Source organism: Flavobacterium sp. 316 (assembly GCF_000967805.1).
GTDB classification, from domain to species: domain Bacteria; phylum Bacteroidota; class Bacteroidia; order Flavobacteriales; family Flavobacteriaceae; genus Flavobacterium; species Flavobacterium sediminilitoris.
This window is the reverse complement of record NZ_JYGZ01000006.1, coordinates 1-57,671: the sequence shown is the minus strand read 5'-3', so window position 1 is coordinate 57,671 and position 57,671 is coordinate 1. Positions and strand designations below refer to the sequence as shown.

58 protein-coding genes, 2 tRNA genes and 1 other RNA gene (1 of these 61 running past the window's edge) are annotated in these 57,671 nt (G+C 28.7%); 29 read left to right on the top strand and 32 right to left on the bottom strand.

Annotation, left to right across the window (positions count from 1 at the left end; all coding sequences use genetic code 11):
- The 8 genes from SY27_RS13700 to SY27_RS13660 form a co-directional block, all read left to right on the top strand.
- A protein-coding gene (locus SY27_RS13700; protein WP_045971311.1) for a sodium:solute symporter family protein crosses the window boundary here: on the top strand, positions 1–432 show its 3' portion. The gene continues 1,323 nt to the left of window position 1, outside the view; only the last 432 of its 1,755 coding nucleotides appear in the window; its start codon lies off the left edge, out of view; it ends in the stop codon at positions 430–432.
- Between the two features lie 363 nt (positions 433–795).
- Complete coding sequence (locus SY27_RS13690; RefSeq protein WP_045971810.1) at positions 796–3,486, top strand: ATP-binding protein; 2,691 nt, start codon at positions 796–798, stop codon at positions 3,484–3,486.
- A 15-nt stretch (positions 3,487–3,501) separates the two neighbouring features.
- On the top strand, positions 3,502–3,864 hold the full coding sequence (locus SY27_RS13685; protein WP_045971307.1) for a response regulator transcription factor: 363 nt from the start codon (positions 3,502–3,504) through the stop codon (positions 3,862–3,864).
- Between the two features lie 186 nt (positions 3,865–4,050).
- Positions 4,051–5,961, top strand: coding sequence for an acetate--CoA ligase (gene acs / locus SY27_RS13680; protein WP_045971305.1), 1,911 nt, complete (start codon positions 4,051–4,053; stop codon positions 5,959–5,961).
- A 97-nt stretch (positions 5,962–6,058) separates the two neighbouring features.
- Positions 6,059–8,494 (top strand): WG repeat-containing protein, encoded by a 2,436-nt coding sequence (locus SY27_RS13675; protein ID WP_082084362.1) that lies wholly within the window; start codon positions 6,059–6,061, stop codon positions 8,492–8,494.
- Between the two features lie 76 nt (positions 8,495–8,570).
- Complete coding sequence (locus SY27_RS13670; RefSeq protein WP_052705337.1) at positions 8,571–9,143, top strand: DUF2867 domain-containing protein; 573 nt, start codon at positions 8,571–8,573, stop codon at positions 9,141–9,143.
- Positions 9,124–9,483, top strand: coding sequence for a cupin domain-containing protein (locus SY27_RS13665; protein ID WP_045971302.1), 360 nt, complete (start codon positions 9,124–9,126; stop codon positions 9,481–9,483). The genes SY27_RS13670 and SY27_RS13665 overlap by 20 nt, the downstream gene beginning before the upstream one ends.
- Before the next feature lie 7 nt (positions 9,484–9,490).
- Positions 9,491–9,979, top strand: a complete 489-nt coding sequence (locus SY27_RS13660; RefSeq protein ID WP_045971300.1) for an ATP-binding protein — start codon at positions 9,491–9,493, stop codon at positions 9,977–9,979.
- A 24-nt stretch (positions 9,980–10,003) separates the two neighbouring features.
- Here the strand turns inward: SY27_RS13660 and SY27_RS13655 are convergent, their stop codons facing one another.
- The 5 genes from SY27_RS13655 to SY27_RS13635 all read right to left on the bottom strand — a co-directional run bounded on the left by SY27_RS13655 (position 10,004) and on the right by SY27_RS13635 (position 14,871).
- Positions 10,004–10,231, bottom strand: coding sequence for a hypothetical protein (locus SY27_RS13655; protein ID WP_235270987.1), 228 nt, complete (start codon positions 10,229–10,231; stop codon positions 10,004–10,006).
- A gap of 210 nt (positions 10,232–10,441) precedes the next feature.
- Entirely contained in the window at positions 10,442–11,707 is a 1,266-nt protein-coding gene (locus SY27_RS13650) for a hypothetical protein (RefSeq protein ID WP_045971296.1), read from the bottom strand.
- Positions 11,708–11,771: 64 nt separating this feature from the next.
- Positions 11,772–12,410, bottom strand: a complete 639-nt coding sequence (locus tag SY27_RS13645) for a hypothetical protein (RefSeq protein WP_045971294.1) — start codon at positions 12,408–12,410, stop codon at positions 11,772–11,774.
- A gap of 19 nt (positions 12,411–12,429) precedes the next feature.
- The gene (locus tag SY27_RS13640; RefSeq protein WP_045971292.1) at positions 12,430–13,179 is read right to left on the bottom strand and encodes a hypothetical protein; all 750 of its coding nucleotides are present in this window, start codon (positions 13,177–13,179) and stop codon (positions 12,430–12,432) included.
- 30 nt (positions 13,180–13,209) lie between these two features.
- Complete coding sequence (locus SY27_RS13635; RefSeq protein ID WP_045971290.1) at positions 13,210–14,871, bottom strand: DUF4403 family protein; 1,662 nt, start codon at positions 14,869–14,871, stop codon at positions 13,210–13,212.
- Between the two features lie 217 nt (positions 14,872–15,088).
- Here SY27_RS13635 and SY27_RS13630 point away from each other — a divergent pair, with 217 nt between their 5' ends.
- From SY27_RS13630 to SY27_RS13610, 5 genes are all read left to right on the top strand, one after another.
- Entirely contained in the window at positions 15,089–15,718 is a 630-nt protein-coding gene (locus tag SY27_RS13630; protein ID WP_045971288.1) for a response regulator transcription factor, read from the top strand.
- A gap of 5 nt (positions 15,719–15,723) precedes the next feature.
- Positions 15,724–16,437: a hypothetical protein gene (locus tag SY27_RS13625; protein WP_045971286.1), complete on the top strand. Its 714-nt coding sequence runs from the start codon at positions 15,724–15,726 to the stop codon at positions 16,435–16,437.
- 4 nt (positions 16,438–16,441) lie between these two features.
- Positions 16,442–17,089, top strand: coding sequence for a hypothetical protein (locus SY27_RS13620; protein ID WP_045971284.1), 648 nt, complete (start codon positions 16,442–16,444; stop codon positions 17,087–17,089).
- Complete coding sequence (locus SY27_RS13615; RefSeq protein ID WP_045971282.1) at positions 17,086–17,892, top strand: sensor histidine kinase; 807 nt, start codon at positions 17,086–17,088, stop codon at positions 17,890–17,892. The genes SY27_RS13620 and SY27_RS13615 overlap by 4 nt, the downstream gene beginning before the upstream one ends.
- A gap of 201 nt (positions 17,893–18,093) precedes the next feature.
- Positions 18,094–18,276 carry a hypothetical protein gene (locus SY27_RS13610; protein WP_045971280.1) on the top strand — a complete coding sequence of 61 codons (183 nt, stop codon included), beginning with the start codon at positions 18,094–18,096 and terminating at the stop codon, positions 18,274–18,276.
- 110 nt (positions 18,277–18,386) lie between these two features.
- Here SY27_RS13610 and SY27_RS13605 read toward each other — a convergent pair whose 3' ends face one another.
- From SY27_RS13605 to SY27_RS13545, 14 genes are all read right to left on the bottom strand, one after another.
- The gene (locus SY27_RS13605; RefSeq protein ID WP_045971278.1) at positions 18,387–19,187 is read right to left on the bottom strand and encodes a TatD family hydrolase; all 801 of its coding nucleotides are present in this window, start codon (positions 19,185–19,187) and stop codon (positions 18,387–18,389) included.
- The gene (locus SY27_RS13600) at positions 19,147–19,545 is read right to left on the bottom strand and encodes a hypothetical protein (RefSeq protein WP_045971276.1); all 399 of its coding nucleotides are present in this window, start codon (positions 19,543–19,545) and stop codon (positions 19,147–19,149) included. Before SY27_RS13600 ends, SY27_RS13605 begins: the two co-directional genes overlap by 41 nt.
- Positions 19,546–19,619: 74 nt before the next feature.
- Positions 19,620–19,690: transfer RNA gene (locus tag SY27_RS13595), tRNA-Ser, on the bottom strand.
- Positions 19,691–19,703: 13 nt separating this feature from the next.
- Positions 19,704–19,773, bottom strand: a tRNA-Trp gene (locus SY27_RS18710).
- Between the two features lie 80 nt (positions 19,774–19,853).
- Positions 19,854–21,227 (bottom strand): SDR family oxidoreductase, encoded by a 1,374-nt coding sequence (locus SY27_RS13590; protein ID WP_045971275.1) that lies wholly within the window; start codon positions 21,225–21,227, stop codon positions 19,854–19,856.
- 9 nt (positions 21,228–21,236) lie between these two features.
- Positions 21,237–21,914, bottom strand: a complete 678-nt coding sequence (locus SY27_RS13585) for a hypothetical protein (protein WP_045971273.1) — start codon at positions 21,912–21,914, stop codon at positions 21,237–21,239.
- A 7-nt stretch (positions 21,915–21,921) separates the two neighbouring features.
- The gene (locus SY27_RS13580; RefSeq protein WP_045971271.1) at positions 21,922–22,629 is read right to left on the bottom strand and encodes a DUF434 domain-containing protein; all 708 of its coding nucleotides are present in this window, start codon (positions 22,627–22,629) and stop codon (positions 21,922–21,924) included.
- 253 nt (positions 22,630–22,882) lie between these two features.
- Positions 22,883–23,902 (bottom strand): T4 RnlA family RNA ligase, encoded by a 1,020-nt coding sequence (locus SY27_RS13575; protein WP_052705335.1) that lies wholly within the window; start codon positions 23,900–23,902, stop codon positions 22,883–22,885.
- Between the two features lie 162 nt (positions 23,903–24,064).
- Positions 24,065–24,784: a hypothetical protein gene (locus SY27_RS13570; RefSeq protein ID WP_045971269.1), complete on the bottom strand. Its 720-nt coding sequence runs from the start codon at positions 24,782–24,784 to the stop codon at positions 24,065–24,067.
- A 157-nt stretch (positions 24,785–24,941) separates the two neighbouring features.
- Complete coding sequence (locus SY27_RS13565; protein ID WP_255350305.1) at positions 24,942–25,862, bottom strand: AAA family ATPase; 921 nt, start codon at positions 25,860–25,862, stop codon at positions 24,942–24,944.
- A 305-nt stretch (positions 25,863–26,167) separates the two neighbouring features.
- Entirely contained in the window at positions 26,168–27,352 is a 1,185-nt protein-coding gene (locus tag SY27_RS13560; RefSeq protein WP_045971265.1) for a hypothetical protein, read from the bottom strand.
- 150 nt (positions 27,353–27,502) lie between these two features.
- Positions 27,503–28,780 (bottom strand): hypothetical protein, encoded by a 1,278-nt coding sequence (locus SY27_RS13555; RefSeq protein WP_045971263.1) that lies wholly within the window; start codon positions 28,778–28,780, stop codon positions 27,503–27,505.
- Positions 28,781–28,859: 79 nt separating this feature from the next.
- Positions 28,860–29,042, bottom strand: a complete 183-nt coding sequence (locus SY27_RS13550; RefSeq protein WP_045971261.1) for a hypothetical protein — start codon at positions 29,040–29,042, stop codon at positions 28,860–28,862.
- 323 nt (positions 29,043–29,365) lie between these two features.
- Complete coding sequence (locus SY27_RS13545; protein WP_045971259.1) at positions 29,366–29,860, bottom strand: DinB family protein; 495 nt, start codon at positions 29,858–29,860, stop codon at positions 29,366–29,368.
- A 671-nt stretch (positions 29,861–30,531) separates the two neighbouring features.
- Here SY27_RS13545 and SY27_RS13540 point away from each other — a divergent pair.
- Positions 30,532–31,557: an alkaline phosphatase D family protein gene (locus SY27_RS13540; RefSeq protein ID WP_045971257.1), complete on the top strand. Its 1,026-nt coding sequence runs from the start codon at positions 30,532–30,534 to the stop codon at positions 31,555–31,557.
- Between the two features lie 389 nt (positions 31,558–31,946).
- Here the strand turns inward: SY27_RS13540 and SY27_RS13535 are convergent, their stop codons facing one another.
- From SY27_RS13535 to SY27_RS13525, 3 genes are all read right to left on the bottom strand, one after another.
- Positions 31,947–32,444, bottom strand: coding sequence for a hypothetical protein (locus SY27_RS13535; RefSeq protein WP_045971255.1), 498 nt, complete (start codon positions 32,442–32,444; stop codon positions 31,947–31,949).
- 441 nt (positions 32,445–32,885) lie between these two features.
- A complete protein-coding gene (locus SY27_RS13530; protein WP_045971253.1) occupies positions 32,886–33,437 on the bottom strand; it encodes a hypothetical protein in 552 nt (183 codons plus the stop codon).
- A gap of 185 nt (positions 33,438–33,622) precedes the next feature.
- Complete coding sequence (locus tag SY27_RS13525) at positions 33,623–36,154, bottom strand: zinc-dependent metalloprotease (protein ID WP_045971251.1); 2,532 nt, start codon at positions 36,152–36,154, stop codon at positions 33,623–33,625.
- A gap of 207 nt (positions 36,155–36,361) precedes the next feature.
- Here SY27_RS13525 and SY27_RS13520 point away from each other — a divergent pair, with 207 nt between their 5' ends.
- The 5 genes from SY27_RS13520 (at position 36,362) to SY27_RS13500 (ending at position 39,507) form a co-directional block, all read left to right on the top strand.
- Positions 36,362–36,991 (top strand): hypothetical protein, encoded by a 630-nt coding sequence (locus SY27_RS13520; protein WP_045971248.1) that lies wholly within the window; start codon positions 36,362–36,364, stop codon positions 36,989–36,991.
- An 82-nt stretch (positions 36,992–37,073) separates the two neighbouring features.
- Entirely contained in the window at positions 37,074–38,024 is a 951-nt protein-coding gene (locus SY27_RS13515; protein ID WP_045971246.1) for a nitronate monooxygenase family protein, read from the top strand.
- A 63-nt stretch (positions 38,025–38,087) separates the two neighbouring features.
- The gene (locus SY27_RS19110; RefSeq protein ID WP_235270985.1) at positions 38,088–38,393 is read left to right on the top strand and encodes a PaaI family thioesterase; all 306 of its coding nucleotides are present in this window, start codon (positions 38,088–38,090) and stop codon (positions 38,391–38,393) included.
- A 233-nt stretch (positions 38,394–38,626) separates the two neighbouring features.
- Entirely contained in the window at positions 38,627–38,992 is a 366-nt protein-coding gene (locus SY27_RS13505) for a hypothetical protein (RefSeq protein WP_045971243.1), read from the top strand.
- A 56-nt stretch (positions 38,993–39,048) separates the two neighbouring features.
- Positions 39,049–39,507, top strand: a complete 459-nt coding sequence (locus SY27_RS13500; RefSeq protein WP_045971241.1) for a hypothetical protein — start codon at positions 39,049–39,051, stop codon at positions 39,505–39,507.
- A 142-nt stretch (positions 39,508–39,649) separates the two neighbouring features.
- On the opposite strand, the gene SY27_RS13495 is transcribed toward SY27_RS13500, so the two are convergent.
- Positions 39,650–39,982, bottom strand: a complete 333-nt coding sequence (locus tag SY27_RS13495) for a hypothetical protein (protein WP_045971239.1) — start codon at positions 39,980–39,982, stop codon at positions 39,650–39,652.
- 6 nt (positions 39,983–39,988) lie between these two features.
- A complete protein-coding gene (locus SY27_RS13490) occupies positions 39,989–41,065 on the bottom strand; it encodes a glutaminyl-peptide cyclotransferase (RefSeq protein ID WP_045971237.1) in 1,077 nt (358 codons plus the stop codon).
- Between the two features lie 89 nt (positions 41,066–41,154).
- Here SY27_RS13490 and ffs point away from each other — a divergent pair.
- The 3 genes from ffs to fsa all read left to right on the top strand — a co-directional run bounded on the left by ffs (position 41,155) and on the right by fsa (position 42,890).
- Positions 41,155–41,253: signal recognition particle sRNA small type (gene ffs / locus SY27_RS18415), an RNA gene on the top strand.
- Positions 41,254–41,339: 86 nt separating this feature from the next.
- On the top strand, positions 41,340–42,143 hold the full coding sequence (locus SY27_RS13485) for an SDR family oxidoreductase (protein ID WP_045971235.1): 804 nt from the start codon (positions 41,340–41,342) through the stop codon (positions 42,141–42,143).
- Positions 42,144–42,233: 90 nt separating this feature from the next.
- Positions 42,234–42,890: a fructose-6-phosphate aldolase gene (gene fsa, locus SY27_RS13480; protein WP_045971233.1), complete on the top strand. Its 657-nt coding sequence runs from the start codon at positions 42,234–42,236 to the stop codon at positions 42,888–42,890.
- A gap of 84 nt (positions 42,891–42,974) precedes the next feature.
- On the opposite strand, the gene SY27_RS13475 is transcribed toward fsa, so the two are convergent.
- The gene (locus tag SY27_RS13475) at positions 42,975–44,378 is read right to left on the bottom strand and encodes a thioredoxin-like domain-containing protein (protein WP_045971231.1); all 1,404 of its coding nucleotides are present in this window, start codon (positions 44,376–44,378) and stop codon (positions 42,975–42,977) included.
- Positions 44,379–44,540: 162 nt separating this feature from the next.
- Here SY27_RS13475 and SY27_RS13470 point away from each other — a divergent pair, with 162 nt between their 5' ends.
- The gene (locus tag SY27_RS13470; RefSeq protein ID WP_045971229.1) at positions 44,541–46,157 is read left to right on the top strand and encodes an ABC-F family ATP-binding cassette domain-containing protein; all 1,617 of its coding nucleotides are present in this window, start codon (positions 44,541–44,543) and stop codon (positions 46,155–46,157) included.
- Positions 46,158–46,204: 47 nt separating this feature from the next.
- Here SY27_RS13470 and SY27_RS13465 read toward each other — a convergent pair whose 3' ends face one another.
- From SY27_RS13465 to SY27_RS13455, 3 genes are read right to left on the bottom strand one after another with little or no spacing between them, the layout of a single operon-like run.
- Positions 46,205–46,411: a (4Fe-4S)-binding protein gene (locus SY27_RS13465; protein WP_045971227.1), complete on the bottom strand. Its 207-nt coding sequence runs from the start codon at positions 46,409–46,411 to the stop codon at positions 46,205–46,207.
- 57 nt (positions 46,412–46,468) lie between these two features.
- Positions 46,469–46,750, bottom strand: a complete 282-nt coding sequence (locus SY27_RS13460; protein ID WP_045971224.1) for a GNAT family N-acetyltransferase — start codon at positions 46,748–46,750, stop codon at positions 46,469–46,471.
- A 13-nt stretch (positions 46,751–46,763) separates the two neighbouring features.
- Positions 46,764–47,645, bottom strand: a complete 882-nt coding sequence (locus SY27_RS13455; RefSeq protein ID WP_045971222.1) for a pirin family protein — start codon at positions 47,643–47,645, stop codon at positions 46,764–46,766.
- Between the two features lie 115 nt (positions 47,646–47,760).
- On the opposite strand from SY27_RS13455, the gene pyrR reads away from it, so the two are divergent.
- From pyrR to SY27_RS13435, 4 genes are all read left to right on the top strand, one after another.
- Positions 47,761–48,306: a bifunctional pyr operon transcriptional regulator/uracil phosphoribosyltransferase PyrR gene (gene pyrR / locus SY27_RS13450; RefSeq protein WP_045971219.1), complete on the top strand. Its 546-nt coding sequence runs from the start codon at positions 47,761–47,763 to the stop codon at positions 48,304–48,306.
- A 28-nt stretch (positions 48,307–48,334) separates the two neighbouring features.
- Positions 48,335–49,264, top strand: coding sequence for an aspartate carbamoyltransferase catalytic subunit (locus tag SY27_RS13445; RefSeq protein WP_045971217.1), 930 nt, complete (start codon positions 48,335–48,337; stop codon positions 49,262–49,264).
- A 112-nt stretch (positions 49,265–49,376) separates the two neighbouring features.
- Entirely contained in the window at positions 49,377–49,709 is a 333-nt protein-coding gene (locus SY27_RS13440; protein WP_045971215.1) for a hypothetical protein, read from the top strand.
- 69 nt (positions 49,710–49,778) lie between these two features.
- Entirely contained in the window at positions 49,779–50,687 is a 909-nt protein-coding gene (locus SY27_RS13435) for a ribonuclease Z (RefSeq protein ID WP_045971214.1), read from the top strand.
- Between the two features lie 60 nt (positions 50,688–50,747).
- Here the strand turns inward: SY27_RS13435 and SY27_RS13430 are convergent, their stop codons facing one another.
- Positions 50,748–51,617 carry a cation diffusion facilitator family transporter gene (locus SY27_RS13430; protein WP_045971212.1) on the bottom strand — a complete coding sequence of 290 codons (870 nt, stop codon included), beginning with the start codon at positions 51,615–51,617 and terminating at the stop codon, positions 50,748–50,750.
- 312 nt (positions 51,618–51,929) lie between these two features.
- On the opposite strand from SY27_RS13430, the gene pdxH reads away from it, so the two are divergent.
- Both pdxH and SY27_RS13420 read left to right on the top strand, forming a co-directional pair.
- Positions 51,930–52,577: a pyridoxamine 5'-phosphate oxidase gene (gene pdxH, locus SY27_RS13425; protein WP_045971209.1), complete on the top strand. Its 648-nt coding sequence runs from the start codon at positions 51,930–51,932 to the stop codon at positions 52,575–52,577.
- A gap of 594 nt (positions 52,578–53,171) precedes the next feature.
- Positions 53,172–53,669, top strand: coding sequence for a CAP domain-containing protein (locus tag SY27_RS13420; RefSeq protein ID WP_045971207.1), 498 nt, complete (start codon positions 53,172–53,174; stop codon positions 53,667–53,669).
- Positions 53,670–53,761: 92 nt separating this feature from the next.
- Here the strand turns inward: SY27_RS13420 and SY27_RS13415 are convergent, their stop codons facing one another.
- From SY27_RS13415 to SY27_RS13405, 3 genes are all read right to left on the bottom strand, one after another.
- Positions 53,762–55,669, bottom strand: a complete 1,908-nt coding sequence (locus SY27_RS13415) for an OmpA family protein (protein WP_045971205.1) — start codon at positions 55,667–55,669, stop codon at positions 53,762–53,764.
- Positions 55,670–55,680: 11 nt separating this feature from the next.
- Positions 55,681–56,589 carry a type IX secretion system membrane protein PorP/SprF gene (locus tag SY27_RS13410; RefSeq protein WP_045971203.1) on the bottom strand — a complete coding sequence of 303 codons (909 nt, stop codon included), beginning with the start codon at positions 56,587–56,589 and terminating at the stop codon, positions 55,681–55,683.
- 37 nt (positions 56,590–56,626) lie between these two features.
- The coding region (locus SY27_RS13405) for a gliding motility-associated C-terminal domain-containing protein (protein ID WP_045971201.1) at positions 56,627–57,671 on the bottom strand (1,045 nt) is incomplete at its 5' end.

Sequence of the window (57,671 nt, the reverse complement as noted above, 5' to 3'; positions counted from 1 at the left end):
GCGACTGTAGCAGTTGTAATTGCGGGTTATTTTGGAATTAATCCACCTGGTTTTGTAGCAGCAGTAGTCGCTTTAGCTTTCGGATTAGCAGCCGCTTCATTCTTTCCTGCTATTATTTTAGGAATCTTTCATAAGAAAATGAATAAAGAAGGTGCTATTGCGGGTATGATAGTGGGAATGTTGTTAATGCTATATTATATGATGAAATTTAAATTTGGACTATTTGATGGAGGTAAAGAAGCTGTTGCAGGCTTAAAAGAGTCATGGTGGTTTGGTATTTCACCAGAAGGTTTTGGAACAATTGCTATGATTGTGAACTTTATAGTTGCTTTTATTGTAAATAAATTTACTCCAGAACCACCAGCAGATGTACAGGATATTGTAGAGAATATAAGAATCCCTTCGGGAGCTGGTGAAGCAACAGGACATTAATTTTATAAACCAAAAAGGAAAAGGAAACATAATGTGTAATGAATTATTTTAATGCGCTATTTTCCTTTTTAATTAATAGTTATGATTATTAGCACTAAAAATCACTGTAAATATAATACAGCGATTTTTTTAGGTTAAAAAGATATATTGTATTTTTAAGCAGATAAATCAGTAAAATGAAAAAACGACATCAACAAAAATTAGTTGTATTAACGGTTTTTATTTTTTTAGCGCTAAATCTCCCTTTGTTACTATTATTTGATAGTAGTGATGCATTGTTAGGAATTCCTATATTTTACATATATGTGTTTTCAATTTGGTCGCTTTCAATTTTAATATCCATTATAATTGTTAATAGATATTATGAATAGTATTACATTAATCTTTATTCTATTAGTTTACCTTCTTTTTCTTTTCTTTATTGCACATTGGGCAGAAAAGAAAGAAAATTTAAAATGGGCTAATAACTCGTATGTATATTCCTTTTCATTAGCAGTGTATTGCACGGCTTGGACATATTATGGAAGTATTGGTGTAGCAGCAAATTCAGGATTAAATTATTTAACCATTTATGTAGGTCCTATTATCATTATTCCTGCTTGGATTATTATTTTAAGAAAAATTATTCGTATATCTCGATTAAATAATGTGTCTAGTATTGCCGATTTCATTTCACTTCGCTATGGTAATAGCCGGTTTTTAGGAGCTATTGTAACGATTGTGTGTTTAACCGCTATTTTGCCTTATATAGCTTTGCAATTAAAGGCTATTTCAGAAACTTTTCATGTAGTTACAAGAACAACAGAAGATTCTTTAGTATTTTTTGATACAACAACTTATGTGGCTATTGCATTAGCTTTGTTTGCTTCTTATTATGGAACGCGCTATGTAGATGCTTCAGAAAAGAGAAAAGGAATTATTACGGCTGTGGCTATGGAAAGCATACTTAAATTATTGTTTTTTATAATCATTGGTATTTATGTTACGTATTTTGTTTTTGATGGATTTGAAGATATTTATGCAAAAGCTTCTGTTTTAGAAAATTTTGAACAGAAAAATACAATAGGCGGATTAGAGCAAGGGATGAATTGGTTTTTTCTATGTATGTTATCTTTGTTTGCAATTTTTTTATTACCTAGGCAATTTCATGTTTCAGTAGTAGAAAATAATAGAGAAAGACATATTAAAACTGCTCTTTGGTTATTTCCATTGTATTTGTTAATCTTTAATGTATTTGTTTATCCTATTGCTTGGGGAGGCAATGTGCTTTTTGATGGAGATTCTAAAAACGCAGATACCTATTCGCTATTAATTCCTCAATATTTTAATAATACTTTTTTAACTATTATTGTATTTCTTGGAGGTTTTTCGGCTGCTATTTCTATGATTATTGTATCTAGTATTAGCTTGTCTACAATGCTAAGTAATAATTTATTAATTCCATATACTTTCTTAGGGAAATTAAAAAATGAAGAGCAAGTCATTAATAATAAAAAGATAGTCAATATTAGAAAAATAGGAATCTTTTCATTGATTATCATTTCTTATTTAATTTATCGCTTTTTTGCATTAGATTATAGTTTAGGATCAATAGGGTTAGTTTCATTTGTTATTATTGGTCAATTGGCACCTGCATTTTTTGGTGCTTTGTTTTGGAGAAGAGGTTCGCGTTTAGGTGCTATTTGGGGAATTATTATAGGTTTTGCTGTGTGTTTTTACACATTGTTAATTCCATATTCTTTTGGAATAACAAATGCAGCTAATATTTTTATTGCAACAGGGTTTATGAATATCGATTTTTTAAAACCGCTAGCTTTGTTTGGGTTAGATTATTTATCGCCTATTTCTCATGCCTTTTTTTGGAGTATGTTTTTTAACGTAATGACCTATTTTGCTGTTTCGGTAAGTTTTAAAGGAAATTATCGCGAACGCAATTATGCAGAAATGTATATTGATATAGATAAATATAGCATGAATCATGAAAATGCTTTTGTATGGAAAGGAACTGCTTATACAAGAGATATAGAAAAAGTACTCATTAAGTTTTTAGGTGTAGAAAGAACCAATAGAGCTTTAAATATATTTAATGTTAAATATAATGTAGATAAAAATCAGGAATTAGCAGATGCACGCTTGGTAAAATTTGCAGAAAATTTATTGACAGGTCACATAGGAACAGCATCAGCACGTATTCTAATTTCGAGTGTAGTAAAAGAAGAAAAAGTAACACTACCCGAAGTATTGAAGATTTTAGAAGAATCAAATGAAACTATCTTAATTAATAAAAAACTAACTGAAACATCTAATGAGTTAAAAAAAATAACAGCACAATTGCAAAATGCAAATGAAAATTTAATAACGAAAGACAAACAAAAAGATGAGTTTTTAGATACGGTAACACACGAACTTAGAACACCTATAACAGCAATAAGGGCAGCTAGTGAAATTTTAATTGATGATGATGATATTCCTGAAACTTTAAAAAAACAATTTCTTCAAAATATTATTTCAGAATCGGACAGACTCAATCGATTAATTGATAAAATACTCGATTTAGAAAAATTTGAAACAGGAAAACAAACATTAAATCTAACAGAAAATAATTTAAATAAAACTATTTTAAAAACAATTGAACCCTTACAACAATTAATTAAAAATAAAGGAATTACTTTGCATTTTGAAAATGAAACAACCTTCTCCTTTTTTTATGATGAAGATAGAATAGTACAAGTAATAACAAATTTACTTTCAAATGCTATTAAATTTTGTCCAGATGATAATGGAATAATTAACATTAGAATTAAGAACAAAAAAGAAGAATATGAAGTTTCAATTTTAGATAATGGAAAAGGAGTAAATATAAATGACTTTGAAAACATTTTTGACAAATTTTATCAATCAAATAATCAAAATATAAAAAAACCAGTAGGAAGTGGTTTAGGATTAGCTATTTGTAAACAAATTATAGAACTGCATCAAGGAAAAATTTGGGGACAAAATAACGATAAAAATGGTGCTTGCTTTACTTTTACATTGCCCAAAATAAATGTTTAAACAAAAAAGTTAAGAATGAAAAAGATACTTATTGTAGATGACGAACCTAATATTATTATGTCTCTTGAATATACATTTAAGAAAAATAATTTTGAAGTGTTTATAGCACGAGATGGACAAGAAGCATTAGATATATTAAAAAATCAAATACCAGATGTTATTATTCTTGATGTGATGATGCCAAATGTAGATGGTTATGCAACACTTGAAGAAATTAACAATGATAAAAAATTAGATAATTGTAAGGTTATCTTTTTATCAGCAAAAAATAAAGAATCAGACATTCAAAGAGGAATAGACTTAGGAGCAAGCGCTTATATGACAAAACCTTTCTCATTAAAAAAATTAGTAGATAAAGTAAAAGAATTACTAGAATAGAACTTATAATTTAAATAAAACAGTAATAAAATGTGAATTGTAAAAAAAATAGTTTCTTACATTGAATATTATTTAATCATAGATAGGTATTCAACTAATAGAACTATAGCAATTTAGCAACATAAAATTTATTTCTTGTTATAGAATTATTATCTTTACACTTCGATTAAACAAAACGTACAATATATGAGCTATTATAAAATTAAAGACTTAGAGAATTACTTTAAAATGTATAAGAAATCGGTTCGTGAGCCTAGAAAATTTTGGGATAAAATAGCCGATGAAAATTTTATTTGGTACCAACAATGGGACAAAGTCTTTGAGTTTAACATGGAGGAAGCTCAATTTAAATGGTTTGTTAATGCGAAATTAAATATTACGAAAAACTGTATTGATCGTCACTTAAATAAAAGAGGAGATAAAACAGCCATTATTTTCGAACCAAATAATCCTGATGAAGAAGCGCAACATATAACGTACAATGAGTTATATGAAAAAGTTGCAAAAATGGCCAACGTTTTAAAAGAACAAGGAATTAAAAAAGGGGATAGAGTTTGTATTTATTTGCCTATGATTCCAGAATTAGCCATTGCAGTTTTAGCTTGTGCTAGAATAGGAGCCGTTCACTCAGTCATTTTTGCAGGTTTCTCTGCGTCAGCAGTAGCAACAAGAATAAATGATAGCGAATGTAAAATGGTTATTACTTCAGATGGAGGATATAGAGGAAATAAAGTAATTGATTTAAAAAGTATTGTTGACGAATCATTATTTAATTGCTCATGTGTTGAAAAAGTACTAGTTGTAAAACGTACTGGTGGAAATGTGATTATGAAAGAAGGAAGAGATATTTGGTTACAACCTCTTTTAGATGAAGCACTTGGTAATCATGTTGCAGAAATTATGGATGCAGAAGACCCTTTGTTTATTCTTTATACTTCAGGTTCTACAGGTAAACCAAAAGGAATGGTACATACTACCGCAGGATATATGGTGTCTACAGCTTATACTTTTAAAAATGTATTTAGCTATGAAGAAGACGATGTATATTGGTGTACAGCCGATATAGGTTGGATAACAGGTCATTCATACATATTATATGGACCACTTTTAAATGGAGCTACTACAGTTATTTTTGAAGGAATTCCGTCTTATCCAGATCATAGTCGTTTTTGGGAAGTAATAGAAAAACATAAGGTAAATCAATTTTATACAGCTCCTACAGCTATTAGAGCTTTAGCAAAAGAAAGTGTAGAATATATACAACGTTTTCAGTTTAAAAGTTTAAAAGTTATTGGATCTGTTGGAGAACCAATAAACGAAGAAGCATGGCACTGGTATAATGACCATGTAGGTGGCAAAAGATGTCCGCTAGTAGATACTTGGTGGCAGACTGAAACAGGTGGAATTATGATTTCCCCAATTCCTTTCGTAACACCTACAAAACCAACTTATGCATCTTTACCTTTACCAGGTATTCAACCTGTTTTAATGGATGAATTACGTAATGAAATTGAAGGTAATCAGGTAACCGGAAGTTTGTGTATTAAATTCCCTTGGCCATCAATGGCAAGAACTATTTGGGGCGATCACCAACGATATAAAGACACCTATTTCACAGCTTTTCCTGGAAAATACTTCACAGGAGATGGTGCTTTGAGAGATGAGGTTGGATATTATAGAATTACAGGTAGAGTAGATGATGTTATCATTGTTTCAGGGCACAATTTAGGAACAGCTCCTATTGAAGATAATATAAATGAGCATCCAGCAGTTGCAGAAAGTGCTATCGTAGGATTTCCTCATGATGTAAAAGGAAATGCTTTATATGGGTTTATTATCTTAAAAGAATCTGGAGAAAATAGAGATAAAGAAAACCTGACCAGAGAAATTAACCAATTAATATCAGAACAAATAGGACCTATTGCAAAACTAGATAAAATTCAATTTGTAAAAGGTTTACCAAAAACACGATCAGGTAAAATTATGAGAAGAATATTAAGAAAAATAGCAGAAGGAGACTTTGCTAATTTTGGAGATACATCTACTTTATTAAATCCGGAATGTGTGGAAGAAATTAAAAACGGAAGAATAGAATAAAAAATAAATAATGACTATAAAAAACTGCTTCTCAAAAGGAAGCAGTTTTTTTATATCCATAATTCAATTATATTTGGTGAGCAAAAACAAATAAATTATGAAAAAAAGTATCGTGTTCTTCTTCTTTATAGCTTTTAATTTATATGCACAAGTCCCTCATAGACCTACAATGGAAGTGGCAGACGAAATAGGAGTTAAAGCTCCAAGAGAATCAGGAAATCGATATTCTATTTTTAGAGATAAAGAAAATAAAGTAGGTTATAAAAGAAATGATACGGTTATTATAAAACCTATTTATGATGAAATTGATTTTAGACAATCTGTTTTAGTACTAAGAAAAGATAAAAAAAGAGGTGTTGCCAATAGAAATGGAGAAATACTAATTCCTATTACCTTAGATTCAGTTTATGTAGATTATAATACTGATGCTATTATAGTTTGTGATAAAGGAAAATATGGTTCTTTTGATGATAAAGGAAATAGTATTTTGCCTATAAAATATCCTAAAATAGTTTATTCAAATCCAGTTAGTAATGTATCTTTAGTTAAAAATGAAAAAGAAAACACATTAGATATTTACTTATTTGATAAAAAAACAAAATACACAAGCAACGCTATTTTTCTGTTTACTAATGCTATGTTTTTTAGTCATGAAGGAAAGTATGGTCTTTTTATTAACGGAAAGCAAACATTAGATTTTGAATATGATGCTATTTCTATTGATGGAAAGCCCATTGGCAGTAGTTACACTCATTTGATTAATAAAAATAAGTTTGTTTCACAAAAGAAATACCTAAATATCTATATCGTTGAAAAAGATAAAAAATTCGGAGTCAATTTTCAAGAAAAAGTTATTTTTCCTGTTGAATTAGACAAAGCGTCTTACGATAATATTAGACAAATTGTACAAGTAGAAAAAGGAAAGTTAAAAGGAGCTTACTTAGTAAATTCAAAAAAGATAATAGAGCCTAAATATCAAAACATTTATTTAGATGGAACTCAGTACATTGAATTAAAGGAAAATAATAAAGTAGGGATGTTTACTTATGCTTTAGATACTGTTATTCCTATTGCTTATGATGACATTCAAATACAAGGATTTAATTCAGGATTTAAAGTAATGAATAATAATAAAAAGGGATGGTTCTCTAGAAAAGGAGAAGAAATAATACCAATAATTTATGATGATATAGAAGACTTTTCGTTGAGTAATTTAAAAGATGTTTTCTCTGTTAAACAAGATGGAAAATATGGACTTATTAATAAAAAAAATGAAGTCTTAATTCCAGTACAATACGAGCATATATTTGATAAATCAGATTTACTATTTGTAGTTACTCCAGAGCCAGAGCGTAAATTCGGATTATATAATTCATATGGAAAAGAAATATTGCCAGCAGTCTATGATTTTATTACAGATACAGATATACAAAAAAGTAAAACAATTCTAGCTGTAAGAAACGGAAAATACACATTAGTAGATGAAAAATTAAAAATAATTTTTCCAGATGAAATAATAGAACATTCTTATTTACTGGATACTAATTTATTAAAAACACCACCATCAATTCATGATAATGCTTATTTACGATTAAAAAACATTAAAAATAGAGTAGGTCTTTTTAATGAACATACTGGAAAATTAGAAATTCCTTTTGAATATGATGATATAATACAAGAATGTATTATGGATGGAAAAACATTATTTTTAACCTTAAAGAAAGGAAAATATGGCATTATAGATAATAAGAATACTGTTTTAATACCAAATTCTTATGATAATTTAGATTTAACCTTTCAAAATTATAACGAAGAGTATAAAATATTTCCCGCTCAAAAAAAAGGAAAATATGGTTTAATTGATAATCATAATAAAGTAATACTACCTTTTCAGTATGAACATATTGCTAAATTGAGCTATGATAATCTATTTAAAGCTAAAAAAGATGGAAAATACTCATTAATAGATGAAAAAGGTACAATTCTAAATGCAGGACCATTTGATGATATTGCAAACTTTGAAGAAGATGAAACCTTAACGTTCTATAAGGGAGACATGAAAGTGATGAATAAAAAAGGAATTTTTACAGGATTACAAGGTAAAATGGATATTCATGAAGGCTATGCTACTTTTGATATATTAAAAGAAGAATTAATCAAAGCTTTAGACAGTAAAGAAGACGATTTATTGAAAACATTTGCTAATAATATAGCACCATCTAAACATCTTTTATTTTATATCAATAAAAGTAGACCAGACAAGAATGATTTACTCTATTTGAATATTGAAGATATAAAAGAAAAATATTTTCAAAACCTATTAGAATTTAAATATCAAAAATGGAATAATTATTATAAAAAATCTTCTTTAACAAAAGTGGTAGATTACACCATTTATTCAAGTGGAATTGTAACTAATAGAAGAGCTACTGGTTGGGCCTTTGGAGATAGTTTCTTAGAAAAATTACTTCGAAATTCACTAAAAGTAAACGGTTATTGGATTAGTACATATTTTATGTATAGTAGATTTTAGTACTTGTAAAAATCAATACAGATGAAGGATTATTCTTAAAAAAAGAGTAACTTTATAGTTTCAATATTTAATGAAAATGGATACTGTAAAGTCACAACTTCCCAAAGAATCTTTGTTAAATGTAAACAAACAATCATATCATTATATTGATAGTTTTCAAGGTTCTATAATAGACAAAGAAGATATAATATTACCAATTGATGTTTTAAAAGCATTTTTTAACACAAGCCCTAAATGGATTGAAACGTTATTTACTTTTAGAAATAAGTTAGTACGTGTTTTTGGATTAAAAATCACAAATAAAATTCAAAACAAGAAAGAAATAGTTGCTAATTTAAAAGGAGAGCCTGATGAACAAATAGGTATTTTTAAAATTTTTGAAACAAGTAATCAAGAAATTGTTTTAGGAGAAAATGATAAACACCTTAACTTCCGAGTATCTTTATTCATAGAAAAAAATAAAGGAGACATAACGCAAAAGCAAATCACAATTACAACGACAGTTGTTTTTAATAATTGGTTTGGAAAATTATACTTCTTTCCAGTAAAACCCTTTCATAAAATAATTGTTCCCGTAATGCTAAAAGAAACGATTAAAAATTTAAACCAGAAAATAGAAGCCAACTATAATGGAAGTACAAAATATTAATCAGAAGTTAGAACTTTTTTCAGAACACTGGAGTCCAAAAATAGTAGGAGAACTAAACGGACAATATGTTAAATTAGTAAAACTAAAAGGAGAATTTGTCTGGCATAAACACGATAATGAAGACGAATTATTTTTCGTTATTAAAGGTGTTTTAAAAATGGAATTTAGAGATAAAACAGTAATAATAAATGAAAATGAATTTTTAATTATCCCAAAAGGAGTAGAACATAAACCTGTTGCAGATGAAGAAGTTTCTGTAATGCTTTTTGAACCAGCAACAACTTTAAATACAGGTAATATCGAAAATAAACGTACAAAACACCAACTCGATAAAATATAATAAATATATGATACATCTTATAGTAGGAAATACAGGTTCTGGAAAAACTACTTATGCAAATAAATTAAAACAAGAAAATAAAGGGATTATATTTTCAATAGATAAATGGAATAATACGTTATTTTTATCAGATAAGAAAGAAGAAGATGGGTTAGAGTGGTTTTTAGAAAGAATCAATCGTGCAGAAACTTTAATAATGGATCTAATCATCCAATTAGAAAATGCCAATGCCCATAGTATTCTTGATTTAGGGTTATCGAAAAAAGTACATAGAGATAAATTTAAAAAATTTGCAATTTTAAACGGATATGAAATAAGGTTTCATTTTCTAGATATTTCAAAAGAAATCCGATGGGAAAGAGTAAAACAACGTAATAATGAAAAAGGAGTTAGTTATGAATTTGATGTTTCGCAAGCTGATTTTGATTTCATGGAAACTTGGTTTGAAAAGCCTAATGATGATGAACTGAAAGATGGAATTATAATTAGAACATAATTAAAAAAAGTAAAAGTATAAGGATTAGTCCTTGAGAATCTCAATTACTTTTCCATATACTTGCTTGGTCCAACCGTTTATATGTCCGTGATTGTTGCCTATTTGTAAGCCTCTTCTTTCGTTTTTCGCTTTTACTAAATGCGTATAGACGTTACCTCTTACTTTACAATACACTATATCACCAACATTACATTCTTCCCAACTCGTAGGTGCTAATCGAACAGCTTGCTTGGACTTTAAAATAGGTAACATACTGTTACCGGCTTCTCGAGAAACAATAGTTTCTCCCTCTAATAGTTTTTGAATTTTGATATTCATTTTTTATATATTTATTGTTTTGGAAATGAAGTTTGTTCCTCATTTTCAAAGCAATACTTTGCCTATTAGATTACGGTACAAAATAAAACCACTCCTGCGTAATTATTTTACGTAGGAGTGTTTTGTTTTAAGTTTATAACGAAGTTACCATTTAATTTTAATTTTTGGTAAAGCTTTTTCTATTGTTTTACCTAGGTTATCTGATGTTCTACCAATTTCATTACTAATGTTTCTAATTGTTTTAACAGCTTCATGATTATACCCAGGTCCAGTAGTAATATCATTCACTGTATTATTCCAAAGTTTAGTAATATCATTGTTAGGACCAAATTTTATATTTAGAGCATCCCCAATAGCTTTCAATCCTTTAATAATATCGTTATTTTTTCCAAAACAACCTCTTTCACCACCTATTCCATATGTAAAACATTTATCTAACTCTCTAGTTAAAAGTTGTCCCCCTGCACATCCTGCAAAAGTGTAAGGTTCACCTCCTGAAGCTAATGCACATTCTATAATAATTTGAGTTTCTGCATTCAAATCAAAATTTTGTAATCCATAACATAAAGCTGTTCCCATAAAGGTAACATCTCCTGATTTGCTTTGCTGTTCCATACAAGCAAGTATTTTAGAGATTTCCGGATCACTTATACCAATAGACATACACAAAGGATAACGACTCCAATCATTTCCATATGCCGCATAACAATCATAAATTTTTTGTGCAATTTCTTTCTCTTTTTGCCCTCCTAGCTTTTCAAATAAGCAAAGCGCACGTTCTTCAGGTGTTTTAGAATTACGGATGCAATTTAAAATATCAAGTTCTTTCTTACCAGCCATATTTTGTATCATACACATTGTAAATTTTTCTCTATCTAAACCTGTGGATGTAGAATATGCATTTTTATAACACTCTTGAGCTTTCATTTCGTTAGTAATCATGATATCTCCATATGGTCTATCTTTATTAACAACTTCATCTGGAATTTGAATAAAATTACCTTGCGAAGTTTCAATACCATAATTTTGCTTATAGTTTGGTTTTTGATACACATTTGCGAAGGGATTATTAGGTATAAATCCATCATAATACCCTATAACATTTGCTCCTCTATAGCGGTCAATTTCTATAAATCTTCTATCCCAAGCAATAAAATAAGCATTTATCATTGGATTTGCAGCTGGTACCATGAGATACATAAAACCTGAAGGATCTCTTTGAACAAAACCTCTATTCATAGGATTTCCATCCTGTATAATTAAACCATTGTCATAAAGCAAAAAACTTTGTGCTCGCATTTGATCGTATATTCTTCCCATAGCTTGTTGGCCATATCCTTTGTATAAAAAACATACTAAAAAAATGAATATGAAAAATGTATGAAGTAAATATTTTTTAAGTTTTTTCATAATAATCTGTGTTAATTTAGATTTTAAAATAACAATACATAAAAGTAAAGTTTGATATAGCTCTTTATAATGTATTGAAGTTAAAAATGAGTTTTATTGATAAACCTTCTATCTGTTTGTTGTAAAAAAGATTGTTATTCGTTTCATCAAGCGCATTAAAAAATTCATTTCCATTGGGTATTGCTTGATTTTCATATTGTTCCACTACATATTCTCTCAATTGTCTATAACTCTTTATCTCATAAAAAACACCAATCATTAAATTTGGAGAAAAAGAATATCCCACACCAATTCCTCCATCAATTCTTTTGTTATAAGAAACTTTGTCAGATTGAATATTAACTAAATCAGTAGATAATAAAATAGAAAAACGTCTATAGTCACCTAAAGGAAGATTTTCATCTTTATTTTCAGTATCATTAAAAAATTTTGCTTTAGTCTCAACATCACTCATTTTTACCTTACCAAGACGGAATGCTAACACTGGTGAAACAACAATACTATTTTTATTTAGTTCGGTAATTTTTAAATTATAATTAGAATCAGTGGTTAACGAATAATCGTAAACGCTTTTAAATAGGTGATTTCCGCCTATACCTATCCCAATAGTTAATCTGCTTAAGTCTTTAGCTTTAGCCTTTTCTTGTCCTATACTTTGCAAACATATTCCAAGGATAAACAATAAAATAAATTTTGTTTTCATAATATTAAAATTTTAATTGTTATTTTTTTAATTTGAATTCTCCTCCTTTTATGAGCCATGAAATACCAAAGCATTCTACAGCAATAGTTTCTAGCCAAAAAGTAAGATGATGGGTTTTGTGAAAGTCATGAAATGAATTAGGAACAATTTTATTAAAATAGTCGCTTCCTAAAAAGATTAGGATTATTGAAAAAATCATTATGACTCCAAGAATTCTATATATTTTATGTCTGAAATCAATTTGTTTTTTTGAATCTTCATAACCCTCACTTGTTTTTGTAAATCGAAAAATTGACATATAGGCTAACGACAATAAGAAAATTCCTGCGGATATGTAATGAGTGACTTCTCTAGTAGGGTCTTTTTCTAAAATAGTAATTATATGTTTTTTTGAAATATTTAAACAACCTTGTAGTAAGCTATCTGTGGGTAATAAAACAACAAGTAATGCAGAGATTCCTGTAATTGAAGAGATTATAAAATCGATGAAAACATTTCCTTTATACACAATAAAGAAAATAGCTAGTAAAGACATTATGGCAATAAATAGAGGACCCGATTTTGTATAATAATAATGACTTATTGAAGGGAGTAATTCTTCTAAATCATCCGTTAAATAAAGTAGTAGAGGTAGTAATAAAGGCAATAGAATACCTAATATACCTATTAACCTTCGTAGTGTATAAGTACTTTTTAGCCATATGTCTTTTTGATTATCGTAGTCTAATTTAAGAATAGTATACTTTTCTTTACCTTTAGTTGTTTTCATGATTTTATATTTTTAAATTATTTTATAGAACTACCATATATTTTTAACTTTAATTTCGACACCAGTAGCTAATCGTACTGGAATAACAAAATCGTGTTCTTGAATAGCTATATATGGAATATCAAAAATGATTTTTTCTGTTTTTATATCCATATTATTTACTTTGTGTAATTGTTCTTTAAGTTTATTTTCTACAATATTTTCGGCTTTTGTAAAATCATCTTTAAGATCTCTTTTAGTTTTTGAAGAAATGAAACGGGTTAGTTTATTTTTAAAGATTGTTCCCAAAATTGGATACAATTCATTGTCTAATACAGTACTAAATGAAATATTTTCTAATTCAAATTGTTTGTTATCTATAACTGGTTTTGCCGATAAGTATACTTTCCCTTTAGTAGACAAAATATTCCCTTTAATTTTTGCAGTAAGTTTAACGCCTATTGTTATATTTTCTCCGCTAGGGTATATTTCAAATTCTTCCACTTCTATTTTTGCTTTATCATTAGAAAAGTTTAGACCTTCTTTTTTAAGTTGGAGATTTAAGATATTTTGGAGTGTTTTATACTGTATAGAAATAGGAACTGTGAGTGCTATTAAGTTTTTTTCAAAAGCATATTTTTCTAAATTAGAAAGCTCATAAGGCTCATCATTATATAGTTTTTTTGTACTAATTCCAGTTAGTAATTTTGTTGCAAATTTTATATTCAAGTTTGATTCGTCAATCATTAAATCAGAGAGATAAAATTTTTGAGGATTAACATTCAAGTATAAATGGTCTGAAAGATTGGTCAGTTGTAAAGAAGATGGTTTTACCCATTTTTTAATTTCAGTAATTAATCTTTCACATTCTATTTTGGTAGCTATTTCCTTTTCAATTTCTTTTTCTTTGTTCTTTAAAACATTATTTGCTGGTAATTTTAAATTCAACCATATTCCTCCAACAATTTCAATTTTAGGGTCAGATATCCATTTATGACTTATTTTTGATTCCACTAAAGGGCACCAATTTGGATTGAAAGATATCTTTGTATCGACATAGAAATCAATTTTTGCTTTTACATTCTTTTTATCTAAAGAAAATAGTTGTGCTCCTTCACCTGTAAATCCTACAGAACCCGTAATATCTAATGGAATTATAATACGAAGTATATCATTTCCTATATTTTCAAATCTAATTGTTTCTCTTTTTTCAATAGAATATTCGTATTTGTACCCAACAGTAATATCTACTACATCTGCATAGATCCATTCGTTTGGATCATAAAGAGGATTTTTGGTTTTAATCCATTCATTAGGATGATATAAGGGATCTTTTGTTTTAATCGTTTTTCCTAAAATTTTAATTTTAATCCATTTATTAGGATGGTATAAAGGGTCTTTTGTTTTTAACCATTCTGTTGGGTTATAAAGTGGATTTTTTGTTTTCGCCTTATATTGTTTTTTAAATTCTCCTGTTTCATTATCGGTTATGGGCTGCGAAAATTGTTCATTTATTTTCGCTTCAATAGTTTTATAATCTATTTTTAAATCAAATGAAAATAAACTCGTGTCTTGTCCCATTATCTTATTTGAAAAAATATGATTAGGTTTGGTTGTTATTGTTTTATATTTTCTAAATATGCTACAACTTGTTAATAAAAAAGAGCTGACTAAAAGAAATACTATTTTATTTCTAAGTGTTTTTGTTTTCATGATTTTATATGTGTTAGTTATTGTTTCAAAGGTATCTACATATCACTATACCAATCAATTACCCTTTCGGGTGATATTCGTTACATTCCAATTCTTTTTTAAATAGTTTATTTCTTTTAAGATTTGTACATTTATTACTAATTTCCTCAATATCACCCAAAAGGGTAATTGTGAGTAGTTTATTTATTGCTCAACTTTGTAATGAAAATGAAAAAACATGAAAATTAGAATTGCCGTAGTAGAAGATGATAAAAACTATAACCAAGCTTTGAAGAAGATCATCGATTTTCAAAAAGATATGGAATGTGTAGCTCAATTTTATAATGGTAAAACGGCTTTGCAAGAATTAGAAGATTTAGAACCAGACGTGGTTTTAATGGATATTCAATTACAAGATCTTTCAGGTATAGATATTGTATTTCAATTGACAGAAACAATGCCTAACACTACTTTTGTAATGTGTACGAGTTTTGAAAATGATGAGAAAATATTTTCAGCTTTGCGTGCAGGTGCTAGTGGTTATCTCGTAAAAGGAGAACCGATGGATAAAATTATACAAGCCATACAAGAAGCGCATAAAGGAGGTGCACCCATGAGTTTTGCTATTGCGAAACGTGTTTTATATCATTTTCAAGAATCGAAAGTACAAGTACAAAGTTTAACGTTACTTACCGTAACCGAAAAAGAAGTCCTAGAATTGCTAGCACAAGGACTGCTCTACAAAGAAATTGCCGATAAAAAGTATGTCACCATTGACACTATCAAAAAACACATTGGCAACATCTATAGAAAGTTACAAGTAAGTAATAAAATTGAAGCAATTAATAAGTTTAACAACAAAAACTAGAAATTATGGGTAAGCAAGTATTACAAGAGAAAAGTATTAATAAAGCACTTTTTGAAATATTAAAAATTGATTTTCTTGATATCATGCCTGATGAGATAGTTAATTCAAGACATAAAAGATTGAAAAATTTAATAATTGAAAATATGAAATATAATTTTTCAATTAATGCAAAAAGCTTTATTAAGGAAATTATTGATTCATATAAGAATTTAAATGTTGAAATAAAAAAAATTACAGATTACTTTAAAATCTATTTCATTGAAGATGATAATAAAAATTTTTCTATTTGTTTTTCTATATCTTCATTAGAAAATATGGGAATAGGAAAAGAAGATATTTTTTTTAAAATTGCTGACAATGAAGAATTAGAAAAACTTGAAAAAGATAATAATGGAGAAATATCATATTTTAAGAAAGGATGTGAAAAATTTCAAAATAATTTACTTAAAGACATTAATTTAAAAACTAAAATTAATGATCAAGAGATGAAAAACACTGAAGTAATTAGTTATAAACTTAAAGACATTTACTTGTTTATCATTAGACATCTTTTATTAGAATATGAAAATGATTATTCAAAGCTATTTTTTCAAATGATAATTTTCGAAGAAAAATATAACGAAAAAAAATATCAAAATAAATTGAGTTGTGTTGTTCGTGCAAAAAATAATGATTTGCAACAAGGCAAAGCCTTCGATTTTGGAACCGTTTATCCTTAAATAAATGCAAACATTACAGCTTTTATATATTTTTTGTTTGTTTTTAACAGCGAGTAAAGCAGTAGTTTTGGGTATGAAATATTATTTTCGTATCCAAAACTATTTAGCTTTTTATTTGATTATAACGTTAGTACTAGAAGTTTATGGATTAGTAAAAACGTATTTACATCAGCAAGATTATGCTATTTATTTTAATTTATATGCTATTTTTTGTATTGTCTTTTTTAGCTTATATTTTTCAAAAGCTTTCATTGTATTATTTAAAAATATAATGATTCTAATATCTTGTTTTTTATTGGTTTATATCTTTATTTATATTGAATATTTAAGTAGTCAATTTTTAAGTTTGTTAGGTATTTTAGTAGCTCTATTCTATATTTTTAATGCTATTTTATGGTTTTACCAAAAATTAAAGCTTCCAGTTGAAGGAAAAATTACTAATGATCCTAACTTTTGGATTGCAACAGCTTTGCTTTTATGGAGTACGTATATTATTTTTAGGTTTACACCAATGTATTTATTTGAAAAAGAGGATTTATTTTTTTTAGGGATTCTTAGAAAAATTAGCTCAGTGGTTAATATAATTATGTATTCGCTATTTTATATCGCACTAGTAAAATATGAAATAATTGCAAAAAATATAAATAAATGAACGAACTACCACACGAAATAAAGCTTACCTATATCATTGCTATCATTGTAATGCTACTTTTTGTTGGGTTTATCATTATGGTGGTTTTTGTTTATAATAAAAAGCAACTGATTCAGCAACAAGAAAATAAAATTAAGGAGAGTGAGTTCCAAAATCAATTACTACAAAAGGAATTAGAGCGTCAAAAAACGATACAAGTAGAGAGAGAGCGTATCTCACAAGATATGCATGATGATTTAGGTGCTGGAATTTCGGCTATAAAATTACAAGCTGAATTCTTAAAATATAAAATTAAAGAGGAAAGTTATATTGAAGATTTAGAAGCCATTATTACTACTTCTGAAGATATGAATTTGGCTATGCGAGAAATTCTTTGGAGTTTGAACTCTCAGAATGATACTGTTGGTAACTTTATAGACTATACTAGTTTGTATGTCGAGCGTTTTTTAGATAAAACAGGAATAACATTACAATTGGATTCCAATATAATAGAGAGCGAAACCAATTTGCCTGTAAAAGCTAGAAGAAATCTTTTCTTAGTAGTTAAAGAGGCGGTTCATAATGCCTACAAACACAGTCAGGCAAAAAACATAAACATTCAATTTAAACAAACATCAGTTGATTTTAAGATTGAGGTAATTGATGATGGTATTGGCTTGTCTGAGGCAGTTAAAAAAGGAAATGGCTTAACCAATATGGAATTGAGAATGGAAAAAATTGATGGTAAATTTGAAATTATTAAAGGAACAAAAGGAACTCGTTTGTTATTTCAGTATAATTTTAATGAGGATATTGTAAAATAAGGTTTTATGTTAATAATTTTATATTTTATCACTTAAAAATAAGCTGCTTTTAATTTGTTTTTATGGTTCTAACTTTCTAAATTAGTTGTTTATATAAAATAAGAAGTATTAAAAATATTTTATAAATAAAAGGCAGTAAGCTCAAGTGTCTTTTTAATAAATTGAGCAAAACAAACAAATAATCATTTAAAATTATTAATCATGTTAAAAGACATTTTAAAATTAAACGGTGTTGGAGGACTTCCTAAAGAAGAACAAAAAAAAGTTATTGGTGGTGGTATTAATGTTCCAGTAAGTTGTGTATGTCCAGATGGAACACAATATATTAGTAATTCAGGGAATTGTTATGCTGAAATGGATCGTTATTGTTTATTAGATTCATAAGCTCAAAAAATGAATTAAAATCCTTAACGTTCTATTTCGTTGAGGATTTTGTATTTATAAGCGGTTTGTACTTTAAGTAATTATTAGTTCATTTTTTATATCCTTGGGAATTAGATACCAAAAAATCCTTTTGCGTTTTTTGTAGTTGCCAAAGCTACTTCTTCCAAAGAAATCCCTTTAAAACGAGCAACAGTTTGTGCGACATAAGGTAGAAAAGCAGGCTCATTTCTACGTTCGTGATACTTGGTAAGACTTGTTTTGGGTACATTTTTAGGCAACATAAATGGAGCATCGGTCTCAATCATTATTTTGTCTAATGGAACATACTTTACTACTTCTTCTAAATGAGCAAATCGTTTGGTATCGCTAATAGCTCCTGTGAACCCTAAATAAAATCCGTTATCTAGATAGGTTTTGGCTTCTTGTAAAGTTCCTGTAAAGCAATGCACAACTGCTTTTGGCAATTGCGGTAAATAGTCTTTAGTTACAGCCATGAAACGTGTAAAAGCAGCTCTTTCATGTAAAAAAAGCGGTTTTTGTACTTCGACTGCTAATGCTAATTGCGCTCGATAACACTTTTCTTGTTGGTCTCGTGGTGAAAAATCTCGGTCAAAATCGAGTCCGCATTCTCCAACAGCAATTACGTGTGGTAATTGTACTAATTTTCGAAGCTCTGAAATGCTTTGGTTATTAAAACTTTTAGCATCATGCGGATGAATGCCTGCGGTTGAAAATAGGGTAGAAGGGTATTCTTTTGCTATTGTAGCTGCGGTTTTACTACCCTGTACACTTGTTCCTGTAAGTATCATTTGTGATACTTCATTGTCTAATGCATTTTGAATGATAGTGTCTGTATCATTCTGGAATTGCCTATTCGTTAGGTTGATTCCGATGTCTATGTAATTTTTCATATTGGTAATATCTCCCTGATGGAGTTTTCTTGTTTGTTTTAAATAAGACTTCAATAACATTATTTCTTTTTATAGCATCTTCTAATTGTTTATAAGATATATAGCTGGCATAAACTGAAGAAATTTTGTCATTATGCTCTTTAAATTTTATTTTTACTTTAATATTTTTCTTAAGTTTCTTTTTGATTACAGGATTTCTAATGGCATTTGTATCGTTTTGTTCTAAAGCAACCGCCTCCTCTATCACGGCTTCTTCAGTAGCACGCCATTTTCTATTACCAAGTTTCTTTAAATACGGAGGTAAATGCTTTCCATATTCGTAGCTACGATAAGGTCCTTTGTTATAGAGGTTTTTCATTTGTTTTTATTTTCAACAAATGTTCAAAATGAAGTGCGCAATTATTTTACGCTAGATGTATTTTTTATAAAAATGAGAATAAGTAAGATTCGAACTCACATCTTCAGATTAGCAATCTGACGTTTTCCAATTGAACTATTATTCCCATTTATTTTTTGGAAGGTGTACAAGACTCGAACTTGCATATCCCATTTGGTATGGACATTTTTCCAATTAAACTAACACCTTCATAACACTATCAGGGCTCGAACCTGAAACTAAAGGTTGCAGACCAATCGTTTTTCCACTTAAACTACAGTGTTTTATTTTTACCAAGGTGACACTTTATAATTTTTAAGTAAGACACCAAATAAATAATTACCAGCTATACCTTGACTTATTGGGTCCATTATTCTACTAGCTCCATCAACGGAATCTAATGGTGGAATGTACCCTTGTTCAAATTGCTTTTTTCGTAACTCTTCTCTTGCTCCTGTCGAAATCCAGCCTACATCAACACAACTCATATAAATATTTTCCTTTGCAAATTCTTTTCCAGATGTTAAGGTTAACATATTTAAAGCTGCTTTAGTCATATTAGTATGTGGATGAAACATCGTTTTATTGGTATAACTAAAAATCCCTTCAGAAGAAGTAACATTAATAATAAACTTTTCCTTAAAATTAGAGGCTAAAAATAAAGACTTTAATTCTTTTATCAAATAATAAGGAGCCATTTGATTGATTAAATTGACTTCGACCAATTCATGTAGGGATACTTCTTCTAATGTTGAGTTCCAACTTGTTTTTTCTCTAGTATCTACTGGTTGTCCAAATCTTGATAATTGTATTGCTGTATTTTCTGAAGGATTGTACTCTAAGGCTTTTATTTCTTTTGAAATGGGTGTTACATTGGCAACCAATTGCTTGTTATCTTTATAATCAATTAATAACTTTTCTTCTTTTTTTAATAAAGGCAAATAATACTCATCTGTATATTTAATGGTTTGTGCTGCATTGTTAATTAATATATCTAATGAATCATGGTTTGATTTATAAAAGGCAACAAAATCGCTTATGGCTTGTAAATTCCTTAAATCTAAGCCGTAAAGGGTTAAATTGTCTTTCCAAGTGTCATAATCCTTTTCTGCCTGAAATTGTTCCAATGCTAAGGCTGGAAAACGAGTTGTTACTACTACATTGGCTTTGCTTCGCAATACTCGTAAAGCTGTGGCAAATCCCACTTTTACACGACCACCAGTTAATATTACATTTCGGTTTTCGAGATTGGTATTTTGAAATCGTTTTTCATAATTTTCTTGAGCACAATTAGGGCACAAACGATTATAAAATTCGTGAGCCATTTTATAAGTTGTATTACAACAATAACAATTTTTAGCTAATTGTAAAGGAGTAAAAACAGTTTCTGCTTCCTTTTGTTCATCTGCATATAATGTTATGCCTGCTACTGCTTTTTGAGATAAAGTAGTTTGTAAAATGGTTTCTAAATCAATTGCTTTTTTAGAGATATAACTTGTTGTACGTTGATTTTTCTTAGCGTTTTTATATATTTTGGTAATCAAACTAGCAAAACGAGTATTATCTGGGTTTTCGAAAGGATTATCTTTTAAAATCGTCAATACTTTGAGACAATTGTCCCATTCTTCTTGCGTAAATTGATAGTTTATATTTTCTTTATTCATTGCTTAAACTTATAAAAATTGTTCCAAAAAACCTATAAATTGTTTTCCATCGCTACTCCATCGCATGCCTTGTCCGTTTGCAATTCTAATTTCATATACTAAACCATGTTTATAATGAAAAAAAACATTCCACCAGGTTTGATTTTTTATGATATAATCGATTTGTTTTTTTATTGTAATTTCTTTTTCTTTCTGATTACCTTTTAAAGTTTCGAAAATGCTTTCTGGATAACGACCTACATGCTTTTCCCAAGCTTTTACTACTACAGTTGTTTCTTTGTTTAAAGGTAGAAAGCAACTCTCTAATAGTATATTTCGCAAAGGAGGAATAGCCTTTTCATCTTGTACGCTAGCTGAAGTGATGCGTTGTCCCATGAGTAATAACAACTCTTTGAAAGGAGTTTTTTCAAGTAGTTGACTAACAATTTTTGGTTCAACAAACTCATTTTCATTAGCAAACACCATTTTAAATTGGTTCAAAGCTTTTGCAAGATCTTGTTGTATTTCTTCTTCAAAATAGGGCAATCTGGTTTCGCTTGATGTCGAATTTAATTGAATAAACAATTGTTTGGCAAAAAAAGACATCATCTCATCTTGTAGAAGAGCTTGATGTTTTATCGCCCAATCTTCTGAAAGAAAGGCTTTTGCTGCTACTAGTGTTTTATGTAGGCTTTCTTGAGTGATCATTATCTGGTTAAAAAATCGTTTTACTGTCTATTTTTGTTTCAATTAAATAGGATGTCAAATTAAACCAATTAATTGCTTTATCCAAAACAATTCCGTCAGAAGAGGCTACTATTTGATTGGAGTTTACAAGGGCTAGATCTGCATTATCTTCTAAGATTACTCTCCAATTTAAATTTTGTTCTGAGGCTTTGGCTTCTATTTTGGCTTTTATTCTACCACTGTTTGAAACTTGTTTGTCAAAAATCCAAACGAGTTGCTGTAATTTACTTTCATTGTAAAAATCGACTACTAAATCAATAGCCTTTTCGGTTTGGTTTACGGTTTTATAATTTCCATGAACACTAGATAAATCGCGATAACAATGATCTTGTCCTTTGAAAATATAGGCATTAGACAACGTACTTTCTAATAAAATTAGAATATTGAATCCATCGATTACTACTGTTTTGTTTTCCAAGGTCTCAAATGCTACTTCTTTTACTTTACGAATTCTTAATTGTTCGTTAGAAGCACTCATGCCTTGTACAGCTTTTTGTTGGCGACTGGCTAATTTATAGCGTGTTCCTACTGTAAACAAGGCATTTTTCTCAGAATAACCTCTGGTTAATAGATAATTCATATCAATCAGGGCTTCTTTTAGGCTTTCTTTGAATTTGGGTGTACCAAAAAAGAAATCGTCTTTGGCTTCTTTTCCTCTATTACTTTGTTTTGACATGATTGTTTATTATTTTATGGTTGCAATTGAAATACAATAAGGTATTTTATGAATGATAATTTTCTTTTTTTCTTGATAAAAAAAGAAACAAAAAAATCAAGTCATAACTTCCTCATCGGTCAAATTAGTTTTCGAAGTTTAAAACAAAAAAACTCGCTTTGCTCAAACAGTTTTTGTTTTTACAACTTCTTCTAACATTTGACGCTCGATTGCGAAAGTTAAGGACATCAAAAACACCTATCGTATTCTTTTTTTATTCCTCTTCACTATTCATAAATGGTTTTTCAAAAGTAGGACGAATTCTTTTCCAAATTTCACGATCGTAACTTTTGTTATCTAGCATTAAAAACAAAACTGCTGGAAATTGACAAGTATAAAAATAAGCTGCTGTCTCTTTACGTGTTTCTAATATTTTAAAATTGTTTTTGCATTGTTTTTCAATCACTTGATACTCTTTATTTAAAGTTTTAATTACATTTTTTACCCAGTTAAAAAACTCATCTGGAACGTGTTCGAGCATAGCATCTAAAGGTTGTTTCTCTTTTAAATGTTGCCAAATATCAATACTAGATAATTGGGTAATGATACGATGCAAACGAACGTATTCATCAAATTTCACTTTCAATCGGAAACCATTTTCAAACTTGATTACAAAACCTTCTTTGTTATCATTTTGCAAACTTTTTAAAGTTTCAATGTCGTTAATACCATCATATTTTTCAACTATTGGAAAACCAATGTCTTCTAAAGGCAACTCTACACCTGTTTGCGTATCTATTAAACCTAATAAAACCAAAGCCTCTGTTGTTCCATAATCTAAAACAATTCGGTTTTCTGGATAAATAATTTCAAAAAGGTAGGTTTTGGATGTATCCAAATGCTTCCAAATTTCTTTATAAGTCGAATGTAACATTTCCGTTGCTTTAATAGCTTGATCGCTTGTAAAGGAACCACGACTCGCTATATATGGTATTTTTTCAATCCAATATAAAATACCTAGTGAACCATCCATTTTGTCATACACTTCAAAAGAGGTCTTTGGAATTTCGACACCTTCTTGTTCGCCTAAATTGAAAAACTTAGGAAAAGGTCTCGCAACAATATTTTGATTACCATCCATAATAATACCACGACAGGCTAAGGTTACTTCGTTCCAAAGTCTTTCAAACTGTGCTGTTTGAGTATAGTTATAGATGTACAAATCCTGCTCAGGATGTTTGTTGCTCTTGATATAACCTTCCAAAATCATTTGGTTTAGTAACGTAGTATTCATTTCTTATTATTTTACGGTACAAAGATGAAATACATGTACGTAATTATTTTGCGTAATAAAATCATCCATAAACTTGTCATGTTGAAAGCATCTCATTAGTTGCTCACATATTTGTTTACGTAATTACTAATTAGACCTTATATAAGGTGACAAAGATTGTGGTTATTTATTTAATAACTCTTCTGTAATTTTCATTTTTGGTACTTCTAATTCAAGAATAGCAATAAATTGAGCAACAAACTGTTGAATCGTTTCTATTTCTGTATTTGGAAAGCGCATTAAATAGGGTTCTAATTCTGGAAAATAGGTAACAATTTCTTGCTTACTATACAATTCTACATCTTCATATAAAGCAAGTGTTTGCCCCAATTGAAAAGCCATTGATTTCTTCAAATCTAAAGCATTACTTCCTTTACCAAAATCTTCAACTGTATTAAAATCAATTGTTTTCAAGGCTTCTATTTTAACATAAATATCTTGTTTTAGAGCCTGTTTTACGATTGTTCTGTATTGTGTTTTAGAGATAAAGGATAACAACATTCGCAAACAACGAATCATTTTCAAGTGAATATCTCGTTTTACAACATTAGTAATTTGATTATCAAAATCTTGTTGGTGCAAATGATAGGTTCTTAGAATAGCATTATTCAATTCGTCCGCTGTTCCTTTGTAAACCTGAATAATTTGACCGTTTTCACAAACCGCAAGATTGGCATTGATTGTTTTGGTTGGATATTTTTCAACTAATTGAGCGCTTAATTTTTTACTTAAAGCTAATTTATTAGCAATGGTTTCTGGCATTTTCTCAATGAAGAAAACCACATCATAATCCAATGAATTGACAGAACCGAAAAAATGATAAGGAGAATTAGTATTTTTCATGAGATGCTTAATTTTCACACTCAAACTTGTCATGCTGGAAGCATCTCATTAGTTGCTCACATATTTGTTTGCGGAATTACTAATGAGACCCTTACAGGGTGACAAGATTGTGTCATAATACCTGTCAGGGTCTTGAAACCTGACAGGTGTAAAGTTTTTAAAAATTCCCGTAATATACTTGGAAACAAGGTAGTTTCAGGTCGTTTCTCCACATATCAACTACTTGGTTTCTATCGTCTAATACAAATTCGATAAAATATTTGTTACGAATTTCGGTATCGAATAATTCCGTTTTAATTACGCTATCTTTTCTGCTGTCTTTACTTTTTCGCATGAATAAATGATCGTATTCTATGTTGTATTTTTCCAAAAATCGTAATGTAGGTTCTTTGTATTTGTCTTCTCTTCCTGAAAGTAAAATAATTGTATGTCCTATGTTTTTATAATTTTTTAAGATATTCGCAACGGGTTCGTTCAACAAATCTTCATCACATTTACTAGCATCAAAAGGGTTTCTTCCGTTCATTAAGGCTAATGTTCCATCTAAATCACAAATTATAGCTTTTGGTAATGAAGTATCTTGCGCTCCGTATTCTAAATCTTTTCGTCTAATTTTTTTTATTGGTTCGAAATCGAAATTCGTTTTCAGGTTTTCCAATTGTTTAAACATGTTTTCAATAACTGGTTTTGGTACTACTCGAGTACGTTTTGCGTTACGATCTAACAGTTCGTCTAAAGGAACATCAAACAATTTGAATTCAATGTTGGCTAAATCACTATATTCTTTAATGGCTGTCTTGATATAGTCTTTTTTGGTATGACAATTATCCAAAACTACATTCCAACCATTTGATAATAGCGTTTTCACTTGCTCGTGAACCATTTTAGTAATCATTTTCTCTACAGCATCATCTGTTTTTTCCTGGAATTGCGAAAATCGGATCTCATCACGGCTTACTCGAAACGTTTTTGGCTCTGATTTTACAATCCATTCGGCAAACGTACTTTTTCCAGATGCTGGACAACCTATTAGTAGTGTTAGTTTTGGTGTTTTTTTCATTTTATATTTTTTTTGAATACGAATTGTACTTCTTATTCATGTTATTCTTTTATTTTTAAATTTCCTCGATTTACGTCACTTCGAGTGTCCCAGTAATATCGAGAAGTTTTGTATTCATTACACGAGTTCTCGATACATTTTTATTCCGTTACACTCCACAAAATACTCGAACTGACGGTTATGATTTAATTTTCTTTCTTTACGTCATCAACGTCTCTTCGAGTGCGAAGCGTATCGAGAAGTTTTGTATTCATTACACGAGTTCTCGATACATTTCTATTCCGTTACACTCCACAAAATACTCGAACTGAAGTTAAAAAAAGCTATAATCTTGGATCTAACGTTTTTTCAATTTCTTCGTTATTGATTCGTTTTAACAACAATAATTTCATTAAATAGTTCTCTGCATTCAAGGATTTATATGGAATTTCTAACATTTGTTGGTTAATTTCCCAACCATTGATAGACTGTTCTAATTTTCTTTTGATGTTCCTGCGTTCTAAATAATAGTCAAAATTAGCATTAAAATTGATTCCGTAAATCATCGTGAGATAATTGTTGTTTCTTACTTTAAAGCAAGGTGGCAATCCTTTTACATAACTTTTCGCTGGTTTTATCATAATACCTTCCTCGTTTTCAGTAGTTAACGTATTAAAAAAATCATATATTTTAGCTAAATTATCGGCTTCATTTTCGGGTGTAAAATTCAAATGTAAAAAGACATCGTCATTTACTAATGTATAGGTTAAATTACTATTCGGAAGCGTTTCTTTACCGTCATTATGTACTACTTTTAAAATATTGAAGGGTTTAAAATGTAAACTATCTTCTTTACCAAACGTATCAATTTGTTTTTTAAAAATGGCTAATGATTCCTTTTGTTTTGGAATATCGACTACTTTCAAATTAGCAATAGCATCATATTGTCTTATAACGTGACTTGGATATTTTTCTTTTAACTCTTTATTTTTCAATACTTTCTTGTCTTCAAGATACTTCATATAGCTTTCTGAAGCTTTAACTGTATTAATTTTACGATACAAATTACTATTTTCTAAATAATTGGTATGTGTTTCCAAAGCGTCATGATAGGCATTGTATTCTCTTTCGATTAATCCACCTCCTAAAATGCTCCATGGCAATAATTCTGACGCAATAATTAGCGTATCAAAATCAGGATATTGAAGCAGCATTTTTTCATGTAACGATTTCAAACTTGCGATAGCCTCTTCCAAATCGATATGGTTAATTTTATGTCCGTTACGAGAAATAAAATAGGTATCTTCTAAATTGCGTTTTAAGTAAATACTACAGTACGAACCCATGTACTTTTTTTGTACTACAATTTCGGTTTGATTTTTACGTAAGAAGTATTTTACAGCTTGACGGATGCTTTCTATTTCGCTACTCTCCGTATATTTCGGAGCTGGTGAAATGGTTGGTGCAAAATCGTTAATTTGATTGTTACTGAACCATTCTATTCTTTTTTTTATTTTTATGTCAATCATTTTTTAGTGATTAGTGATGTTGTTATTATTTATATGCTACGTCACTTCGAGTGCGAAGCGTATCGAGAAGTTTTTTTCAGTTCACGAGTTCTCGATACATTTTTAATTCCACTTTGTTTCATTAAAAACACTCGAACTGACGTCCTAAATTTACTGTTTGTAAACAATCATGGCGCTTGTTGGATAAACTCCATTAACGCAATCTCCAATGCCATGATATTCCGTTTTATTTGGAAATATCGAAGCGATTAAGTTGATGAATTCTTGTTTCGTTAATTCGAAATCGTGGTCGTCATGACGAAATTCTTCTGTCATTTCATAGTTTACGTTGAATTCGCTATTAGGAGTCGTGATAAACAAGGTTGTAAAATGAATGTTCTCTTTTATCCAATACAACAATTCCGTAGCTTCTTCTAATGTATTGTGTTCGATAACTTCACTCAAGATTACTTGTCCTTCAAAACCAATTAAGTCTTCTTTATTGGCTATCCAATGCAAGTTCTCTACATTTTCATAGCCAATTATTTTATCTACGGTGTCTTCAAAATCCTCTTCATCGTGTGCCAAATATTCTGCTGTGAAACCACTTTTACGTAATTTCTTGAAATATTGTAAGTTTCCACATCCAAAATCTAAAACAGCTTCGTTATTCTCAATTCTATTGCAAATAAATTCTTTACGGGATTGATGCGTATCGGTAAAAACAAACTGAATTGTGTTGTTAAAATAAGCTTCTAATTGCGGTTTGAAGGTTCTAAACTGTTCTGGTGAACGCATTAATCGTTTAATGAACAAATAATACACAAAATAAGGAACATTTGGTAAATTAGCCAATATTGTAATGTGCTTTTGAATGAAATAATCATCAATGTACATGTACTCAGAATGTTTATTGGTAAAATGACAAAACAATGCGACAACCGAAAACTTATGCAAGGTTTCTCTAATGGTTTTCCCTTCTACTTTTAAACTATAATTGTTTCCTATTTTTGGTGTAACCGTAATCCCGTCAATGTACTTTGACAACAAGAAAGTTCCATTTTTATACCAACCCGAATCGATATAAAATGTTGGCACTACTATATTTGCTGGTAAAGTATCCATTTCAGCATAGGTTTTTCCTAACCAAGACAAAGTTGTGTTTTCCAATGTTTCGTTGCTTTTGAACAAATGATTGAAAAATTCCGTTGCCATGTTCAATGCCAATAACGGACTGCAATAGCTTTGAAAATCGATTGGATTGCCTTCGTCTGGTAAATAGCTGTTTTTGGTATCTTGGAACAAACAGTGGTATTCGTTTACACTCACTGCATTGCCAATTAAGACACCATTACGCAATTCTTTACAATATAAACCTAAATCGGTTGCAGGATTTTTGTAGAGTATGTCTAGTAAATGATTGTTTTCTGATTGTATTATAATTTGCATAACCTTTGTTTTTAATTTCTGATACAAAGGTGGAGTAGTAGTGCGTAGTTATTTTGCGTAGATGATTTGGGAATTGTTTTTAATTCAAAAGTTTGTTGAAAGATGAAAAATTAGTATTTTTAATTTGTTTTATTTCGATATCCAATGTTTTTATAATTTCTAATTTTTCTTTTGACCAAAGGAATTGAATGCTTTTTTCATTTATATTTACTAATGCAAACCATTCTTCATGCCAAAAATCAAAACTAGAATCTAAAATCAATCAAATTGATTTTAGATTCTAGTTTTAAGTATGTTTTTTAACTCTGATTCTTTCTTGAAATCTTCTGTTTGATAAATATAATAAAGTACAATTTTCTTGAATGCAGTTCCCTACTTAACTTATATTTATTAGCATATTCTGTAATTTGACCTGGCCAACCTGTTGCTTGTTTTTTAATCTTATATTGAGTAGAAAGTAATTTACTTATTACCCCAGAAAGCTGACATTCATCTTCTGTTCCTAGTTGATAGGCCTAATACAAAAGCAGTAAATGTTTCTTTAGATTTATTTTTTACAAACATTACTGTTAGTAGTTCGGTTTTTTACTTATTTTTTAATATTCTATTTAAAATTGCTATTTGTCCGTTATGCCAAGATTGGTGCTTTGCTAATGTCGTTAATGCTTCATATTTAGTTTTTGCACTTGGATTTGGGATTTCAGTTACATTATTTAATTCTTCAATTTTAACTTTATTTATTTCAAGATAAATTAGTTCAAAGATAAACTCATATAATTTCAATAGTTCTTCATTATTTGGCTTTTCATCTAAAAACATATTTGGAGTTGAATTTGGTCCATAAAATTTTATGAAATTTTGCATATTAATTCTTTCTCTGACTTTTTCATTTGCTCCTGAAATAGAAGCTATTCCGTGCAAATAGTTTGCTAAAATTAAATGCCCAATCTGCCAATTCATATTAGTTTCAAGTATCTTTGGAGAAATTTTCCAATCTTGTAAATCAATAATCTTAATTAAATTGTCTGTATTTTCTTTCACAGAAATGATTTGGTTTTTTATTATTTCAATTATATTCATTTTTTTGTTTGATTTATTTAAGGCTCGATATTTTAAGTTTATCGCTAACGTTTTGGCACTTGTTACAGTTGCATAAAATTATAACAAAAGTTTACAAGTACAAAATTAATCGTGGAATTTTCATAGCCTCGAATTAATAACAAGATAACTATCTGTTAAGCGTAAATACTAATATTCTCCTACTTTCGTAAGTACTAATGTCTTTCTCTGGCACTTTTGAAACATCAAATATAAATGGTAATTGTATTCTATCTTTAAAATGTTTTTAGTTTCTATGAATGAATAGTTTAGTTCTACGGAATTGAATTATCTTTTTTATTATTATAAATCTAATCGTTCTAATTTAAGCATGCAATAGATATAAATACTTTTTTTCGTGATATTTTTTTAAAAAAAATATAATTTTGCCACAGAAAGCGTAACAATTTTAAAAATAAAATGCGTTTTGTCACAGAAAGTGTGACAATCTTAAAATAAAAATATGTTTTGTCACAAAAAGTGTGGCGTTTTTGAAAAAAAATTAGAATTGCCACAGTGTTGAAGTTGTATGTAGAAAATGTTTTGGGCTGTAATTAGTTTTTTATAATTGCAGTTAGCGGTAAATTAATATTCTTTTAATACCAAGCTGAATTGTAAATGTTATTTTTGTACTATAAAATAATATTCCAATAATGAAATTAGTACTTCAATTTTTATCACTTCTCTTTTTAATAGTTCCTTTTTCAATATATGGACAAGATGAAACCCAATCTGATTTTACAATTACGTTTGGTTCTTGTAATAAGCACAGTGTAGAGAATCTTTTGTGGGATGATGTTCTAAACACAAAACCAGATGTATGGATTTGGGGAGGCGATATTGTTTATGCTGACACCGATAATATGATCAAGCAAAAAAAAATATATGATGCTCAAAATGCAGTGAAAACTTATCAAGAATTAAAAGTAAGGGTTCCTGTAATTGGCACATGGGACGATCATGATTATGGTTTAAACGATGGAGGAATAGAATTTACAGCTAAAAAAGAAAGTCAGCAAGCTTTTTTAGATTTTATGGATGTTGCCAAAGATAGCCCGAGACGCCAACAAGAAGGTGTTTATGCTGTACACGATTACACATTAGAAGAAGGAACAATAAAAGTCCTAGTTTTGGACACACGCTATTTTAGAACGTCGCTAACTAAAGATACTGCAACTAGAAAACGATTCAAACCTAATGCCTATGGTGAAGGAACCATTTTGGGTGCAACCCAATGGAAATGGTTAGAGGATCAATTAAAAAATAGTACAGCCGATTTTAATGTTATTGTGAGTAGTATTCAAGTATTTTCTAATGAACATGGTTATGAAACTTGGGGTAATTTTCCACATGAAGTTGATAAATTAGAACGCTTATTGGTGGATTCGAATGCTAAAGGAGTTATTCTTTTATCGGGTGACCGACATATTTCAGAATTTTCTAAAAAAGAAGTGAATGGTTTGTCCTATCCTGTAATTGATTTCACGAGTAGTGGTTTGACACATTCAAGTACCAATTTTTCAGGAGAACCTAATTCATTTCGAATAGGAGAGGTGGTAACATCAAAAAGTTTTGGTACGTTAAAGTTTGATTTTAAGAGCAAACAAGTTGTTTTTAAAATTATTGGAAATGATGGATTTGTTTTGGGAGAATTGAAGCAAAAATACCCATCGAATTAATAGTAATTTCAAACACTAATTCCACTAATTATCACGAACTATTTTATGAAAAATAGTGAAATTATTATTTAATAGCAAAAAGACTATAATTAATACCTTTTTGCTATTGTTTAATATATAAAAGCCTTAAAGTTAATTTTTAAAGTTTGATATATCTAGTAAAAGAGAAACTCAAAACCTTAACCACAATCTTGTTTTGCTGAAAGCATCCCATTTGTAACTTAAAAAAGAAGTAAAATTCGCAAAGTGAAACGGGGCATGTCATTGCCAGAGTTGAACTGGATAGTCTTGCTGGTTTTACAACTTCATTATTCCTCCCCAAATGTGGACGAAGTATCACTTTGCTACGACATTCTTTTATTTAGTAATTAGTAACTAGCCGTTAGTAATTAGTTATTTATAATATTGAGTACTTTATTTTCTTTAATGACTTTATCAACAAATTCAATGATTATTGGATAAAAATTGGTTAAAAACAAATCAATATTCTCATTATTTTTAGAGTTTTTAATTACTTCCATTGCATTTTTAAAATCTATAGCATCTATTATTGAATTTGGATTAATATCATCATTATCCCATCCTTTACATTCATTAAAATCCTTTAGGAATTTAGGCAATGATTTGTATGCATCTTCGGTAATTCCATCAAAGTACCAATTAGACAAATAATTTTCAAATTCACCATCTTCAAAATGTATTGCTAGTTTTTCATTTTCAAATTCTGCCCAAATAAACTTATCTCTAGCTCCGCAACATTGGTAAGCTTCGCAAATTGGACATTGTACTAAATTTTCATGAAAACGAGCAATAATTTTTAACTCATATTTGAATTCTTGATTATTTATAGTACAAGAATAATTATAAGTTTCATTGTCTACTTTCATTTTTTTAAATTTTATTTTTAGAAAAAGACTGAATATTACTTTCACAATAACAACAACTTAAATAGTAAAAATCCTTCTTCCTACTTCTAACTTCCATCTTAATAAAATCAAGGTAATATTCGAAAAGATACTATTGCAGTGTGTTACCATTACACCATTCCTCTCGGAATCAGGATTCGAACCTGAATTACTGAAACCTTAATCGAAGTAATTCTTTTCTACGACACTTGTTTTTTTTAGTACTTAGTGATTAGTCGTTAGTAATTAGTCCTAATCATTACATTTTAATTTTTAATTTAAAGAAACAAGGCAAAAAGCAAAAAGAGACTGTGATAGTGTTTTAATTAAACTAAAAGTTAGTACTAACTATATGGCTCTACTTATAACTCTAGTGGGAAAAGCAAAGTAACTCTCTCTTACGGCACTTGTTTTAATTTTTCTTTATTTTGTTGAATTTTGAATTAATTCTTTCATAACTTTCATTTCATGTGAGTCTTTCCATTCTTCCAAAAGATAGTTATAATACCCTATGTTTATTGCTATCTTATTAATTGATTCGAAAGGCATATATGGAAATCTCTTTAAAAAATCAATATTATCCCATATTATTAAAGTTTGATCTTTACTAATCTTAATTAGTATTTGAAGTCTTTTTTCATAAGTATACCTTTTTTGTAAATCTCTAACTTTTAAATCTTCAAATAATCCATTTCCACAGGAACCATTAATAATACTGAGAGTAAACAATTCAATTTGATTCAGCGTCCAATTTTTAAGATCTTTCTCTAACATTTCCCAATCGAAATCACTAAAATTTCTTTCTAAAATTCCAACAACATCGTTGCAACCGTGGTCTTCATTCCACCAATCGCTATCAACGTTCTCTTTTTCTAAAATATATGAATACAGTAATAATATAGAACTGTTGTCACTTTTTGTTTTAAAATTATCCTTATATTTTAGTTTTAGAATATTTAGCTTCTCAGTCTCCATTTTATAAAATTTAACAGTACAAATATTCAAAACGGAGTACGTAATTATTTTGCGTAGTAAAAATTATAATAAAAATATTTTTATTATAATTGTAGATTATTGATTTGTAGTGTGTTTTTTTGTTGCTAATAATGAAAAAACCGCTTCATAAAAATGAAACGGTTTAAAATGGATGTGTTTTTAAATTATTTAGGATTTAAAGCAGTATCTATTCTTGAAACTAAATCTTGTAAGTGAAACTTGCTTAATCTGTCACTAGTTAGACTAGCGGCTACTTTTAATTGAGATTTTAGTTCTGTTAACTGACCTCTTGCAATTGAAGGGATATCTGTTTCGCTTAATTTTATAGTTTTTCTATTAAATCTTGCTGTTACTTTTTTATCAATATCTAATGCTTTAATAACATTTTCAACAAAAAGTTTTTGTAAGTTTCTTCTATAAATATCAATAGGAGCGTTAGTTTTTACTTCTGAGAAAATTCCTTTTCTTAAATCGCTCATTAATTCATCTACTGAATAATTTTTTTTGCTTAGAGATGATGTTTCAATTAATCGAACTAATCTATCTCCATCTAATAAACTAGAAAGGGTTCTATCTTGAAGGCTTTTTATAGCTTCAACACCATTATCTGGATTTATCTTGGCTAATATGTTTTGGTCTAATAACCATGTTGGTGTTGTAAATAATTGTTCATTTAAGAATGATACAGCATCATTTTGAATACTTGAAGGTACTACTTCATATAAATCGCCTTCCATATCATAGGTTTTTGGTGTTTCATAAATTCCACCTACGTTTTTTGTAACGTGTCCCATATATCTTCTAAACTGACCTACTAATGAACCGTATAATCCTTCTAATTCTGAATAATCTTCGCCATCTTCTTTACTCCATTCTATTAAATTTGGTAAAATTCTTTTTAGGTTTTTAATACCATATTCTGAAGCTTTCATAGCATCGTCTCCTAAATCCTCTGTTTGATATCTTGGATCATACGGACTTGTTTCTGTACCAAACCATAGACGACGATTTTTGTAAGCGTCTTTGGTCATTTCATTAAGTTTAGCTTTTTCTTCATCTTCATTTTTAGCTCCATCAAAATATGAATAACCCCATTTGATTGCCCATTTGTCATAATCTCCAATTCTTGGAAATAAATCAGTTACACCGTCTTCTGGTTGAGCAACATAATTGAAACGTGCATAATCCATGATAGACGAAGTGTGTCCGTTTGCTTTTTGGAAATCTTTATCTCTTAATTTTTCAACAGGAGTTGCAAAACTAGCGCCCATATTGTGACGTAGTCCCAGCGTATGACCCACTTCATGTGATGAAACAAATCGGATAAGTTCCCCCATTAGTTTATCATCAAATGTTTTATTTCTTGCTGCTGGATCTACTGCTGCTGTTTGAATTAAATACCAATCGCGTAATAAGCTCATAATATTATGATACCAACCAATGTGACTTTCTAGTATTTCTCCTGTTCTTGGATCGTGAACATTAGGACCGTACGCATTTTGAATGTCAGCCGCAAAGTATCTTAAAACTGAGAAGCGAGCATCTTCTAAGCTCATTGTAGGATCGTTTTCTGGCCAATATTCTCCACGAATTGCATTTTTCCAACCTGCAAATTCAAATGCTTCTTGCCAATCGTCGATTCCTGCTTTGATATAAGATCTCCATTTTTCAGGTGTTGCAGGGTCAATATAGTATACAATAGGTTTTTTAGGTTCAATTAATTCACCATTTTTTTGTCTTTGCGCATCTTCTTCAGATTTTGGTTCTAATCTCCATCTTACTGCGAAAACTTCTTTATCTGATTTTAATGATTCTTCTTCAAATACATCATAATGATTTGCAAAATATCCAACACGTTTGTCAAAAGCTCTTTTACGCATTGGTTTTTCTGGTAATAATAGCATTGAAGTGTTTAGTTCTAGTGTAACAACTCCTGCATCTAAACCAGAAGGTAGATTTACTCCAATTTTTGGTGTTGGAGTTCTTGAAATTCTTTGTGGTTCTGTAGAGAATGTTTTTACAGTTCTAATTTCAGTGTTTATAGGAAAACTTTTGATATCTTGTATAAAAGATTTATCTTTTTGAAATGACTGAATGCTTAATAATTGTTTGTTAACAGGGCTTAATGAGAAGGTTTGTACATCTGCATCAAAAGTAGCGTTCATATCTATAACGTATCCTGTATTTTCTTTTCCTGATCCATCTTTTTTGAAAGCTAAGATTTCGTAATTTCCAATGATAGGATCTGAACTAGAGTTTCTTACTGCTTTTGTAATAGGTTTGTCTTCATCTGGAGTCATAATTACATAAGTAATAGAACGTAAAAGAATGGTGTTATTCAGTCCTTTTTCAAATTTTACTACTTGTCTGTTTATTTCTTCTCCACCAAATATTCCTCCACCAGCTGGTGTTTTTGAATAACGAGTAATGGTCATTATTTCTTTTCCAATAAGAGAATCTGAAATTTCAAAGAGGAATTTATCTCCTATTTTATGAACATCGATTAATCCTTTTTGAGTTATAGCCGTTGAATCAATTACTTTATTATAAGGTTTTGGTCCTTTTTTTTCTTCAGGCTTTTTTACTTGTGCGGTTGCTGTTTCTTTTGATTTTTTTTTGTTTCGTTTTTGGGAGTATCCTTCAATACTACATAACAAAAGCAAACATGTTGAAATTAGCGTAATTTTTTTAAACATAATTTTTTGGTTATTAACTTTAGATTTGATAGTAGCCAAATTTATTTTAAAAATTTTACATTTTTATTTTTCTCTTTAAATTATTAGATATATTTAACATTTCAGTTTATTTTGAGTTTAAAATTTGAGTTATTGTTAAATTTATTGTAATTTTTTAATGTATTTGTGATTTCTTTTTTTGTACATTGGCGTCTTAAAAATTGAAAAATGAGAAAAATAATTTTGCTTTTATTACTTACTGTAACATCATTAGGCTATAGTCAAAAGAAGAAAACATCAAAGAAAACAACATCAACATCAAAATCAGTATTAGCAAAATTAGATAATCTTTCTGCTGAAATTATTACAGATAAAAAAGGTAAGAAGCTAGTTTTATTTGTAACAAACGGTTCTTCAAAAGATACTTTAGAATTGAAAAAAATAGAATCAGTTGTTTTTAATCCTTTAAATTTTACTATAAAATCATTTACTACAAATGGTGTAAAATTATATTGTTTAAATTGGCAAGAGAAGAATGCTATTGAAACAAAAGTTAAAAAAGAAAATCAAGATATAATGGAGTCTCAGATTTGGAATATTGAAAGTAAGGAATTATTAATTGGAAATACTCAAAAATCGAGTCATATTATTGAAACTGTTTTTTTAGATAAAAATAGAACAGCATCCGAAACACAAGAAAGAAACAGAAAAGAAGGTTTTGAGTTTGTTTTGTTACCAAATGGTGATGTGAATTTAAAAAATAAAACACAAAATAATACGTATAGTTTTCAAAATTCTTCAATGAAGTATGTAATCAATAAGGCAGCAGCTAGTAAGGCTACAAAAAAGAGGAGATAATATTTTTTAGGAATAAATTAAAATAGTATGCATGCATAGTAATTAATAATCTTTTCTTATATTTGAATCAAATAAATTTAAAATGGGAAAATCAGATTTAAAAACACTTTTAGGGATAAAATATCCAATTATTATGGCTCCAATGTTTTTAGTATCCAATACTAAAATGGTGATTGAAGGAATGAAAAGTGGTATTGCAGGTTGTATTCCCGCATTGAATTATAGAACATTAGAAGAACTAAGAGCTTCTATAAAAGAATTAAAAGCCGCAAAAGTTGAAGGTGGAAGTTTTGGATATAATTTAATTGTAAATAAATCAAATGTAAAATATAAAGAACAACTTAGAGTGTTATGTGAAGAAGGAGTAGATTTTATTATAACTTCTCTAGGTAGTCCAGAAGAAACAATTAAAGAAGCACATAAAGTAGGAATTAAAGTTTTTTGTGATGTAACCGATTTAGCTTTTGCAAAAAAAGTAGAAAGTTTGAATGCGGATGCATTAATTGCAGTAAATAATGTAGCAGGTGGGCATAGAGGAAATATTGAACCAAGTGAATTAATCAAACAACTTAACGAAGGAACTACTTTGCCTGTAATTTCTGCTGGTGGAGTAGGAAACAAGCAAGATTTTGAGTCTATGTTAAGCTATGGTGCTATTGGTGTTTCTGTAGGAAGTCCGTTTATAGCTTCAATTGAAGCAGGAGTTTCAGATGAATATAAGCAAGCTTGTGTAGATTATGGAGCTAAAGATATTGTAATGACAGAGCGTATTTCAGGTACACCTTGTACTGTAATTAATACTCCTTATGTACAAAAAGTAGGAACAAGACAAAGTTGGTTAGAACGTATATTGAATAAAAATAAATCATTAAAAAAATGGGTTAAAATGGTTCGTTTTTATATTGGAATGAAGGCAACGGAAAAAGCAGCTACGCAAGTAACGTATAAAACAGTTTGGGTTGCTGGACCAAGTATTGAACACACAAAAGCGATTTTACCGGTCAAAGATATTGTTGCCAATTTAACCGTATAAAAAATGTATGATGCTGTTTTTACATTTTTAAATCGTTTTTTTAAGAAGTCTACATTATTTAAAATGATGTTTAATATTTCTCCAATGTATCGAAGAAGTTGTGGGAAAATATTTTTTGTATCAGATGATTTACATGTTGTAAAAATTAAAATTCCTTTAACTTATAAAAATAAGAATTATGTAGGTTCTATGTTTGGAGGAAGTTTATTTTCTGCTACAGATCCTATTTATATGATTCAATTAATGCAAATTTTAGGAAAAGAGTATGTGGTTTGGGATAAATCAACAGAAATTCGATTTAAAAGACCTGTATATGCTAATGCTTTTGTGACTTTACAAAGGAAGAAATTGCTGAAATCAAAGAGCTAGTAAATGAAAAACAAGAAATAGATGTAGTGAAACAGTTAAATATTTCCAATGGGAAAGATATCGTTTTTACGACATTAGATAAAACTATTTACATTAGTACTAAGGCATTTTACAAACAAAAAAGAGCAAAAAGGGATTAAAAAAGTCATTTTATTTTTAAGAAAATAAATTAACATCTTTTTAAAATATTTAATTTAAAATTGTAGTTACATTTGGTGCTAAATTGTAAAAATATGAGTAAGTACTTTAGATACTTATTTTTCTTATTAATCATTACTGTTTTTATAAATGGAAATAGTAATGATTCTCATGTTACCACTAATATCAATGATGTAAGTGAGTCTTTTTACAATGAATTTTCTCAGAAAGTTAATAATGTAGCGATACAAATTAAAGCGGAAAATCAATTTGTAGAGCATTTAAGTTCTGAAAATACTTTTTCATTTAAAAATACTTTTTCAAAATTTGTTGCCTCATTTTCTTTCAAAAAAGAGCTATATTTTTCTACATTAATAGATTTAAACAGAAAGAAGCAAAATAGCTTTTCTATATTTTTTTCAACAACACAAATAATATTTCCATTTCATAATTTTTGGTAAGATTTAGTTTATAACATACAATAAATTTAAAAGTTAAACTAAATATTATATATAAAATGGATACACCAAATATGATAATAGGGATAGTCTTATCCGCTATTATTTTGTTACCAATACTTTTAATCAATAAAAGTGTACTACAAAAAAGAAAGAGAATTATAGCAAAATTAGATGCCTTAGCAATTATAGATAATAAAAAAATAGGGGAATTAGACACTTGGACTGATAATTCAGTTATAGGTATAAGTACTGATAATTCTAAATTGTATTTTTCTAGAAATACTGATCATTATGTGAAAGAAATTGCCTTTGACTTGAAGAATATAAAAGAATGTACTATTGTTAATACATTTAAGCAAGGAACAAATAATATTGAGAAATTAGAATTATTATTAGAACTATATGATTCTAAAGACAGAGTTTCTCTTGAAATTTTCAAAGTAGATGAGAAAAATTTTATAATAGGAGAGGAGATGCGAATTGCTAAAAAGTGGTATTCTAAATTAGCTTCATAATTTTTTTAAATAATTTTCATTTTTTAGAAAAAGAGAGAAGTATTTTTTACTTCTCTCTTTTTTATTTTGAATTGAGTCATAAAAAATGACCACTTAAACTTTTTTCTACAATACTCATTTTTATAGCAAGGAACAGTAATATTTATTTTATTGGGAAACATTTAGTAATTATTACTGTATCTTTTTGTTTGTTTTTATAGATAACGATGTTAAATTTTTTTTCTAGAACCGTTACTTTTTTAGTTTTATACCCTTTTCTTTTTATAATTAATTTTTCTCCTAAATGTGTTATGAAATTAAATTCTCCATTTTTATCTGTATAGTAAATTTTGTTTGTTGGTTCACATTTTATTTTTTGTAAGACAACAGGTTTGTTATCATAGGTCATTATTTTACCTTCAATTGTTATTTCTTGAAAAGAATTATGAGCTATTTTAAAGAATGTAAATAAAAATAAAATGAATATTAATTTCATAATAAATTACTTTTCTAAAACAATTTCAAATGTTTTATCCCAGTTTTTTCCTGTAATCAATACTGTTTTTGTTTTAGGGTTATAGGCAATACCATTTAATACATCTACATCTGGATGTTGTGTAATTTTCGATTTTAAATCGCTTAAATTGATAATTCCTTCAACAGCACCGTGTTTAGGATCAATAACTGCAATAGCATCTCTTCCATATACATTTGCCCATATCTTACCATCAATCCATTCTAATTCGTTTAAAGCTTCTATTTTAGCATGCTTAGTATAAACATTTAAATAGTCAATTTCTTTTAATGTTTCAGGGTCTAATATGTAAATTTTTTCAGTTCCTTCACTCATGTATAATTTTTCTCCATCATTTGCTAAACCCCAACCTTGCATTTTTTTAAAGTAGGTAAAAGTTTTAATTTTCTCAAAAGTATCAGCATTATAAATATAACCTTCATTGTTTAACCAAGTTAATTGATATACTTTATTATTTAAAATGGTTATTCCTTCACCAAAATATTTCGGAGCGAGTTCTACGGTTTTGTATACTTTACCTGTTTTATAATCTGTTTTTCTTAAGCTTGAAATTCCTCTCGTACCAGTTCCTTTTCCTTCACCATTTCCTGTACCTTCATATAAAGTATCTCTGTGAAATTCTAAACCTTGTGTGTAAGCTTTTATATCGTGAGGATATGTGTTTATTATTTTATATTTTAATAATTTAGGCTCAACATTTGAAGCAACAGTAAAATTTGCAGCAACATCTACATTGTTCCCTTCAAAATAAATTAAAGCTTTAACTTTTTGATATCCTAATTTTTGGTTTTCTAATGAAAATTGTAATGGAGTATTTCCTTTAACAGATCCAATGTTTTTATCATTGATGTAATAAATAATTGAATCAATAGTTTTGTTTTTATCGTTCTTTAAAGACAAATTTACACCTTCATTTAGCTCATATACCTGTTTTAATGCTGAAGTATCAATAGAAAAAAAACTTTTTAAATCTTTTTTTTCGTCATCACATGATATAATTGATATGCTTAAAAGTATGAAAGCGAATAGCTTAAGGTTTCTCATGGTTACATTTTTTTATAAGTACAATATACAATGAATTTTTAAAATTGCAATTGCACTTGCAAAAATATAAAATGTTTGTATATTTGCACTGGCAAGTCCTACACGACCAGCTCCTGCAGACTCCCCCAGGGTGGGAACGCAGCAAGGGTAAGCGGTTGTAGCGGTGCGATGTAGGTCGCTTGCCATTTTTTTTTAAATCTTCAATCTCCTTTTATGGGGATTTTTTTATACCCAAAAGTTGCTTAACTTCGCATCACAAAATCAAAGAATTATAATGAGTAAAGTTGTTTTTATTACAGGAGCTTCATCAGGTATTGGTAAAGCTATTGGAGAATATTTATTAGATAAAGGTTTTACAGTGTATGGAACAAGTAGGAATCCAAAGAATATAATAAATTCAAGAATCGAGTTAGTAGCATTAGATGTAAGAAATGTTGAAAGTGTAAAAAATGCAATTAAAGAAGTTATAATAAAGGCAGGAAGAATAGATGTGGTTATTAATAATGCAGGAGTTGGTATAACAGGACCTTTAGAAGAGATTCCAACAGAAGAGATAAAAAATAATTTTGAAACTAATTTATTTGGACCTATTGAAGTAATGAAAGCTGTTCTGCCTCAAATGCGTTTACAAAAAAGCGGATTAATTATAAATATAACGTCTATAGCGGGTTATATGGGATTGCCTTTTAGAAGTGTTTATTCTGCTTCTAAAGGAGCCTTAGAGTTGATAACAGAAGCGATGAATATGGAAGTAAAATCATTTGGTATACATATTACTAATGTGGCTCCTGGAGATTTTGCAACAAATATTGCCGCAGGAAGATATCATGCTCCTGTAATAAAGGGTTCTGCTTATGAAAAAACATACGGAAACACATTAGATATGATGGATAGTCATGTTGATTCAGGTAGTAATCCAAATGAAATGGCAGAAGCTATTTATAAAGTTATTAATACTTCAAACCCAAAAATTCATTATAAAGTAGGTGCTTTTATGCAGAAGTTCTCAATTGTTTTAAAACGTGTTCTTCCAGATACTATCTATGAAAAATTATTAATGAATCATTATAAGTTGTAAATCTTAAAATAGAAGATTGTTATTGCTATTTAAATTAGTAATTTTGCATTTTTAAAACAACACAACAAAATTTTAATAAAATCAAAACGTATGAAATTTTTTATTGACACGGCAAATCTAGAACAAATTAAAGAAGCTCAAGCACTTGGTGTTCTTGATGGCGTTACTACAAATCCTTCATTAATGGCAAAAGAAGGAATTACAGGGAAAAATAATATTTTAAAACATTATGTAGATATCTGTAATATTGTTGATGGTGATGTAAGTGCTGAAGTAAATGCAGTGGATTATGATGGAATGATTAAAGAAGGTGAAGAATTAGCTGAATTACATGAACAAATTGTTGTAAAAATACCTATGACAAAAGACGGTATTAAAGCTTGTAAATATTTTTCAGATAGAGGAATTAAAACAAATGTTACTTTAATATTTTCAGCAGGACAAGCATTATTAGCAGCAAAAGCAGGTGCAACATATTGTTCGCCATTTTTAGGAAGATTAGACGATGTTTCAACAGATGGTTTAAACTTAATTGATGAAATTCGTTTAATATATGATAACTATGCTTTTGAAACACAAATTTTAGCTGCATCTGTTCGTCATACGATGCATGTTGTTAACTGTGCTAAAATTGGTGCAGATGTAATGACAGGACCTTTATCTTCAATTTTAGGATTATTAAAACACCCTTTAACTGATATTGGTTTAGCTCAGTTTATTGCTGACTTTGAAAAGGGAAATAAATAAGAATTACTTTGTATAAAAAATAAAAAAAGCGATTTTCATTAAATTGAAAATCGCTTTTTTACTATAAAAATTATGGAAACTTACTTATAAGTTTTTTTCAAAATTAGCATCGAATATATTAGAAAAAGCATTCTTTATTGTTCCGTCAGCATTAAGGATAATTGTTCTATGAATTTTAGTAATTACCCAACTCTTCTTTATTTCTTCAAAGTTTGTAGCTTTTAATTCTGGAATATTATTTAGATTGTATTTGTCAAGTGTTTTTAACCAGTTTTCTTTAGTATCATTGATATTTATAGCAATAAAATTGATATTTGGATATTTTTTCTGCAATAAAACAACTTTTTCATGTGCTAATTTTATATGTGATTCAGCACGAGTTGTCCAAAAGAAGATAACCGTTTCTTTATTATTAATCACTTCATTTAGGGTTATATCTTTAGAATTTCTATCCATCATAGAAACTTTTGGAAGTACATTTCCTACTTTTAAATTTTGTGCAGCATTATATATTTGAATTACTTCTCTATGTTGTTCTTCATCTGAAGAAAGTTCAATATATCGATCTATAAATTTTTTATTGTTATACATGTTTTGATCTTCTAACAAATACATATAAGCAATATTATTAAGGACAATGTTTTTAATATTCTGATTTTTAATTAAAGTATCAGCGATATTTAATTTAGTAACATTGTTTTCAAGTGATTTACCATCTTGTTTACATTTTCCTTTTTCATAAGTCATATTATTCAATAATGTTGTAACATACTTTATGAATGGGGAATAACTACCTAATTCTGGATTATTTAAGTTTAATGATTTTCGGTAGCTATAATAATCTTTTGGTAGCTTTGGACAAATATTTTCTCCTGTTTTATATTCATGTGCATAAGGATATAATTCCTTTTTATAGTAATATTCAAAATCTACACTAGCTTTAGCAACAGCATCAAAATGCTCATTCCAGTTAATTTCTGATTTCTTTTTTAAATAATATGCTTTTCTAATATTATAACTAGAATCTATAGATTTTGAATAAGTATCTAAATCTTCATTTAAAATATCATAAAGATTAGATCTGTTTTCTTCATTTTTAAGGAATAAATCAATTAAAAAATTATTTTTTTCGTCTCCTCTTCCACAAAATGCTAATGAGTTATCAAAGTCTAATGAATTTAAACGAATCATTAAACTATCATTTTTATCAAAATAGATATATTGATATTCCGGATTGTGTCTAAAAGTGTATAAACCAGGAGCTAAAGAATCAAATTTGTGAAAAAAACGATTGTTTTCATCTAAATAAATAGTATCTAATAAAGCATCATCCTTAAAAAATAACACATAATTATTTTGAGGATTTATAATTTCACCACCAAAGTAAGCCACAAAATTGTTAGAATCAAACGTTTTCTTACAAGATGTTAATGAGGTTAAAGCAATGATAGATAAGGGCAAAAAGTATTTAATGTAATTCTTAAGCATTCACTAAATTATTTAATTACAGGAACAAAAGTAATTTTTAGATGTTAAAGGTCTTGTTAAGGATGCGTTAAAATAAACTTATAATTAAGTTCTTGCATATATAAGAGCAAAACTGCATAATTTTTTCTACTTTTGCAACAATTTTATAAAAACTCATATATAATGTTAACAGTTTCAAATTTATCAGTTCAGTTTGGTAAACGTATTTTATTTGATGAAGTAAATGTAACCTTCACACAAGGTAATTGTTACGGAATCATAGGTGCTAACGGTGCTGGAAAATCTACTTTTTTAAAAATTTTAGCAGGAGAATTTGATCCTACTTCAGGTAGAGTTATTCTTGAACCAGGTAAACGTATGTCGGTTTTAAACCAAAATCACAATATGTTTGATGAACATACGGTTTTAGAAACGGTTTTAATGGGTAATAAAGTGTTACATACTATTAAAGCAGAAATGGATGCTTTATATTTAGATTATACAGATGAAAACGCAGATAGAATAGGAGAGTTACAACTTCAATTTGATGAAATGAATGGATGGAATGCTGATTCAGATGCAGGAGCCATGTTATCAAATTTAGGTATTTCTTCTGATTATCATTATACTTTAATGGGTGAATTAGAAGGGAAGTTAAAAGTTCGTGTGTTATTAGCACAAGCTCTTTTTGGTAATCCAGATGTATTAATTATGGATGAACCTACGAATGACTTGGATTTTGAAACTATTGGATGGTTAGAAAATTTCTTAGCTAACTATGAAAATACAGTTTTAGTAGTATCGCATGATCGTCACTTTTTAGATGCGGTTTGTACTCATGTTTCCGATATCGACTTTGGAAAAATCAATCATTTCTCAGGAAATTATACATTTTGGTATGAATCAAGTCAGTTAGCGGCAAAACAAAAAGCACAACAAAATAAAAAGGCTGAAGAGAAAAAAGCTGAATTAGAGGAGTTTATACGTCGTTTTAGTGCCAATGTTGCCAAATCTAAACAAGCAACATCACGTAAAAAAATGATTGAAAAATTAAATCTTGATGAAATTAAACCATCAAGTAGAAGATATCCAGCTATTATTTTTGATACAGAACGTGAAGCAGGAGACCAAATTTTAAATGTACAAGGATTGAGTGCTTCTATTGAAGGAGAAATATTGTTTAAAAACGTAGATTTAAACATGGCTAAAGGAGATAAAGTAGTTGTTTTCTCTAAAGATTCTCGTGCAACAACGGCTTTCTATGAAATTTTAAATGGAAATTTGAAAGCAGATTCTGGTACTTTTGATTGGGGAATTACAACATCTCAATCTTATTTACCTGCTGAAAATCATGATTTCTTTAAATCAGATTTAAATCTTGTAGATTGGTTACGTCAATGGGCTAAAACAGAAGAAGAAAGAGACGAAGTATATGTACGTGGTTTCTTGGGTAAAATGATTTTTTCAGGAGAAGAAGCATTGAAAAAATGTAATGTATTATCTGGAGGAGAAAAAGTACGTTGTATGTTGTCAAGAATGATGATGATGAGAGCAAATGTTTTAATGTTAGATGAACCAACAAATCACTTGGATCTTGAATCTATTACAGCATTTAATAATTCATTGAAAAACTTTAAAGGTTCTGTATTGTTTACAACTCATGATCATGAGTTTGCTCAAACAGTTGCTAATAGAGTTTTAGAAATTACACCAAAAGGAGTTATCGATAGATACATGACATTTGATGAATATCTTGATGATCCAAAAATTAAAGAACAACGAAAAGAAATGTATTCATAAAAGAAAAAATCCCAACTTTCATTGGGATTTTTTTATGTTTATAGTTTTTATTTTTTAATGCTCAATGCTCCAGAAGGACATTTTGCAACTTGATTAATTAACTCTTCAGAATTAGTGTTTTCTGGTTTTATCCAGGGTTTTTCTTTTGGGTTATACACTTTTGGAAGTGTTTTTACACAAATTCCTGAATGAATACATTTTTTAGGTTGCCAAATAATTGTAACCTCTCCATTGCTATACTCTTTAGTTTCCATAATCTAAGAGGATTAATTATATACTATAAAGTTACTTAATATGTTGTTAGTTAAAATTTAAAATAAAACATCATGTAAATCTTTATTTTTATCAAAAACACTTTTTGCAAACGGACAAAGTGGTAAAATTTTTAAATTATTTTCTCTTGCAAAATCTATAGCAGCCATTACCATTTGTTTTCCAACTCCTTTTCCATTAAATACCGAGTTTACTTCGGTATGATCTATTATAAGTTTAGTTGAACCTGCCCAACTATAAGTCATTCTTCCCGCTTCTTTATCATCTTCTATTGCTTTAAAAAAACCTTTACTTTCGTTGTTAATTTGTTCTATTGTCATAAAAATATAAGTTTTAAAATTTGACTTTTGGAGGAAGTGGTACAAATTCGGTTTCATTTGGGACTTTTGGGAATAGTTGTTTTTCCCAATTCATTTTTGCTTCTTCAATTTTATTTTTATCTGATGAAACAAAATTCCACTCTATAAAACGATTTTCAGGAAAAATTTCTCCTCCAAAGATATATATAGTGGTATTTTCAGTCATTTCAAATTCACATAACGAGCTCTCTTTAGCAATTAAAATTTGTTTTTTTTCATATTCATGTTCTCCATTAATAATAGAACCTTCTAAAATATATAGTGCACTTTCTCCAAATAAATGCTGTCCAATATTTATTTTAGCTTTAGCAAAATTCTTAATTTCAATAAAGTACATTTTACTGTAAACAGGAACAGGTGATTTTTTACCAAATGCTTCTCCTGCAATCAATTTGAAATGTACATTATTTTCTGTCCATTGGGGCAAATCATCCTTTTCAATATGAGTAAATGAAGGGGCAATATCTTCTAATTCTTTTGGTAATGCAACCCATATTTGTAATCCATGTAATACTTTTTCAGATTGACGTAAATATTCAGGAGTTCGTTCAGAATGCGTAATTCCTTTCCCAGCAGTCATCCAGTTTACAGCACCAGGTTGAATCTCAATTTCAGTACCTAAACTATCACGATGCATAATACTGCCTTCAAATAGATACGTTAAAGTAGATAATCCAATATGGGGATGAGGAGGAACATCTAGATTTTGATAATCTTTTAAATATGCAGGTCCCATGTGATCGATAAAAACAAAAGGGCCAACTGTTCTTTTTTCTCTAAACGGAAGTAATCGTCCTACTAAAAAATTACCAATATTAGCCGCTCTTTCTTCTATAATTAATGCTATGTTTGACATAAGAAGAATTTATTTAAGATTGTTTACTTTCAAAAGTAGTGTAAATACAAATTAAATCTACTAAATTTAATAAAAAATATTGTAAATTTACCCACCAAACACAATACACTACTTTATGAGTCAAAAAGTATTACTCAATGCTAAAGAAGTTAATATTATTCTACATCGTTTGGCCTGTCAATTAATTGAAAATCACTTAGATTTTACAGATACAATATTAATTGGGATTCAACCAAGAGGAAAATATCTAGCAGAACGATTAGCAAGTATTTTAAAAGAAGATTATCAAATAAAAGAAGTAAAACTCGGGTTTTTAGATATTACTTTTTTTAGAGACGACTTTAGAAGAGGAGAAAAAACACTTGAGGCAAACAAAACAGAAATTAATTTTATTGTTGAAGATAAAAAAGTAGTTTTTATTGATGATGTATTGTACACAGGAAGAAGTATTCGATCTGCACTTACTGCAATTCAGTCATTTGGAAGACCTTCTGAAATAGAATTATTAACATTGATTGATAGAAGATTTAGTCGTCATTTACCTATTCAACCTGATTATAGAGGAAGACAAGTAGATGCTATTAATAATGAGAAAGTAGTGGTAAAATGGAAAGATAATGATGGAGAAGACGCTGTTTACCTAATTACTAATGAAAAATAAAACAACAACGCGCAACACAGCTATATAAATGAAAGAGTTATCTGTAAATCATTTAATCGGAATAAAATACATTACTAAAAATGATATTGATTTAATTTTTGAAACTGCCGATCATTTTAAAGAAGTAATTAATAGACCCATAAAAAAAGTCCCTTCACTACGAGATGTAACGATTGCCAATATTTTTTTTGAAAATAGTACACGTACTAAATTATCATTTGAGTTAGCTCAAAAAAGATTATCAGCCGATGTAATGAGCTTTTCAGCGGCTCAATCTTCTGTTAAAAAAGGAGAAACATTAATAGATACGGTAAATAATATTTTATCTATGAAAGTAGACATGGTAGTAATGCGTCATAGTAGTCCTGGAGCTGCTCATTTTTTATCTCAAAATGTAAATGCAAGTATTGTAAATGCAGGTGATGGAGCGCATGAGCATCCTACTCAAGCATTGTTAGATAGTTTCACAATTCGTGAAAAATTAGGAAATGTTGAAGGGAAAAAAGTGGTTATTGTAGGAGATGTTTTGCATTCAAGAGTTGCATTATCAAACATATTTGCATTGCAAATGCAAGGAGCAGAAGTTAAAGTTTGTGGTCCCAAAACATTAATACCTAAATATATAGAATCATTAGGAGTTACGGTAGAACCTAATCTTCGTAAAGCACTAGAATGGGCAGATGTTGCCAATATGCTTCGTGTTCAAAACGAACGATTGGATGTGAATTATTTTCCTTCAACAAGGGAATATGCTCAACAATATGGTGTAACCAAAGAATTGCTAGATTCTTTAGATAAAGAAGTAGTAATTATGCACCCAGGACCTATTAATAGAGGTGTTGAAATTACATCAGATGTTGCCGATTCTCAGCAATCAGTAATTTTAAACCAAGTAGAGAATGGAGTAGCAGTTAGAATGGCAGTTATTTATTTATTAGCAAGCAAGATTAAACAATAATAAAAAGAGAAGTATAGACTTTTTTTTATTTCAAATTTTGGAAATCTATCTTATTTTTTTTAATTTAAAAACCGAAAATAAAATTTTTAAAGTTTCAATTTAATGTTTTTACATGAAAGTAGATAAAAAAGGACACACAACTATAATTAAGGAAACAGGAGGTAATGTAATAACCTTTATTGAAAATGTAACAAATCAATATGCTACATTTAAAGAACAAAACTTAATTTTAGACATTTCAAAAGATAAAAATATTGTTATAAATGATTTAATAAACTTTAAAAGTTTAGCAAAAAATCATAATAAGGCAAAAAAATCATTAGTAATCGTTACGAGTCATATTGATTTTAATGATGTTCCAGATTATTTAACAGTGGTTCCATCTATTTTAGAAGCACAAGATATTATTGAAATGGAAGAAATAGAACGCGATTTAGGGTTTTAAACCTAAATTTTGAGCAGTTATCAATATTTAGTTATTGTTAGCAAAATATTGACTCTGAATATATAAAAAATGAAATTAACCATATTAGGCTGTTATGCAGCAACTCCAAGAACAATAACTAATCCAACATCGCAAGTATTAGAAATTAAAAATCAAATGTTTTTAATTGATTGTGGAGAAGGAACTCAAGTACAACTTCGTAAGCATAAAATTAAATTTGCGAGAATTAATCATATCTTCATTTCTCACTTACATGGAGATCATTTTTATGGATTAGTGGGGTTAATATCAACTTTTATGCTTCTTAATAGAGTAAATGATTTACATGTTTATGGACCAAAAGGAATTAAAGAAATTATTTTATTACAATTAAAAGCCTCAGGTTCATTTACAGGATATAATTTATATTTTCACGAATTAGATTCAAAAGAAAGTGAAGTTGTTTTTGAAGATGACAAAGTACTTGTAAAAACAATTCCATTAAAACATAGAGTATATACAAACGGATATTTATTTAAAGAAAAAAATACACAGCGTAAATTGAATATTGAAGCTGTTGAAAAATATGAAATAGAAACCTGTTATTATCAAAAAATTAAATCAGGTGGAAATATTACTTTAGATAATGGAGAAATTATTCAAAATGAACTCCTAACTTTTGATCCAGAAGCAGAGAAAAGCTATGCTTTTTGTAGTGATACACTATACAATGAAACAATTATTCCAATAATAGACAGTGTAGATGTATTATATCATGAATCCACATTTTTAGAATCAGAAGCACATTTAGCAGAAAAAACAATGCATACAACAGCTATTCAAGCTGCAACGATAGCTAAAAAAGCAAATGTAAAACAATTAGTTATGGGACATTATTCCACTCGTTATGGTAATATTGAATTATTTAAAGAAGAAGCCCAAACTGTTTTTGAAGATGTCCTTTTGGCCGACGATGGAAAAACGTTTGAATTTCAGTAGTAGCTTTATAAATTGAATATACGGAAATTTTAAATTTAATTTCTAAAGTAAGAGTTGATTTTATTCATTTGGTTCAATATGAATTAAAACATGTCCTAATTCTAATATTTCACTTCTTAATCTGTCTTTTAATTTATGTGCTAAATCGTGTCCTTCTTTTACAGTAATTTTAGCATCAACAATTGCATGTAAATCAACATGATATTTCATTCCAGATTTTCTTATAAAGCATTTTTCTGTTCCAATGATTCCGTCTACTTTTACTGATATTTCTCTAATATTTTCAACTAAATCATCATATAAATGTTCGTCCATTATTTCTCCAAGTGCAGGTCTGAAAATTAAATAACTGTTATATAAGATAAAAAATGAAGCAAAAAGAGCAGCCCAATCGTCGGCAGATTCATACCCTTTTCCAAAAAATAAAGCAATAGATATTCCAATAAAAGCAGCAATAGAAGTAATGGCATCACTTCTATGATGCCAAGCATCTGCTTTTAAAGAAGAACTGTTTGTAAGAATGCTTTTTTTCATTATTATTTGAAAAGAATATTCTTTCCAAATAATAATTAATCCCAGTACAATTAATGTCCATGATTTTGGTAAATCGTGTGAGGTTCTAATATTTTGAATGCTTTCATAAGCAATTATGGTTGCCGATGTAATTAAAAAACCTACAACAAGAAACGTAATTAAAGGTTCTGCTCTTCCATGTCCATACGGATGATTTTCATCAGCAGGTTTATTAGAATATTTTATACCAAACAAAACTAAAAAAGAAGAAAAAATATCTGTTGTTGATTCAATTGCATCTGCAATTAAAGCATAGGAGTTTCCGAAAAATCCTGCCAATCCTTTTATAATAGCTAAACTGGTATTCCCGATGATACTAAAATATGTTGCTTTGATTGCTGTTTCTTCCTTTGTCATTATAGCATTGCTTTTACGATTGCGTACAATATTTGTATCGCTTATGAGCAGTAGCGTAAATTTAAGACAAACTTTTCAAATACAAAAAGACTGAACGTAATTAGTTTTTAATGAAATTTTTTGTCAGCTTGAGTGGTTTTCGATAGAAAACTGTATCTAGAATATGGAAAGATTTGATTAAAAATGATTTTGAACAAAAACACTCAAACTGGCATTTTAAATAATTTCACTAAATGAATTATTATTTTATTATTTGTTTATGAAGTTGAATACTATCAAGTTCGTAACTTTATCCTCTTAAAAATTTATAAGATGAAAGATTTAGGAAATTATAGAAAATCATACGAAAAGAGTGAGTTACTGGAGAGTAACATTCCAGAAGATCCAATAAACCTTTTTAATCGATGGTTTCACGAAGTAGAAGAATTTGGAGGAGTAGACGAAGTAAATGCTATGACAGTAGCTACAATAGGGTTGGATGGTTTCCCTAAAAGTAGAGTAGTGCTGTTAAAGAAATTTAATGAAGAAGGATTTATTTTTTACACAAACTATACTTCTGAAAAAGGAAAAGCTATTTTATCTAATCCGAATATTTGTCTTTCCTTTTTTTGGCATTCAATGGAACGACAAATTATTATAAAAGGAGTTGCTGAAAAAACGTCACCTATTATTTCGGATAATTATTTTGCTTCTCGACCAGATGGAAGTAAACTTGGTGCAATTGTTTCAGATCAAAGTGAAGTAATTCCGAACAGACAATTTTTGGAAGATAAATTAAAATCATTAGAAAAAGAATTTGAGGGTAAAATTGAAATTCCTAGACCAGAATTTTGGGGTGGATTTTTGGTAAAACCAGTTGAAGTTGAATTTTGGCAAGGACGACCGAATAGGTTGCATGATAGAATTAGATATAAATTGTCAGAAAATTCTTGTTGGAATGTTGATAGATTATCCCCGTAAAGTCTTAAAATGATAAAATATGTTAAAATTTACTGTATTTTATCGATTTTACTTGCTCGTAACCGATTTTTATGTACATTTGTATTGTTAAACATTGATTTAATTTCATTTGATTTTTACGATTTAGAATCCTTTCTAAAGAGAATAATTAAAAGATATAGATTTTCATGTTTGTTTATTTGTTTGTAAAATGGCATTACTTTCCCAAAGTAATGCCTTTTTAATTTAAATAGTTTTAGCTGAAATATTAAATTAATTTAATATTACTTTTAGAGTAATTTTTTAGAAAAAAAAATATATTTTCTATAGTTATAAAATTGTAGCATGATATTAAATCTCTTATTTTAAGTTTAACATGTACTTCTTTTTATACGTTTTTTATTCTTTTTACGAGGTTTCAATGCAATAATTTATCGTAATTTTTTTGTTATTTTTATTATAAATTTTATATGTTATATGTTAAAATTTAATGTATTTTACCTGTTTTATTTGCATATGAAAGATTTAAATGTAAATTTGTCAATATTTTAATCATTTAATCGATGATTTTAACCTATTTAATAATAATTTAGAATAAAACACTAAACAAACATTTTGAAAAAACAAGTAGCTATCCTTTTTGCCCTATTAGCCAGTTTTTCTTTATTAATTTCTTGCTCTTCAGATACTGAAAGTATTGAGGATATTGCAAATATTGAGACTCCTAAGAGTTATTCGCATGATGCAGTAGAATTAGAACTTTTAGATTTAGTAAATGCTTATCGAGTTGAAAATGGATTAAATCCTTTAGATATTATTGAGCATATTTCGTATAAATCTGAAGAACATAATGAGTATATGATAAGTACAGGTACTCCGAATCATGATGGGTTTGAACAAAGAAAACTAAATTTAGAACAAGTTTTGAATGCAACAAGAGTAGGAGAGAATGTTGCGTATGGATATTTAAATCCGCAATCAGTATTAAATAACTGGAAAATTAGTGAAGGACACAAAGCTAATTTAGAAGGAAATTATACTCATTTTGGAGTTTCTATAAGGATGAATTCTGAAGGCAAAAGGTATTATACAAATATTTTTATAAAAAAATAGATTGTATAATTATTGAAAAATTAAAAGCCGTTTTAAAATTAATTTTAAAACGGCTTTTTTATAAAATGGAAAAGGGTAGAAGTTAAAGAAAACTATTCCATTTTAGTTATAATAAATTCACTTCGTCTGTTTTTTTGATGTTCTGCTTCAGAGCATTTTACACCATCAGAACAGTTATTAACTAATTGTGTTTCTCCATATCCTTTAGCAGTTAAACGAGATTTTTCAATGCCATTTTTAACTAAATATTCTAATGTTGATTTAGCTCTTCTATCAGATAGAATTTCGTTATATCGATGAGTTTGACGGCTATCTGTATGGGAGCGAATATCTACTTCCATTTTTGGATGTTTTTTCATTACCTCAAGAATTTTTTGTAAATCTTTAGCCGCATCAGGTCTAATATTCCATTTGTCTAGATCAAAATAAATGATACTAATATCAAATATCTTAGCTAAATCAGTTCCTTCTTTTATAGGGAATATGTTGCGTTTTAATTCTAAATTGAGTTCAGTTTCACCTGTTTCATTTTTAGAGGTAAACGTTTTTTCAGTTGTTTCATATTCTTCTTTAGAAGCTCTTACATGATATTTTGTGCTACACTCAATTTCAAAAGTATATTTTCCAGTTTCATCAGTTGTCATTTCTGTTATTTTTTTCATATCAGAATCAAATAATATAACTTTTGAATTGGGAAGTATCTCTTTTGTATCAACATCAGTAACTATTCCATATAGTTTTTGAGCACAAATAGTAAAGGAATAAATATCATCATAACCACTTCCTCCATCACGATTTGATGTAAAGAATCCAGATTTGTCTTTATTGACAATGAATCCGAAATCGTCCATTGAACTATTAATTGGTTTTCCTACATTTTCTGGTTTTTGAAATTGGTTATTACTAAACTTAGACTCAAAAACATCTAATCCACCAAGTCCTAAATGACCATCAGAAGCAAAGTATAATGTATTATCAAAAGCGATGTTAGGAAACGTTTCTCTTCCTTCTGTATTGATTGTATTTCCTAAATTTTCAGGCGTTCCAAACGTTCCATCATCGTTTATTTTTACTTTATAGATATCTGAATTTCCAAATCCTCCAGGTATATCAGAAGCAAAGTACATGGTTTTATTATCTGCGCTTAAAGTAGGATGAGCCGTACTATAATTATCATTATTGAAAGGAAGTTCTGTAATGTTTTTCCATTCATTATCAATGAAACTAGCTTTGTAAATTTTAACTAAAGTACTTTTGTTATCGTCTTTACCTTTTTTACCATCTAAATAGTTATTCCGAGTAAAATACATTGTTTTGCCATCTTTTGTAAATACTGGTGACGATTCATTGAATTTTGAATTTATACTTTTTGAAAAATTTTGCGGTTCAGATAATGACTTATCACTGTTAATAGTAACGCTATATAAATCTGTAAAATTTTGTTTTGTCCAATCGTGAATTTTATTAAAAAGTGCGCCTTCTTTTCTAGCAGAAGCAAAGACTAATTGATTCCCAAAATAAGATGGACCATAGTCGGAAAATTCAGAATTTATTGATGTTTTTCCAATAGTGTATTTACCAGAAATGGCTTCAATATTTTCTAAATAATCTTTGTTTTTAGCAAATTCATTTCCTCTAGAATCATTTGTTTTTTCATTGAATAAACTTAGATATTTATTAGCATTATCATAATCTTCAATTGCTTTTAAAGCCTGTGAATATCTGAAATAGTATTCAGGATCAACGTCTTCATTCATTGCAAATAAGTCTTTATACCATTTTGCGGCTTTGTCTAACTCGCCATTGAAATAATAAGCGTTTCCTAATTTTTTAAATAATTCGGGTGACTGATATCCTTTTTCTGCCACTTTTTCATAAATTTCTATAGCATCTACATAAGAGTATTTATTATATTTTCTATCAGCAGTAGCTAATTGAGAAGATTGCGAAAAACTTATACAAGAAATACCTATTAATATAATTGAATATATTGCTTTCATAATTAATCGTTTTAGAAGAATCTAGGAGTACTAATTCTATTATTATTAAATATTTCAAATCGTAAAAATATTTCGTGCGAACCCGAATTATAATTCGATAATTTGGTAGTTTCCATATCATATCCATATCCTATAAATATTGAATTTGATACTTGAAATCCGACTAATCCGCTTACAGCAGCATCCCATCTATATGCTGCTCCAATTGTAAATTTTTCGTTTATTAAAAAATTTGCGGTAACATCTACTTGTAAAGGAGCTCCTTGTACTAATTTTGTTAGAAGTGCGGGTTTGAATTTAAAGTTTGGGTTAAATTCAAAAACATGTCCTGCTATGAAATAGTAGTGCATTCTCTCTTTGGTAATGGCTATATCATTATCATTGTAATGATTAGTTTCAAAAAAATTAGGTACAGATAAACCTATATAAGTGTTTTCAGAATATAAAAACAATCCTGCTCCAATGTTTGGAGAAAATTTTGTGCTTAGGTTTTGAAATTGAGGGTCATTCTGATCGTAGATGTTTAGTTTGTTAACATCTAAATTGAATAAGTTTGCAGTTCCTTTAAGACCTAAGGCTAATTTATAATTATTTGAAATTTGTATATGATAGGCTAAATCTGCTGAAATAGCATTCTCATTTGACGGACCTATTTTATCGTTTACAAATGATAAACCAGCACCAAAATTAGAGTCGCCAACTTGAGTTTGTATGGATGCCGCATTTGTTACAGGAGCACCATCTAAACCAACCCATTGATTTCGATGTAATAAGAATATGCTTAATGCTTCTCTTGAACCAGCATAAGCAGGGTTTATATTCACAGTATTGTACATATATTGAGTATATTGAGAATCTTGCTGAGCAAAGCACAATGACTGAGATAAAACTAACATTATGATTAAAAATTTTGCTTTCATGATTAATTCTTTTTAGTTAATTAAATTCTTCTCTAGATTATTTACTTAGATATAAGTATCCAGATTTATCGTGCATTGTATTCATTATATCTCTATATTTTAATATATAGTAGTAAGTTCCATCAGGTAATAATTCATTTTTATTTACAGTAGATCTTCCCTCAGAATATCCTTTAAAAGATTTGAAACTATTATCATATCCAGTTGTATCATAAACTAATATTCCCCATCTATTGTATATTTCTATAGAATTATCAGGATAACATTCTATTCCGTCAATGAAGAAGAAATCATTATATCCATCATCATTTGGTGATACGGCATTGTATATTTCAATTGAACAAGCTGGTAAAACAATACAATCATCGTTTACATTTAAATAAATTTCAAATTTCATAGGGCAACTGCTTTCATTTAAAGTAACTATATATTGTAAAGTGTAATAACCAATAGGAATATTATTTGGATTATAAATGCTTCCTGTTAATCCACCAGTATTATTCACATCAATCCATTCTCCATTTGTAGGAATTGAACTATCTAATATACTAAATAAATCGATAGGCTCATCATTTTGACAAATTGAAAAAGGAATAGCATCAAATGGTTCCGAAACACTAACATTAATTGTTTGTGAGAAATCAGATGCATTACCACAATTATCACTTACACTCCAATTTCTTGTGATGATATATTCATAGATGGAAATTGTTGTTGTGTTTTCATTATAAGTCACTTGATAAATACCTGAACAATTATCTTCAAATTCTAATTGAGGAGCACTAGGTACTTCATCACACGTTACATTTAGTTCAGTATCATAAGGAGTAATTAATGATGGAGGTGTTGTGTCATAAACTGAAATAGTTTGACTATACGAATCATTATTTCCACAATCATCAGTAATTGTCCATGTTCTAATGATAGTATAATTACCAGCACAATTCTCACCGTCAGAAACAACTTCATCATTAACTAAAATTGTGACATTTGTTGAACAATTATCTGAAGCTGTTACTTTTTCTGGCTCCGGAATATTATCACATGAAGCAGAAATATTTTCTGGTAAATCAGATGTAAAT

Excerpts from the sequence above, each read along its gene's own strand:
- SY27_RS13645 (WP_045971294.1), bottom strand. The coding sequence starts at position 12,410 with ATGAAAACAAAATTTATTTTATTGTTTATCCTTGGAATATGTTTGCAA.
- SY27_RS13620 (WP_045971284.1), top strand. The coding sequence starts at position 16,442 with ATGCAAACATTACAGCTTTTATATATTTTTTGTTTGTTTTTAACAGCG.
- SY27_RS13665 (WP_045971302.1), top strand. The coding sequence starts at position 9,124 with ATGGAAGTACAAAATATTAATCAGAAGTTAGAACTTTTTTCAGAACAC.
- SY27_RS13430 (WP_045971212.1), bottom strand. The coding sequence starts at position 51,617 with ATGACAAAGGAAGAAACAGCAATCAAAGCAACATATTTTAGTATCATC.
- SY27_RS13685 (WP_045971307.1), top strand. The coding sequence starts at position 3,502 with ATGAAAAAGATACTTATTGTAGATGACGAACCTAATATTATTATGTCT.
- SY27_RS13495 (WP_045971239.1), bottom strand. The coding sequence starts at position 39,982 with ATGAAATTAATATTCATTTTATTTTTATTTACATTCTTTAAAATAGCT.
- SY27_RS13660 (WP_045971300.1), top strand. The coding sequence starts at position 9,491 with ATGATACATCTTATAGTAGGAAATACAGGTTCTGGAAAAACTACTTAT.
- SY27_RS13590 (WP_045971275.1), bottom strand. The coding sequence starts at position 21,227 with ATGAATAAAGAAAATATAAACTATCAATTTACGCAAGAAGAATGGGAC.
- SY27_RS13525 (WP_045971251.1), bottom strand. The coding sequence starts at position 36,154 with ATGTTTAAAAAAATTACGCTAATTTCAACATGTTTGCTTTTGTTATGT.
- SY27_RS13605 (WP_045971278.1), bottom strand. The coding sequence starts at position 19,187 with ATGAAAAATTACATAGACATCGGAATCAACCTAACGAATAGGCAATTC.
- fsa (WP_045971233.1), top strand. The coding sequence starts at position 42,234 with ATGAAATTTTTTATTGACACGGCAAATCTAGAACAAATTAAAGAAGCT.
- SY27_RS13570 (WP_045971269.1), bottom strand. The coding sequence starts at position 24,784 with ATGAAAAATACTAATTCTCCTTATCATTTTTTCGGTTCTGTCAATTCA.
- SY27_RS19110 (WP_235270985.1), top strand. The coding sequence starts at position 38,088 with ATGATGTTTAATATTTCTCCAATGTATCGAAGAAGTTGTGGGAAAATA.
- SY27_RS13440 (WP_045971215.1), top strand. The coding sequence starts at position 49,377 with ATGAAAGTAGATAAAAAAGGACACACAACTATAATTAAGGAAACAGGA.
- pdxH (WP_045971209.1), top strand. The coding sequence starts at position 51,930 with ATGAAAGATTTAGGAAATTATAGAAAATCATACGAAAAGAGTGAGTTA.
- SY27_RS13505 (WP_045971243.1), top strand. The coding sequence starts at position 38,627 with ATGAGTAAGTACTTTAGATACTTATTTTTCTTATTAATCATTACTGTT.
- SY27_RS13585 (WP_045971273.1), bottom strand. The coding sequence starts at position 21,914 with ATGATCACTCAAGAAAGCCTACATAAAACACTAGTAGCAGCAAAAGCC.
- SY27_RS13535 (WP_045971255.1), bottom strand. The coding sequence starts at position 32,444 with ATGAAAGTAGACAATGAAACTTATAATTATTCTTGTACTATAAATAAT.
- SY27_RS13625 (WP_045971286.1), top strand. The coding sequence starts at position 15,724 with ATGGGTAAGCAAGTATTACAAGAGAAAAGTATTAATAAAGCACTTTTT.
- SY27_RS13530 (WP_045971253.1), bottom strand. The coding sequence starts at position 33,437 with ATGGAGACTGAGAAGCTAAATATTCTAAAACTAAAATATAAGGATAAT.
- SY27_RS13475 (WP_045971231.1), bottom strand. The coding sequence starts at position 44,378 with ATGCTTAAGAATTACATTAAATACTTTTTGCCCTTATCTATCATTGCT.
- SY27_RS13615 (WP_045971282.1), top strand. The coding sequence starts at position 17,086 with ATGAACGAACTACCACACGAAATAAAGCTTACCTATATCATTGCTATC.
- SY27_RS13610 (WP_045971280.1), top strand. The coding sequence starts at position 18,094 with ATGTTAAAAGACATTTTAAAATTAAACGGTGTTGGAGGACTTCCTAAA.
- SY27_RS13435 (WP_045971214.1), top strand. The coding sequence starts at position 49,779 with ATGAAATTAACCATATTAGGCTGTTATGCAGCAACTCCAAGAACAATA.
- pyrR (WP_045971219.1), top strand. The coding sequence starts at position 47,761 with ATGAGTCAAAAAGTATTACTCAATGCTAAAGAAGTTAATATTATTCTA.
- SY27_RS13455 (WP_045971222.1), bottom strand. The coding sequence starts at position 47,645 with ATGTCAAACATAGCATTAATTATAGAAGAAAGAGCGGCTAATATTGGT.
- SY27_RS13670 (WP_052705337.1), top strand. The coding sequence starts at position 8,571 with ATGGATACTGTAAAGTCACAACTTCCCAAAGAATCTTTGTTAAATGTA.
- SY27_RS13445 (WP_045971217.1), top strand. The coding sequence starts at position 48,335 with ATGAAAGAGTTATCTGTAAATCATTTAATCGGAATAAAATACATTACT.
- SY27_RS13460 (WP_045971224.1), bottom strand. The coding sequence starts at position 46,750 with ATGACAATAGAACAAATTAACAACGAAAGTAAAGGTTTTTTTAAAGCA.
- SY27_RS13560 (WP_045971265.1), bottom strand. The coding sequence starts at position 27,352 with ATGATTGACATAAAAATAAAAAAAAGAATAGAATGGTTCAGTAACAAT.
- SY27_RS13640 (WP_045971292.1), bottom strand. The coding sequence starts at position 13,179 with ATGAAAACAACTAAAGGTAAAGAAAAGTATACTATTCTTAAATTAGAC.
- SY27_RS13500 (WP_045971241.1), top strand. The coding sequence starts at position 39,049 with ATGGATACACCAAATATGATAATAGGGATAGTCTTATCCGCTATTATT.
- SY27_RS13650 (WP_045971296.1), bottom strand. The coding sequence starts at position 11,707 with ATGAAAAAACTTAAAAAATATTTACTTCATACATTTTTCATATTCATT.
- SY27_RS13575 (WP_052705335.1), bottom strand. The coding sequence starts at position 23,902 with ATGAATACTACGTTACTAAACCAAATGATTTTGGAAGGTTATATCAAG.
- SY27_RS13635 (WP_045971290.1), bottom strand. The coding sequence starts at position 14,871 with ATGAAAACAAAAACACTTAGAAATAAAATAGTATTTCTTTTAGTCAGC.
- SY27_RS13580 (WP_045971271.1), bottom strand. The coding sequence starts at position 22,629 with ATGTCAAAACAAAGTAATAGAGGAAAAGAAGCCAAAGACGATTTCTTT.
- SY27_RS13520 (WP_045971248.1), top strand. The coding sequence starts at position 36,362 with ATGAGAAAAATAATTTTGCTTTTATTACTTACTGTAACATCATTAGGC.
- SY27_RS13490 (WP_045971237.1), bottom strand. The coding sequence starts at position 41,065 with ATGAGAAACCTTAAGCTATTCGCTTTCATACTTTTAAGCATATCAATT.
- SY27_RS13465 (WP_045971227.1), bottom strand. The coding sequence starts at position 46,411 with ATGGAAACTAAAGAGTATAGCAATGGAGAGGTTACAATTATTTGGCAA.
- SY27_RS13555 (WP_045971263.1), bottom strand. The coding sequence starts at position 28,780 with ATGCAAATTATAATACAATCAGAAAACAATCATTTACTAGACATACTC.
- SY27_RS13690 (WP_045971810.1), top strand. The coding sequence starts at position 796 with ATGAATAGTATTACATTAATCTTTATTCTATTAGTTTACCTTCTTTTT.
- SY27_RS13415 (WP_045971205.1), bottom strand. The coding sequence starts at position 55,669 with ATGAAAGCAATATATTCAATTATATTAATAGGTATTTCTTGTATAAGT.
- SY27_RS13540 (WP_045971257.1), top strand. The coding sequence starts at position 30,532 with ATGAAATTAGTACTTCAATTTTTATCACTTCTCTTTTTAATAGTTCCT.
- SY27_RS13515 (WP_045971246.1), top strand. The coding sequence starts at position 37,074 with ATGGGAAAATCAGATTTAAAAACACTTTTAGGGATAAAATATCCAATT.
- SY27_RS13600 (WP_045971276.1), bottom strand. The coding sequence starts at position 19,545 with ATGAAAAACCTCTATAACAAAGGACCTTATCGTAGCTACGAATATGGA.
- SY27_RS13545 (WP_045971259.1), bottom strand. The coding sequence starts at position 29,860 with ATGAATATAATTGAAATAATAAAAAACCAAATCATTTCTGTGAAAGAA.
- SY27_RS13655 (WP_235270987.1), bottom strand. The coding sequence starts at position 10,231 with ATGTTACCTATTTTAAAGTCCAAGCAAGCTGTTCGATTAGCACCTACG.
- SY27_RS13485 (WP_045971235.1), top strand. The coding sequence starts at position 41,340 with ATGAGTAAAGTTGTTTTTATTACAGGAGCTTCATCAGGTATTGGTAAA.
- SY27_RS13410 (WP_045971203.1), bottom strand. The coding sequence starts at position 56,589 with ATGAAAGCAAAATTTTTAATCATAATGTTAGTTTTATCTCAGTCATTG.
- acs (WP_045971305.1), top strand. The coding sequence starts at position 4,051 with ATGAGCTATTATAAAATTAAAGACTTAGAGAATTACTTTAAAATGTAT.
- SY27_RS13470 (WP_045971229.1), top strand. The coding sequence starts at position 44,541 with ATGTTAACAGTTTCAAATTTATCAGTTCAGTTTGGTAAACGTATTTTA.
- SY27_RS13675 (WP_082084362.1), top strand. The coding sequence starts at position 6,059 with ATGAAAAAAAGTATCGTGTTCTTCTTCTTTATAGCTTTTAATTTATAT.
- SY27_RS13630 (WP_045971288.1), top strand. The coding sequence starts at position 15,089 with ATGAAAATTAGAATTGCCGTAGTAGAAGATGATAAAAACTATAACCAA.